The 56183-nt window shown below is 72.8% G+C and carries 54 protein-coding genes (1 of these 54 running past the window's edge); 28 read left to right on the top strand and 26 right to left on the bottom strand.

Annotated features, from left to right (window positions below; all coding sequences use genetic code 11):
* Nucleotides 1-39: the 5' end (the start) of an alpha/beta fold hydrolase gene (locus tag FXF60_RS11995; RefSeq protein ID WP_151526210.1), read on the bottom strand. Its footprint begins 1926 nt before the window's first position; only the first 39 of its 1965 coding nucleotides appear in the window; the start codon lies at nucleotides 37-39; its stop codon lies off the left edge, out of view.
* Nucleotides 40-137: 98 nt separating this feature from the next.
* Here FXF60_RS11995 and FXF60_RS11990 point away from each other — a divergent pair, with 98 nt between their 5' ends.
* From FXF60_RS11990 to FXF60_RS16575, 7 genes are all read left to right on the top strand, one after another.
* Nucleotides 138-995: an alpha/beta fold hydrolase gene (locus FXF60_RS11990; protein WP_192796720.1), complete on the top strand. Its 858-nt coding sequence runs from the start codon at nucleotides 138-140 to the stop codon at nucleotides 993-995.
* Nucleotides 992-1825 carry an alpha/beta fold hydrolase gene (locus FXF60_RS11985; protein WP_151526208.1) on the top strand — a complete coding sequence of 278 codons (834 nt, stop codon included), beginning with the start codon at nucleotides 992-994 and terminating at the stop codon, nucleotides 1823-1825. The genes FXF60_RS11990 and FXF60_RS11985 overlap by 4 nt, the downstream gene beginning before the upstream one ends.
* 35 nt (nucleotides 1826-1860) lie before the next feature.
* Complete coding sequence (locus FXF60_RS11980) at nucleotides 1861-2682, top strand: thymidylate synthase (protein ID WP_151526207.1); 822 nt, start codon at nucleotides 1861-1863, stop codon at nucleotides 2680-2682.
* Nucleotides 2679-3674, top strand: a complete 996-nt coding sequence (locus FXF60_RS11975) for a dihydrofolate reductase (RefSeq protein WP_151526206.1) — start codon at nucleotides 2679-2681, stop codon at nucleotides 3672-3674. The genes FXF60_RS11980 and FXF60_RS11975 overlap by 4 nt, the downstream gene beginning before the upstream one ends.
* Nucleotides 3675-3775: 101 nt before the next feature.
* Entirely contained in the window at nucleotides 3776-5695 is a 1920-nt protein-coding gene (locus tag FXF60_RS11970) for a S9 family peptidase (protein WP_151526205.1), read from the top strand.
* Nucleotides 5692-6249 carry a GNAT family N-acetyltransferase gene (locus tag FXF60_RS11965; protein ID WP_238335834.1) on the top strand — a complete coding sequence of 186 codons (558 nt, stop codon included), beginning with the start codon at nucleotides 5692-5694 and terminating at the stop codon, nucleotides 6247-6249. The genes FXF60_RS11970 and FXF60_RS11965 overlap by 4 nt, the downstream gene beginning before the upstream one ends.
* Before the next feature lie 68 nt (nucleotides 6250-6317).
* Nucleotides 6318-7676: a hypothetical protein gene (locus tag FXF60_RS16575; RefSeq protein WP_192796718.1), complete on the top strand. Its 1359-nt coding sequence runs from the start codon at nucleotides 6318-6320 to the stop codon at nucleotides 7674-7676.
* Nucleotides 7677-7689: 13 nt separating this feature from the next.
* On the opposite strand, the gene FXF60_RS11955 is transcribed toward FXF60_RS16575, so the two are convergent.
* From FXF60_RS11955 to FXF60_RS11925, 7 genes are all read right to left on the bottom strand, one after another.
* Complete coding sequence (locus FXF60_RS11955) at nucleotides 7690-9696, bottom strand: hypothetical protein (protein ID WP_151526204.1); 2007 nt, start codon at nucleotides 9694-9696, stop codon at nucleotides 7690-7692.
* A 4-nt stretch (nucleotides 9697-9700) separates the two neighbouring features.
* Complete coding sequence (locus FXF60_RS11950; protein WP_151526203.1) at nucleotides 9701-11170, bottom strand: lipase family alpha/beta hydrolase; 1470 nt, start codon at nucleotides 11168-11170, stop codon at nucleotides 9701-9703.
* A gap of 78 nt (nucleotides 11171-11248) precedes the next feature.
* Nucleotides 11249-12496 carry a non-homologous end-joining DNA ligase gene (gene ligD / locus FXF60_RS11945; protein ID WP_367889965.1) on the bottom strand — a complete coding sequence of 416 codons (1248 nt, stop codon included), beginning with the start codon at nucleotides 12494-12496 and terminating at the stop codon, nucleotides 11249-11251.
* Between the two features lie 36 nt (nucleotides 12497-12532).
* Nucleotides 12533-12970, bottom strand: a complete 438-nt coding sequence (locus FXF60_RS11940; protein WP_151526202.1) for an SRPBCC family protein — start codon at nucleotides 12968-12970, stop codon at nucleotides 12533-12535.
* On the bottom strand, nucleotides 12967-13308 hold the full coding sequence (locus FXF60_RS11935) for an ArsR/SmtB family transcription factor (RefSeq protein WP_151526201.1): 342 nt from the start codon (nucleotides 13306-13308) through the stop codon (nucleotides 12967-12969). The genes FXF60_RS11940 and FXF60_RS11935 overlap by 4 nt, the downstream gene beginning before the upstream one ends.
* 309 nt (nucleotides 13309-13617) lie before the next feature.
* The gene (locus FXF60_RS11930; RefSeq protein WP_238335833.1) at nucleotides 13618-15192 is read right to left on the bottom strand and encodes an acyl-CoA carboxylase subunit beta; all 1575 of its coding nucleotides are present in this window, start codon (nucleotides 15190-15192) and stop codon (nucleotides 13618-13620) included.
* A 23-nt stretch (nucleotides 15193-15215) separates the two neighbouring features.
* Nucleotides 15216-16400, bottom strand: a complete 1185-nt coding sequence (locus FXF60_RS11925) for an acyl-CoA dehydrogenase family protein (protein WP_151526199.1) — start codon at nucleotides 16398-16400, stop codon at nucleotides 15216-15218.
* 125 nt (nucleotides 16401-16525) lie between these two features.
* Here FXF60_RS11925 and FXF60_RS11920 point away from each other — a divergent pair, with 125 nt between their 5' ends.
* Together FXF60_RS11920 and FXF60_RS11915 are read left to right on the top strand one after the other, a co-directional pair.
* The gene (locus FXF60_RS11920) at nucleotides 16526-16912 is read left to right on the top strand and encodes a MerR family transcriptional regulator (RefSeq protein ID WP_151526198.1); all 387 of its coding nucleotides are present in this window, start codon (nucleotides 16526-16528) and stop codon (nucleotides 16910-16912) included.
* A 55-nt stretch (nucleotides 16913-16967) separates the two neighbouring features.
* The gene (locus FXF60_RS11915) at nucleotides 16968-18746 is read left to right on the top strand and encodes an acetyl/propionyl/methylcrotonyl-CoA carboxylase subunit alpha (RefSeq protein WP_151526197.1); all 1779 of its coding nucleotides are present in this window, start codon (nucleotides 16968-16970) and stop codon (nucleotides 18744-18746) included.
* Between the two features lie 314 nt (nucleotides 18747-19060).
* Here the strand turns inward: FXF60_RS11915 and FXF60_RS11910 are convergent, their stop codons facing one another.
* Nucleotides 19061-20527, bottom strand: coding sequence for an NAD(P)H-quinone dehydrogenase (locus FXF60_RS11910; RefSeq protein ID WP_151526196.1), 1467 nt, complete (start codon nucleotides 20525-20527; stop codon nucleotides 19061-19063).
* 31 nt (nucleotides 20528-20558) lie between these two features.
* On the opposite strand from FXF60_RS11910, the gene FXF60_RS11905 reads away from it, so the two are divergent.
* From FXF60_RS11905 to FXF60_RS11865, 9 genes are read left to right on the top strand one after another with little or no spacing between them, the layout of a single operon-like run.
* Nucleotides 20559-21392, top strand: a complete 834-nt coding sequence (locus FXF60_RS11905; RefSeq protein ID WP_151526195.1) for a purine-nucleoside phosphorylase — start codon at nucleotides 20559-20561, stop codon at nucleotides 21390-21392.
* Between the two features lie 35 nt (nucleotides 21393-21427).
* The gene (locus tag FXF60_RS11900) at nucleotides 21428-23116 is read left to right on the top strand and encodes a phospho-sugar mutase (protein ID WP_151526194.1); all 1689 of its coding nucleotides are present in this window, start codon (nucleotides 21428-21430) and stop codon (nucleotides 23114-23116) included.
* A gap of 52 nt (nucleotides 23117-23168) precedes the next feature.
* Nucleotides 23169-23786, top strand: a complete 618-nt coding sequence (locus FXF60_RS11895) for a hypothetical protein (protein WP_151526193.1) — start codon at nucleotides 23169-23171, stop codon at nucleotides 23784-23786.
* Between the two features lie 47 nt (nucleotides 23787-23833).
* On the top strand, nucleotides 23834-24490 hold the full coding sequence (locus tag FXF60_RS11890) for a uridine kinase family protein (RefSeq protein ID WP_151526192.1): 657 nt from the start codon (nucleotides 23834-23836) through the stop codon (nucleotides 24488-24490).
* A complete protein-coding gene (locus FXF60_RS11885; RefSeq protein WP_151526191.1) occupies nucleotides 24487-25602 on the top strand; it encodes a DUF7847 domain-containing protein in 1116 nt (371 codons plus the stop codon). The genes FXF60_RS11890 and FXF60_RS11885 overlap by 4 nt, the downstream gene beginning before the upstream one ends.
* A 23-nt stretch (nucleotides 25603-25625) precedes the next feature.
* On the top strand, nucleotides 25626-26306 hold the full coding sequence (locus tag FXF60_RS11880; RefSeq protein WP_151526190.1) for a DUF4129 domain-containing protein: 681 nt from the start codon (nucleotides 25626-25628) through the stop codon (nucleotides 26304-26306).
* On the top strand, nucleotides 26303-27574 hold the full coding sequence (locus FXF60_RS11875; RefSeq protein WP_151526189.1) for a DUF4350 domain-containing protein: 1272 nt from the start codon (nucleotides 26303-26305) through the stop codon (nucleotides 27572-27574). Before FXF60_RS11880 ends, FXF60_RS11875 begins: the two co-directional genes overlap by 4 nt.
* Nucleotides 27571-28596 carry an AAA family ATPase gene (locus tag FXF60_RS11870; RefSeq protein WP_151526188.1) on the top strand — a complete coding sequence of 342 codons (1026 nt, stop codon included), beginning with the start codon at nucleotides 27571-27573 and terminating at the stop codon, nucleotides 28594-28596. The genes FXF60_RS11875 and FXF60_RS11870 overlap by 4 nt, the downstream gene beginning before the upstream one ends.
* A gap of 13 nt (nucleotides 28597-28609) precedes the next feature.
* A complete protein-coding gene (locus FXF60_RS11865; protein ID WP_151526187.1) occupies nucleotides 28610-29920 on the top strand; it encodes a DUF58 domain-containing protein in 1311 nt (436 codons plus the stop codon).
* Nucleotides 29921-30016: 96 nt separating this feature from the next.
* Here the strand turns inward: FXF60_RS11865 and FXF60_RS11860 are convergent, their stop codons facing one another.
* Nucleotides 30017-30607, bottom strand: a complete 591-nt coding sequence (locus tag FXF60_RS11860; protein WP_151526186.1) for a TIGR03086 family metal-binding protein — start codon at nucleotides 30605-30607, stop codon at nucleotides 30017-30019.
* A gap of 71 nt (nucleotides 30608-30678) precedes the next feature.
* Nucleotides 30679-31674 (bottom strand): stage II sporulation protein M, encoded by a 996-nt coding sequence (locus tag FXF60_RS11855; protein ID WP_151526185.1) that lies wholly within the window; start codon nucleotides 31672-31674, stop codon nucleotides 30679-30681.
* A gap of 49 nt (nucleotides 31675-31723) precedes the next feature.
* Between FXF60_RS11855 and FXF60_RS11850 the strand changes: the two genes are divergently transcribed.
* The gene (locus FXF60_RS11850; RefSeq protein ID WP_151526184.1) at nucleotides 31724-32530 is read left to right on the top strand and encodes an RDD family protein; all 807 of its coding nucleotides are present in this window, start codon (nucleotides 31724-31726) and stop codon (nucleotides 32528-32530) included.
* Nucleotides 32531-32594: 64 nt separating this feature from the next.
* Here the strand turns inward: FXF60_RS11850 and FXF60_RS11845 are convergent, their stop codons facing one another.
* Nucleotides 32595-33740, bottom strand: a complete 1146-nt coding sequence (locus tag FXF60_RS11845) for an adenosine deaminase (RefSeq protein WP_151526183.1) — start codon at nucleotides 33738-33740, stop codon at nucleotides 32595-32597.
* Nucleotides 33733-34083, bottom strand: coding sequence for a cupin domain-containing protein (locus FXF60_RS11840; protein ID WP_151526182.1), 351 nt, complete (start codon nucleotides 34081-34083; stop codon nucleotides 33733-33735). The genes FXF60_RS11845 and FXF60_RS11840 overlap by 8 nt, the downstream gene beginning before the upstream one ends.
* Before the next feature lie 101 nt (nucleotides 34084-34184).
* Between FXF60_RS11840 and deoC the strand changes: the two genes are divergently transcribed.
* The 3 genes from deoC to FXF60_RS11825 are packed head-to-tail and all read left to right on the top strand — an operon-like array spanning nucleotide 34185 to nucleotide 37603.
* On the top strand, nucleotides 34185-35192 hold the full coding sequence (gene deoC, locus FXF60_RS11835) for a deoxyribose-phosphate aldolase (protein ID WP_151526181.1): 1008 nt from the start codon (nucleotides 34185-34187) through the stop codon (nucleotides 35190-35192).
* Between the two features lie 39 nt (nucleotides 35193-35231).
* Nucleotides 35232-36674, top strand: a complete 1443-nt coding sequence (locus tag FXF60_RS11830; protein ID WP_151526180.1) for an aldehyde dehydrogenase family protein — start codon at nucleotides 35232-35234, stop codon at nucleotides 36672-36674.
* Nucleotides 36674-37603, top strand: coding sequence for an aldehyde dehydrogenase family protein (locus tag FXF60_RS11825; protein ID WP_151526179.1), 930 nt, complete (start codon nucleotides 36674-36676; stop codon nucleotides 37601-37603). The genes FXF60_RS11830 and FXF60_RS11825 overlap by 1 nt, the downstream gene beginning before the upstream one ends.
* A gap of 178 nt (nucleotides 37604-37781) precedes the next feature.
* Here FXF60_RS11825 and FXF60_RS11820 read toward each other — a convergent pair whose 3' ends face one another.
* Nucleotides 37782-39071 (bottom strand): thymidine phosphorylase, encoded by a 1290-nt coding sequence (locus FXF60_RS11820; protein WP_151526178.1) that lies wholly within the window; start codon nucleotides 39069-39071, stop codon nucleotides 37782-37784.
* Between the two features lie 54 nt (nucleotides 39072-39125).
* A complete protein-coding gene (locus FXF60_RS16565) occupies nucleotides 39126-39833 on the bottom strand; it encodes a hypothetical protein (protein ID WP_192796716.1) in 708 nt (235 codons plus the stop codon).
* Nucleotides 39834-39902: 69 nt separating this feature from the next.
* Between FXF60_RS16565 and FXF60_RS11810 the strand changes: the two genes are divergently transcribed.
* A complete protein-coding gene (locus FXF60_RS11810; RefSeq protein ID WP_151526177.1) occupies nucleotides 39903-40565 on the top strand; it encodes a hypothetical protein in 663 nt (220 codons plus the stop codon).
* A 99-nt stretch (nucleotides 40566-40664) separates the two neighbouring features.
* Here FXF60_RS11810 and FXF60_RS11805 read toward each other — a convergent pair whose 3' ends face one another.
* The 7 genes from FXF60_RS11805 to FXF60_RS11775 all read right to left on the bottom strand — a co-directional run bounded on the left by FXF60_RS11805 (nucleotide 40665) and on the right by FXF60_RS11775 (nucleotide 49288).
* Nucleotides 40665-41057, bottom strand: a complete 393-nt coding sequence (locus FXF60_RS11805; RefSeq protein ID WP_151526176.1) for a cytidine deaminase — start codon at nucleotides 41055-41057, stop codon at nucleotides 40665-40667.
* Nucleotides 41058-41069: 12 nt separating this feature from the next.
* Nucleotides 41070-42374 (bottom strand): ABC transporter permease, encoded by a 1305-nt coding sequence (locus tag FXF60_RS11800; RefSeq protein ID WP_151526175.1) that lies wholly within the window; start codon nucleotides 42372-42374, stop codon nucleotides 41070-41072.
* A complete protein-coding gene (locus tag FXF60_RS11795) occupies nucleotides 42371-43684 on the bottom strand; it encodes an ABC transporter permease (protein ID WP_151526174.1) in 1314 nt (437 codons plus the stop codon). Before FXF60_RS11795 ends, FXF60_RS11800 begins: the two co-directional genes overlap by 4 nt.
* Nucleotides 43681-45354, bottom strand: a complete 1674-nt coding sequence (locus tag FXF60_RS11790) for an ABC transporter ATP-binding protein (protein ID WP_151526173.1) — start codon at nucleotides 45352-45354, stop codon at nucleotides 43681-43683. Before FXF60_RS11790 ends, FXF60_RS11795 begins: the two co-directional genes overlap by 4 nt.
* 168 nt (nucleotides 45355-45522) lie before the next feature.
* Entirely contained in the window at nucleotides 45523-46659 is a 1137-nt protein-coding gene (locus tag FXF60_RS11785) for a BMP family lipoprotein (RefSeq protein WP_151526172.1), read from the bottom strand.
* 144 nt (nucleotides 46660-46803) lie between these two features.
* Nucleotides 46804-48060: an amidohydrolase gene (locus tag FXF60_RS11780; protein WP_238335832.1), complete on the bottom strand. Its 1257-nt coding sequence runs from the start codon at nucleotides 48058-48060 to the stop codon at nucleotides 46804-46806.
* 127 nt (nucleotides 48061-48187) lie between these two features.
* A complete protein-coding gene (locus tag FXF60_RS11775) occupies nucleotides 48188-49288 on the bottom strand; it encodes a quinone-dependent dihydroorotate dehydrogenase (protein WP_151526170.1) in 1101 nt (366 codons plus the stop codon).
* Between the two features lie 23 nt (nucleotides 49289-49311).
* Here FXF60_RS11775 and FXF60_RS11770 point away from each other — a divergent pair, with 23 nt between their 5' ends.
* From FXF60_RS11770 to FXF60_RS11760, 3 genes are read left to right on the top strand one after another with little or no spacing between them, the layout of a single operon-like run.
* A complete protein-coding gene (locus FXF60_RS11770; RefSeq protein ID WP_151526169.1) occupies nucleotides 49312-50442 on the top strand; it encodes a mannose-1-phosphate guanylyltransferase in 1131 nt (376 codons plus the stop codon).
* A gap of 44 nt (nucleotides 50443-50486) precedes the next feature.
* Complete coding sequence (locus FXF60_RS11765; protein WP_151526168.1) at nucleotides 50487-51740, top strand: glycosyltransferase family 4 protein; 1254 nt, start codon at nucleotides 50487-50489, stop codon at nucleotides 51738-51740.
* A 39-nt stretch (nucleotides 51741-51779) separates the two neighbouring features.
* Nucleotides 51780-52328: a 2'-5' RNA ligase family protein gene (locus tag FXF60_RS11760; RefSeq protein WP_151526167.1), complete on the top strand. Its 549-nt coding sequence runs from the start codon at nucleotides 51780-51782 to the stop codon at nucleotides 52326-52328.
* 3 nt (nucleotides 52329-52331) lie between these two features.
* Here the strand turns inward: FXF60_RS11760 and FXF60_RS11755 are convergent, their stop codons facing one another.
* A complete protein-coding gene (locus FXF60_RS11755) occupies nucleotides 52332-52619 on the bottom strand; it encodes a LysM peptidoglycan-binding domain-containing protein (protein WP_151526166.1) in 288 nt (95 codons plus the stop codon).
* Nucleotides 52620-52796: 177 nt separating this feature from the next.
* On the opposite strand from FXF60_RS11755, the gene FXF60_RS11750 reads away from it, so the two are divergent.
* Nucleotides 52797-53783, top strand: coding sequence for a malate dehydrogenase (locus tag FXF60_RS11750; protein ID WP_151526165.1), 987 nt, complete (start codon nucleotides 52797-52799; stop codon nucleotides 53781-53783).
* Nucleotides 53784-53801: 18 nt separating this feature from the next.
* Here the strand turns inward: FXF60_RS11750 and FXF60_RS11745 are convergent, their stop codons facing one another.
* Entirely contained in the window at nucleotides 53802-54107 is a 306-nt protein-coding gene (locus FXF60_RS11745) for a DUF3017 domain-containing protein (RefSeq protein WP_151526164.1), read from the bottom strand.
* Nucleotides 54104-54958 carry a bifunctional methylenetetrahydrofolate dehydrogenase/methenyltetrahydrofolate cyclohydrolase gene (locus FXF60_RS11740; RefSeq protein WP_151526163.1) on the bottom strand — a complete coding sequence of 285 codons (855 nt, stop codon included), beginning with the start codon at nucleotides 54956-54958 and terminating at the stop codon, nucleotides 54104-54106. The genes FXF60_RS11745 and FXF60_RS11740 overlap by 4 nt, the downstream gene beginning before the upstream one ends.
* A gap of 80 nt (nucleotides 54959-55038) precedes the next feature.
* Between FXF60_RS11740 and FXF60_RS11735 the strand changes: the two genes are divergently transcribed.
* Nucleotides 55039-55569, top strand: coding sequence for a GNAT family N-acetyltransferase (locus FXF60_RS11735; RefSeq protein ID WP_151526162.1), 531 nt, complete (start codon nucleotides 55039-55041; stop codon nucleotides 55567-55569).
* Nucleotides 55570-55579: 10 nt separating this feature from the next.
* Here the strand turns inward: FXF60_RS11735 and FXF60_RS11730 are convergent, their stop codons facing one another.
* A complete protein-coding gene (locus tag FXF60_RS11730; protein WP_151526161.1) occupies nucleotides 55580-56110 on the bottom strand; it encodes a glycine cleavage system transcriptional repressor in 531 nt (176 codons plus the stop codon).
* Nucleotides 56111-56183 lie beyond the last annotated feature (73 nt).

Genomic DNA, 56183 nt, shown 5'->3' with positions numbered 1-56183 from the left:
CGTCTCCGGCGTGTCCATCACGACGTCTCCACCACTCATGGTGCCACGTGGCCGCTGTCGCGACGAGTCTCGTCGCGGTGCGACGCATGGGGTGGCGCCTTCATCCGTACGAGCACAGGAGTCACGAGGAGGAGACCATGCCCGCCACCCAGGCCCCGGCGATGGAGAAGGTCGCGATCGGTGACCACGAGCTGGCCTACCGGGAGGTCGGGGCTGGGCCACCCGTCGTCCTCGTCCACGGTGGTCTCAGCGCCGAGATGCTTGCTCCCGTCCAACACGCCGTCGCCCTCTCCGGTTGCCGTCGTGTGCTCTATCACCGGCAGGGACACGGCCAGAGCCCCCGTGCCCAACAGGTGCGACCCCTGACGCTGGACGATCAGGGCGCCGACCTCGTCGGTCTGCTCGATCACCTCGACATCGGGGCCGCACACCTGGTCGGCCACTCGCTCGGAGCGCTCGTCGCCCTGACGGCCGCCGCGTCCCACGCCGACCGAGTGGCCTCGCTCTGCCTCCTCGAACCCCCTGTCCCTTTGTCGCACCCGGCAGGTGTGCAGTGGTTGCGGTCGGTCCTTCCGGCGGCGGAGAAGTACGTCGCGGGCGATGTCGAGGGTGCCGTCTCCGGTTTCTACGACGCAACCCTCCAGCCCGGGTGGCGCGCACGCATGGACCGCGTTGCCCCGGACGCCTTCCGTGACTCGGTGGACGGCGCGGCCATGGCCTTCGGGTCGGACCTCCCCGGACTGACGTGGGACGACGGCCTCACCGCCGATCAGATGGCGGCTGTCCGCTGCCCGGTGCGCACAGTTGTCGGGACCGACACCCGCCCCGTGTTCCGTGCCGCCCCGGACGTTCTGCAGACGTGGTTCCCGTGGTGCGACAGCGTCGACGTTCCGGATGCCGACCACATGCTGGCCCTGCAGGCACCGGACCCGGTGGCGGCAGCCGTTGCCGACATCGTCCACGGCATCGAGACGAGCAGGTGCGAACGATCGTGACGCACAGCCGGACCCACGAGGTCACCACCGACGACGCGGTCACCATCCGCGCGACTGTGGAGGGCAGCGGGCCTTCTCTGGTCCTTCTTCAGGGCGTGATGGGCGACGGCGACCTCGACTGGCGGTCCCTGCTACCGCACCTCACGGACTGCTTCACCTGTCATCTGCCCAGCATGCGCGGTCGTGGTCGTAGCGACACCCATCCGAACCTGCGGATCGACCGGGTCGGCAGGGACTACGCCACCTACGTCGAGAGCCTGGGAGAGCCGACCCGGCTGGTCGGGTGGTCCGCCGGCGCTGGGCACGCGCTCTCGCTCTCGGCGCGGCTCGACGCAGTCGTGGCGACTGCCCTGTACGAGCCGCTCGTCAGCTCGTTGATGGACCAGGACGAGCGCCAGGACCTCATGCAGGCCCTGGCGCAAGGCCAAGCACTCGTCCAGGATGGTGATCTGGCGGGGGCGATGCGCGCCTTCGCCGCCCACCCCTTCACCCAGGCTGACCTGGCAGCTGCTGACGACGTGGGCTACTTCGAGGCTGCCGGTGCCTACTCACCCCATGTGTTGGAGGTCTTCCGCCAGGTGTCGACGTACGACGGCCCGAGGCCCGAGGACCCCGAGACACTCGGTGCCATCACCTCCCCGCTGCTGGTGCTGCATGGCGCCGAGACGGGGCCGTTCTTCACGCAGTGCGCTCGTCATGTCGTCGCGCACCTCGCCGTGGCGCGGATCCACGCTGTCCCTGGTGCCGGCCACGCCGGCCCGTTGACGCATCCCCGTGCAGTGGCCGAGGAGCTCCGCGGATTCTTCGATGCCGTTGACGCTCGTGGCTGAGACAGCCTGTCGGCGATCGCGCCTACAGTGGTCGCATGCAGGCATACCTCGACCTCCTGGAGCGGATCCGCAGCGAGGGGGTGCGCAAGGAGGATCGCACCGGCACGGGGACGTTGTCGGTCTTCGGCCACCAGATGCGCTTCGACCTGACCGAGGGGTTCCCGGCGCTGACGACCAAGAAGCTGCACCTGCGCTCCATCATCGGCGAGCTCATCTGGTTCCTCCGCGGCGACACCAACGTGCGCTGGCTGCAGGAGCGCAAGATCACCATCTGGGACGAGTGGGCCGACGAGCAGGGGGACCTCGGGCCCGTCTACGGCCACCAGTGGCGCTCCTGGCCGACCCCGGACGGCGGCACGATCGACCAGATCCAGCGGCTCGTCGCGGGGCTGCGGAGCGACCCCGACTCGCGGCGCCACATCGTCACCGCCTGGAACGTCGCCGACGTGGACTCGATGGCCCTGCCGCCGTGCCACACCCTCTTCCAGTTCTACGTCGCGCCCGCGGCCCCGGGCGACGAGGACCAGCGCGGCTGGCTGTCCTGCCAGCTCTACCAGCGCAGCGCCGACACCTTCCTCGGCGTCCCCTTCAACATCGCCTCCTACGCCCTGCTGACGCACATGGTGGCGCAGGTGACCGACCTGCGGGCCAAGGACTTCGTGCACACGCTGGGTGACGCGCACCTCTACACCAACCACCTCGACCAGGCCGCGGAGCAGCTGACCAGGACGCCGGGGCCGTTGCCGAGCCTCTGGCTGAACCCCGAGGTCACGATGATCGACGGCTTCGAGCTCGAGGACGTCGAGGTCCGGGACTACGTCGCCGCCCCGACGATCAAGGCCCCGATCGCGGTATGACCTCGCGCTCCCCGGAGGTCGCGCCCGGCGAGATCGCGCGTGACCGGGGTGGTCAGGGTGCTGCCGACGCCCGGCTCGTCCCCGCCACCTACGTCGTGCTGCAGCGAGACGGCGCGCACGGCACCGAGGTGCTGCTGCAGCTGCGGCGCGGGACCCCCTACATGGACGGCTGGTGGGCCTGCGGGGCCGCCGGGCACGTCGAGCCGGGCGAGAGCTTCTGGCAGGCCGGGATCCGCGAGGCCGCAGAGGAGATGGGAGTCGGGGTCACGGTGCAGGACCTGTCGCACCTCGCCACGCTGCACCGCACCTGCGCCCTCCCCGACCCCGTCGAGCAGCGTGTCGACGTCTTCGTCAGCGCACGCACGTGGGCCGGCGAGCCGCACGTGGCCGAGCCCGAGCGGGCGCAGGAGATGCGGTGGTGGCCCCTGGACGCGCTCCCGGAGCGGGTGGTCCCGCACGAGCGTCGGGCGCTGGACGCGCTGCGCGCGGGACGGGTCGGGTCCCTGCTGACCCACGGCTTCGACCAGACCCTGACGCTGATCGCCGCGGTAGGGCGGGGCGGCGTGATCGGCGACGGCGACTCGATGCCGTGGCACCTGCCCGCGGACCTCCGCTTCTTCAAGCAGACCACGATGGGCGGGGTGCTCGTCATGGGGCGAGGCACCTGGGACTCCATCGGGCGGGCGCTGCCCGGGCGGCGCACGATCGTCGTCACCCGGCAGCGTGACTGGACGGCGCCGGGGGCCGAGGTCGCCCACTCCCTCCCGGAGGCCCTCCTCATGGCGGGCGACCACGAGGTCTTCGTCGCCGGCGGCGGCCAGATCTACGCCCAGACCATCCAGCACGCCCACCGGCTGGTGCTGACCGAGGTCGACCTCGCGCCGGAGGGCAGCACCCGCTTCCCCGAGGTCGACCCGGCGGTGTGGCGTGAGTCCTCGCGGCTCCCGGGCGAGGGCGAGGTCGCCGCCTGGGTCACCTGGGAGCGGCGCTGAGACGCCGACCTCGCCGTCGGTCCCGTGAGAATCAGGGCAGGTGCCGACTCCCACGGGACCTTTCGACGAGAGGCTGACCATCCCGGCGTAGTCTCGCGCAGGTGAAGCCCAGCGACCTGACCAAGCTCCGCACGCTCTCCTCCCCCACGGTGCACCCGGACGGGCGGGACGCCGTCTTCGTCGTCAGCCGCCCCGACGTCGACGACAACCGCTACCGCGCCGACCTGTGGCGGCTGGACCTCACCGAGGACGACGCCGAGCCCCACCGGCTGACGCGGTCGACGCGCGACTCGGCACCGGCATACTCCCCCGACGGCAGCCGGCTCGCCTTCCTGCGTGCGGGTGAGGACGGTCCTCCGCAGCTGCACGTCATGGCCGCCGACGGCGGGGACGCCCGCACGCTCACCGACACAGCGCTGGGCGTGAGCTCCTTCGCCTGGTCGCCAGACGGCACCCAGATCGCGTATGCCGCCCGCGTCCCCGAGGAGGGCCGCTACGGCACCGACGACGACATCAAGCCGGACCAGGAGGCTCCTCGACTGATCGAGCACAGCACCTACCGGGCGGACGGTCTGGGCTACGTCCTGGACCGGCCGAGCTCGATCTTCCTCCTGGACCTCTCCGAGCTCGGCGACGCCGACGACGAGGTCCCGAGCAGCAACCGGCTCACGCCCGGCGCAGGTGACGACACCGCCCCGGTCTTCCTGCACGGCGGGTCCCGCGTCGCCTTCGTCGCCTCCCGCGACCGCCGCGGCGCCTGGACGCCGGACACCCTCGTGAGCGACGTGTGCTCGGTGGACCTGCGCGGCAGGACGTTCCGCCGGCACACCGACGGCACCAGCTCGGTAGGTGGAGTGCACGTGGGGCGGGACGGCACCGCCGTCTACGGCGCGGCCGACCTCGGTCCCTCCAAGCAGGACTTCGTCGCCCGCAACGCCGTCCTGCGTCGGGTGGACGGCCCGGGCGTGGCGCTCACCGACGCCGAGACCGACCACCTCGCCTGCCCCCCGGTGATCACGGCGGACGGCCGCGTCCTGGCGGCGCTCGAGCACCGTGGTGACACGCTCGTCCGCGACCTGTCCACCGACGAGGTGCTGCTGGACGGCAACGTGACGGTGACCGGTCTGGCCAGCGGTGCCGACGTCGTCGTCGCGGTCGCGGGCACGCGGGCGTCCTTCTCCGAGCTCTTCGTCGGCCGCCCGGGCGAGCAGCTCACCCAGCGCACCGACTTCGCCAGCCACCTCACCGGCACCGCCGCACCCCTGGAGCCGGAGGAGCTGAACGCCACCTCCGGCGACGGCTACCCGGTGCACGGCTGGCTCGTCCGCCCCGCGAAGAAGGCGCGTCGCAAGGCGGGTCACCCGGTCGTGCTGATGATCCACGGGGGGCCGTACACGCAGTACTCGGGCAACCTCTTCGACGAGGCCCAGGTGCTGGCCGGCGCGGGGTATGCCGTCGTCATGGCCAACCCGCGCGGCGGCTCCGGCTACGGCGCCGCCCACGGGCGGGCGGTCAAGGAGGCGATCGGCACGGTCGACGTCGCCGATCTCACCGCCCTGCTGGACCACGCGCTCACCCTGCCCGGGCTCGACAGCGGTCGGGTCGGGGTGCAGGGCGGGTCCTACGGCGGCCTCATGACCACCTGGCTGGTCGGGCACACCGACCGCTTCTCCGCCGCGATCAGCGAGCGGGCGGTCAACGCCTGGGACTCCTTCGCCGGCACCAGCGACATCGGCTGGTTCTTCGCGGACGAGTATGCCGGTGCCTACCAGCACGAGCAGTCGCCCCTGACGTGGGCGGACAAGATCACGACGCCCACGCTCATCATCCACTCCGAGCGGGACTTCCGCTGCCCCCTGGAGCAGGGACAGCGGCTGTTCGCGCGGCTGCGGCGCAACGGTGTCCCGACCAAGCTGCTCATCTTCCCCGGCGAGGGGCACGAGCTCACCCGGTCGGGCCAGCCTCGGCACCGGATGCAGCGGTTCGAGCACATCCTCGACTGGTGGGGCGAGCACCTGTGAGCGCTCGCGACCTGAGCGACCTTCCGTGGCCACGGCGGACGCAACGGTTGCTGCTCCGTCCGCCCCTCGCCGAGGACGCTGCGGCGGTCTTCGCCTACCGCAGCCTGCCCGAGACCGCCCAGTGGCTCTCCGGACGCCCGACGGATCAGGCCGCGCACGCCCGCGTCTTCGCGCAGCGGTCCGGCGGGACCCTGGTCGTCGAGGCTTTCGGCGAGATCGTCGGGGACCTCCTGCTGGCCGTCGAGGACGCGTGGTCGCAGGCGGAGGTGGAGGAGCAGGCGGCCCGGAGCCAGGCGATGCTGGGCTGGGTCTTCGCCCCGAAGCACCAGGGCAAGGGCTATGCGACCGAGGCGGTGCGTGAGCTCATCACCATTGCCTTCGAGCTCGGGGTGCGGCGGGTGTACGCCGACGCCTTTGCCGACAACCCGGCCTCCGCCCGTGTCATGACCAAGGTCGGCATGCGCCAGGAAGCGCGGCACGTCAAGGAGTCCCTGCACCGCGACGGCACCTGGCGCGACAGCGTCAGCTTCGCGCTGCTGGCCGAGGAGGCGTGATCCGCCGGTCAGCCGGGCTGCGTATCTGAGCGCGCCCCGAGTCCCTCCTCAGGGCGAGGAGGTGTGCTATGCGACGACACCTGGTCACGGCCACGCTGTTCCTGGCGCTCGCGGGCTGCGGGAGCACGGACGACACCGGCCCCACGAGCAGTGAGGGCTCCGGCCCCGAGGAGTCCTCGTCCGGGGGCGGGGACTCCGAGGAGCAGTCCTCGTCCGGAGGAGGAGGCTCCTCAGGCTCGTCCGGCGGCGGGGGCGACACCTCCGGTGGCGACGGTGGGTCGGCCGGTGGCGACGGTGGGTCGGCCGGTGGCGACGGCGGCTCGTCCGGGGACGGGGACGAGGAGACGGGAGAGACCCTCGCCGACGGCGCCGACGCGGTGCTCGACCTCGCCTTCGGCCGCCTGGACGCCGCGACCTACGACGGGCGGTCCCAGTGCCTGCTGGACACCGACGACGTGGAGGGCCAGGCCGGGCTGCGGCCCGCCAACAGAGCGCTCATGCTGGCGGACCGGCAGGACATCTGGACCGTCTGCCTCACCTCGGTCCAGGCACCGGACGGGGCGACCCTCACGGTGACCGACCCCGCCGGCACCACCTGGGGCTCCGGGACGCTGGTCCCGCTCGACGACGTCGAGCCCGAGCGCAACCTCGGCTACGGCCAGACCGGCACGCAGGCGCGCGGGCTCTCCGTCTCGGACGGGAGCACGCTGTGGCCGGTCGGCCACACCTACCGACGGACGGCACCCGACGGCACCACCCGCCACGTCTCCACGGCCTACCTGGCGCTCCCCGACCAGCGACCGGGCGGTGCGTGGACGATCGCCGTCACCGACGGCGCAGGCACCCACCAGCTGCCACTGGAGTCGCCCACGTGCGGCGCCTCCACCACAGCCACCCGCAGCCCGTGGCCGATCGAACCCGGGCTGCGGGTCGTCACCTTCACCGAGGAGCGCCAGTGGCACGAGGCCGACGACCAGGAGGCCCTGCTGGCCGGCTTCAGTGCCGTCGAGCACTGCCTCGCGGCGCCGCCGGTCCTCGGCCAGACCTGGGAGGAGGCCGGAGCGGTCCTGGCCGACGCAGGGCAGGCGGCCGGGCTGCCGGGGAGCGAGCTGACGACATCGGTGAGCTGCGGGACAGATCCCGAGCGGGTGACCCGTCAGTCGCCGGTGCCGAACGGCATCCTCGGCGGTCCGGTGAACCTCGAGGTCCGGCTCCCCTGCCCCCCGATGCCCGACCTGGTGGGGATGACCGTGGCCCAGTCCGAGCAGGCACTCGCCGGCATGGCCGACCCGCCCTACACGGTGACGGCGACGGTCTCGACCGGGTGCTCCGGCGCGGACGCCGTCGTCGCGCGGACCTACCCCGCGGCGGGTGACACGGCATACCGCAGCGGTGGCTCCGAGCTGGTCGTGGACCTGTCCTGCTGAGCCGGTTCGTCGCTCAGGACGGGCAGCGGGATGCCGCCAGCTGCTCGACCTGGTCCAGCTGGTCGCTCAGGGCCTCGCTGACCTGCGTGTCCAGGAAGGCACGGGTCTGCCCGGCGACGCGCACGATCTCCTCGGCGTCCCCCTCGGAGCACCGCGCCATCCGCGCCGTGGCGCCCTGCAGCCGGTAGTGGAACGACTGGACGCCCGCGGCCGAGGCAGCCGCCTGCTCGAACTCCTCCACCGCCGCCGTGTGCTCTCCGGCGGCGAGCCGGGCCAGCCCACGCACCTCGTGCAGCTCGGCGGCCTGACGTCGCCCCGCCGAGCCGGGCAGCTGGTCCGTGAGGGGAAGAACAGCGCCGGTGACCTCGAGGGCGGCATCGACCTGAGCCGGGTCGCCGTCGCGGCGGTAGGTGGCCAGGTGGAGCCGGGCGGCGGAGGAGCTCATCGCCACGACTGCGGCCGGCGAGGCGTCCCCGACCTCGGCGGCGCTCTGTCGCAGGGTGCTCAGGAGCGCGTCCACCTCGCGATCGTCGACGTCCTGGGCGAGGGTGCCGTCGTCCTCGATGAGATCCATCACCTCGACCGCCATCCCGTTGGCCCGCACCACCGCCCGATCCTCCGGGGCCTGCACCAACGTCCCGGCGGCGGCCAGCCGGTCCCGGGCCTGGTCCAGCAGTGCCGACTCGTCCGCCTGCTCCGCGGACGAGGCACGCAGGATGTAGCCGTTCGCGGCCAGCACGGCCAGGGATGCGCGGTATCGCTGCACCCGGGGCGTCGGGTCGTCCGCCAACCGGTCGTCGGCCAGCGCGAAGAGACACTCCGCTCCGGCCAGGTCCTGGTCGGTGCCGCCGTCGAGCTGGCGGACGCCCTGCAGCACGGCGGGCAGCACACGGAGCTCCGGATAGGCGAGCAGGGCGTCGCGCTCCAGGTCGACTGCGGCCGGGGAGGAACCCAGCGCGAGCAGGGCGGGATCTCCGGCAGCGGCGAGCCGGGTCGAGGTCGGGACGATCTCCAGCTCCATGAAGGTGGTCGACCCCTCCTCCGAGGTCGGCGCTGCCGAGCCGACGAGCAGCGCGTCGACGTTGGACGGGTTGCCCGGGTCCTCGAGGTCCAGCCGGCGCGCGACGTCAGGCCCCCCGACCTCGATCCGGCTGATCGTGCCGCACTCGGCCACGTCCACGAAGGTGGTCCCTCCCTGCGCCGCACGCCGCACGCCGTCGGCGACCCAGTCCGCCGCCCCCGGGACGTCGGGGACCTCGGGCACGACGACGGCCTCGACCCCACGGTCGAAGACCGGCTGCCGGTCCGGGACCCACCACCATGCTGCGAGCGCCGCCACGGCCACCACCCCGAGACCGCCCGCCGCCACCACCCACCTGCGGTCGCGCGGCTGGCATGAGGCGGGCTCCAGTCCCTGGTCCCGCTGCAGCCGATAGGGATCGAGGGCGAAGAGCATCCGCCGCTCCTGGATCACGGCACGACCTCGGTCGACCGCCTCGTCGAAGCTCAGCGGGAGGCCCACCCCGCGGGCGGCGCCGGTGCACTCCAGCGGCACCAGGTGACCCTGGTCGATCCAGCCGACCAGCGACTCCTGGGTCGTGGAGGCGTCGATCTCGAGGCTGAACTCGGTGTCCGTGAGGGCCATGAGGGCGTGTCCCTCGAGCACGATCAGGACCGGGCGCAGGGTGAGGTCGAGGGCCAGACCGCAGCACAGCAGCGCCAGGTCGAGGCAGGTGCCGCGTCTGCGGTCCCTCATCTCCGGAGGGCTGCGGACGACCTGGCTGTGCTGGCCGTCCGCCGTGTAGCTCTCGATGTCGTAGTCGATGCCGAGCTCGGCCACGGCGGCGTACAGGGCAGCCAGGACCTCGCGACGGTCACCGGCCGCGATCGTGTCGTGGACGCTCCGCTCCCCCGAGGGGCGGATCGTCGGCACCACCCCGGCGGCGCAGCCCGCGTTCACGAAGCGCGCGAGGGAGGCGCGCTCCGCCTTGCGCCAGACCCAGCGCGGGTATGCCGCCACCCGCCTATCCTTCCGGCTCGACGACGGCGTAGAAGCAGGTCGAGGTCAGTCGGGGGGACGCGCAGGAGACCTCGACGCGGTACTCCCCCGGTGCGGAGGGCAGATCCACGCGGCCACCGCCCTCGACCTCGACCGTCGTCGACGTCCCACCCACGAGCTCGTGCACCCGGGCCACCAGGCCACCTGCCTCCTCTCCCCCGGTGACCGACACGTCGACGTAGGGGGCCTCGCCCGCGAGGAAGGCGCTCGGACCGGCGAGGCCGAGCGCGGGCGCGGAGTCCGCCGCGGCGGCGCTCTCCCGGGCGTCAGAGGTGCCGCTCTGGCTCTGCCGCAGACGTTGCTGGATCTCCGACTCCAGGGTGCGGCGGTCCGCCTGGAGGCTGCCGTGCCGCTGGTTGGTGTAGCGCAACCGCGACCGCTCCTCGTCCAGCTCCAAGGGGATGGCCGACAGGAGCGGGACCGTCCCGTCGCCGCTGTCGTAGACCTGGTCGACGTAGTCCGGCGCGGAGCGCCGGACCTCCACCTCGTGCCCGGTGAGCACCACCGAGTTGTGGGTCGGGTGACCGAAGCCGATGTGCGGCGTCGTCAGCCGTCGACCTGCGCTCTCGGCCTGCTCCAACCCCTGGTCCATCACCCCGTGGAAGTCCTCGTAGGCGGAGCGGGCACGGGGGACGTCCAGCCCGGCATACCCTCCGAGCTCGTGCGGGTAGAGCCACCGGTCCTCGCCGGAGCGCTGGTCGTGGACCACCCGGTAGCGCGGGAGCAGCTGGTAGATCGACGGGAAGCTGCGGGCCGCGTCGGTCAGGTCGACGAAGAGCTTGCGGTAGCCGAAGAGCAGGTAGGACAACGCGTCGACCGAGCCCCGGTAGGGCGTCCCCAGGGTCAGCACCTCGCGCACGTTGCGCCACCCGGCGAGCGCCGTCCCGGTGCGCAGGTCGGTGCCGTAGAGGTAGTAGCGGGCGACGAGGCCACCCATGGAGTGCCCGACGAGGACCACCTTGGCCTGCGGGCTGCGCTGGGCCACGAGCGCGGGCAGGGCGACCTCGACGAGGTCGTGCAAACGGAGCGCGGCGGACCGGACGTCGCGACGCCAGTCGTAGGCGAACTGGTAGTAGTCGGGCACACCGGCCTGCTGCGGGTCACGCCCGTCCAGCCGCTGCCCGGGCCGGAGGGGATCGCCCTCGATGAGCTCCGGGAAGGCGCGGCGCACCGCGCCGTCCAGCTCGGTGTAGCCGTCCAGCTCGACCAGCCCGGGCACGATGGTGTGGGACCGGATCGGCGTGGTGGGCACCACCCCGTCCGGCGCGAGTGCCAGGGTCGGGTCGTCGTCCGGGTCCAGCGCGAGGCCGGCGACCCAACGACGATGGCGCAGCAGCTTGGTCACCAGGCCGGGGCCGGGGTCCCACAGCGACTCCGCATCACGGCGCAGGCAGCTGCCCATGATCCCGGGGAGCGTGATGACCAGGTCACGCATGATCCGCACCGCCTTGTCGGAGACTTCGCGATGGTGAGCCCGACCGACCCCGGCAGATACATCGCCGGCCCGGGCGTGCTACTCCGGCGGTGGTTCGGCGTCCTGCTCGAAGCGCTCGGCCCACTCCAGCAACGGCTCCAGGCCGAAGGCCTGCTCGTCGATGGCCTCGTGCGGGTCGCCGATCGTCGCGAACCGCTCGGGCACCGTCGCGAGGGTGAGGTCCTGCGGGTCGATGTCGTCCAGCTCGTCCCACGCGAAGGGGGTCGAGACCGTGCCCTGCGGCAGCCCCCGCAGCGAGTATGCCGCGGCGAGCGTGTGGTCGCGGGCGTTCTGGTTGAAGTCGACGAAGACGTGGCGTGGGTCGCGGTCCTTGCGCCACCACTCCACGGTCGCCCGCTGCGGGATCCGGGACACGACCTCGCTGGCGAACCCCCAGGCAGCCCGTCGGACGTCGGCGAACTCCCACTCCGGCCGGATCCGCACGTAGACGTGCAGCCCGGACCCGCCCGAGGTCTTGGGGTAGCCGGTGATCCCCAGCTCGTCGAGGACCTCGCGGCACACGCCGGCGACGGCGCGCACGTCCTCGAAGGTCGCCTCCGGCATCGGGTCCAGGTCGATCCTCCACTCGTCGGGTCGGTCGACGTCGGCGGCCCGCACGTTCCACGGGTGGAACTCCACGGTGGACATCTGCACGGCCCAGACCACGTCGGCGACGGTCGCGGGGGCGAGCTCGTCGGCATACTGGTCGAACCGCGGGAAGTGCAGCCGGATCGTCGGCACCCAGTCCGGCGCGCCCTTGGGCAGCCGCTTCTGGTAGACCTTCTCCCCCGCCAGCCCGTCCGGGAAGCGGTGCAGCATCGTCGGCCGGTCACGCAGCCCGCGGAGTATGCCGGGACCGACGGCCAGGTAGTAGCGCGCGACGTCGAGCTTGGTCCAGCCGCGCTCGGGGAAGTAGACGCGGTTCGGGCTCGAGACCCGCACGCTGCGCCCGTCGACGTCGAGGTGCACCGGCTGGCCGACGTCCTCCTTCTTCCGGTCCGACGAGGAGCGTCGGCCGGAGCCTCCCGACCACTTCGCGGAGCCCGGGCGACCCTGCTGCGAGCGCCAGTGCCGGAAGGCCTCCTCCGTCCCGGTCAGCGGCGTGCCTGCAGCCTCCAGGGCGTCCGCCAGCCGGGTGATCGTGGCCGGGCCGACGCCCTCGAGGTCGGCGATCTCGAGCATCGGTGCGCCTGCCAGGTCACCCAGCCCGGTGTAGCCCGCCGCCTCCAGCGACCGCCGCGCCCGGGCGGGTATGCCGTCCGGCCAGGGGTCCGTCGTGTCCGCCATGCACCCATCCTGCCCTGCCCGGCGGGCGCGACGGACTCAGCCGGACAGGTGTCCGGGCAGCCGGTCCAGCACGTCGTTCCACCCCTGCTCGGCGCCGCCGTCCTCCTCGTGCTCGGTCGAGGTGTGGCGCACGGTCACCTCGGTGCCGTCCGACCCCTCGTCGAAGACCACCTGCACGGTGTCCACCACCGGCGCGCCGTCGACCTCTGCCTCGGACCCGTCGCTGATCCAGATCCAGGTCATGGAGAACTTCCGCGGCCGGTCGTAGGTGGTGATGGTGCCGGTCACCCCCATCCCGACCGCGGCGCTGTAGATCCGCACCGCTCCGCCCTCGCGCGGGTCGATCTCGTAGGTCGTGTCCGGCCACTGCGGCCACCACCACTGCGCCAGCTCGTCGGGATCCATCCAGGCGTGGAAGGCTCGCTCTGCGTCGGCGGGCACGTGCCGGGAGATGGTGATGGTGGTAGCGCTCATGGGGTGTTCCCTTCGTCGCGGTGCGATGACTCGGCGCCGAGGTGAGCGGCATACCGATCCAGATGGTGTGACCAGAAGAGCCGGGTGCGCGCCGCCCACTCACCGAGCGGCTCCAGCGCACCCGGCACGAGGGTCACCGTGACCACGCGGCCGTGCTTGCTGCGCTGCACGACCCCGCCCTCCTCCAGCCGGTCGAGGTGCTTGAGGGTCGCCGGCAGGCTGACCTCGAGCAGCGTGGCGAGCTCGGACACGGTCGCCGGGCCGGTCACCAGCCGCTCGACCATGGTCCGCCGTGAGACGTGCGCGATCGCCGTCGCTGCGGCGTCGATGTCAGGCACGGGTGCAGCGTAGCAGACACTGAACTTATCGGTTAACTGTTTCTTCACCCCGTCCCCGCTGCAACCCGAAGCGGTATCCCACCGCGAGCGAGAGCAGGACAAGACCGAGAACTGCCAGGGCCACGCCGCTGGCGGACTGCGCCGTCACGCCATGAGGAAGGGGCTGCTCGAGCGGCAGCGGTTGATAGGCGAACCACCCGAACTCCTGGGGTGCTGTGAGCATCACCACGAGGCCAGTCACCACGATCACCGCTCCCAGCGCACCCAGGAGCAGGGGTCCCCTGCCCGCCCGCGCCCGTTCCCGCCTCATCAGACCGGCGGGATGCTCCGGCGTCGGGTGGAGAAGTGCCGGTCCCGGCGTGCGGCATACCGGAGCCGGTGCACGATCTCCGCGCGGAGGTCCTCCGGTTCGGTGATCGCGTCGATGACCAGGTCGGCGGCCAGCCGCTCGAGGTCGACGTCCTCGAGGTACTCCGCCCGCCGCGCGTCGATGAAGCGCTGCCGCTCGGCCTCGTCCTCGATCCCGGCGATCTTGTTGGCGTAGACCGCGTTCACGGCCGCCTCCGGGCCCATCACCGCGATCCGTGCGGTCGGGAGCGCGATCGTCGCGTCCGGTCCGAAACCGGGCCCGCCCATGGCATACAGCCCGGCGCCGTAGGCCTTCCGGAGCACGATGCACAGCTGCGGCACCGTCGCCTCGCTGACCGCCGAGACCATCTTCGCGCCGTGCCGGATGATGCCGCCGCGCTCGACCTCGGACCCGATCATGAAGCCGGGGACGTCCGCCAGATAGATGAGGGGTATGCCGTAGGCGTCGCACAGCCAGATGAAGCGCGCCGCCTTGTCGGCCGAGTCGGTGAAGAGCACCCCGCCCTTGACCGCCGAGTTGTTGGCGACGATCCCGACGGTCTGGCCGTCGACCCGCCCCAGACCCACGACCAGCTCTGCGGCGAAGAGCGGCTTGACCTCGAAGAAGCTGTCGTCGTCGACGATGCCGTCGATGACGTCGTGCACGTCGAAGGGCACCGACTCCGCCTCGGGGACGGTATGCCGCTCCAGCGGCGCCGCCGGCTCCTCCGCCTGGTAGGCGGGCACGGGGGCACGCCAGGACTCGGGCAGGTAGGAGAAGAAGTGGCGCGCCAGCTCGATCGCCTCGGTGTCGTCCGCGGCCAGCAGGTCACCCACGCCCGAGACGGTGCAGTGCATCCGCGCCCCGCCCATCTCCTCCAGGCTGACCTGCTCCCCCACGACCATCTCGGCCATCCGGGGGCTGCCGAGATACATCGACGCGTTGCCCTCCACCATGATGATGAGGTCGGTGAAGCTCGGGATGTAGGCGCCCCCGGCGGCGCTCGGCCCGAACAGGCAGCAGATCTGCGGCACCTTGCCGGACAGCGCCACCTGGTTGTGGAAGATCCGGCCGGCGCCGCGCCGCCCGGGGAAGAGGTCGACCTGGTCGGTGATCCGCGCACCCGCGGAGTCCACGAACCAGAAGATCGGCAGCTCCTCGCGCAGCGCCGCCTCAGTGGCCCGGATGATCTTCTCGACCGTCCGCGCCCCCCAGGACCCGGCCTTGACCGTCGGATCGTTCGCGACCACGATCGCCGCGCGCCCGTCCACCTCGCCCCGGCCGGTCACCACACCGTCGGCGGGCAGCCCCTCCGCGGTGGCGTTGGCATACCTCGCGTCCTCGACGAAGGTCCCCTCGTCGAAGAGCAGCGCGATCCGCTCACGGACGTAGAGCTTGTTCTGGTCGTCGAGCTTCTGGCGGGCGCGCTCGGTCGGCTCGGCCGACGCCTGGTATGCCGTCTCCAGCCGGCTGCGCAGCTCGGTCACCCGGGCGTCACCGCCGGTCGGCCCCGGTGCGCTGCCCGTGGTGTCCATGTCGACCATCGTGCCAGCCGGCCTCAGCGCGCGGGCAGACCGAGACCGCGCGCGATGACCATGCGCTGCACCTCGGACGTCCCCTCGCCGATCTCGAGGATCTTGGAGTCGCGGTAGAACCGGGCGACGGGGTACTCCTCCATGAAGCCGTTGCCCCCGAAGACCTGGGTGGCGATGCGGGTGGAGGTGACGGCGGCCTCGGTGGAGTAGAGCTTGGCGACGGCCGCGGCCTGCTTCACCTCGGCGACCGAGCGCCGACCGGCCTCCTGCTCGTCCTTGAGCCAGGCCGCCTTGTAGGTGAGCAGACGGGCCGCCTCGACCATGACCGCCAGGTCGGAGATCTGGAAGGACACGCCCTGGTTGACGGCGATCGGCCGGCCGAAGGCGGTGCGCTCCTGGCTGTAGGCCGTGCACTCCTCCAGCATCCGCTGGGCGCAGCCGACGGCGAGCGCCGAGATCGCGATCCGCCCGTCGTCCAGGGTCTTGAGGAACTGCTTGAAGCCCTCGCCCCGCTCGCCGAGCAGGTGGTCCTCGGGCACCCGGCAGTCGGCGAAGGTCAGCCCGTGGGTGTCGGAGATGTGCCAGCCCAGCTTGCGGTAGGCCGGCTCGACCTCGAAGCCGTCGGTGCCGGCGGGCACCATGATCGCGCTGATCTCCGGCTTGCCGTCAGCGGTCTGGCCGGTCCTGGCGGTGACGGTCACCACGGAGGTGATGTCGGTCCCGGAGTTGGTGATGAAGGCCTTGGACCCGTTGATGACCCAGTCGCCGTCGTCCAGGACCGCCTTCGTCTTGCTGGCGGCGGCGTCCGACCCGGCATCCGGCTCCGTCAGCCCGAAGCCGGCCAGCGCCTTGCCCGCGAGCAGGTCGGGCAGGTAGCGCTCCTTCTGCTCCTGGGTCCCGAAGGACAGGATCGGGTTGATGCCCAGGCCCACGCCCGCGGACAGGGTGATCCCGATCGACTGGTCGATCCGCCCCAGCTCCTCGATCGCCAGGCAGGTGTAGGTGAAGCCCCCGTGCTCGGTGCCCGCCCCGCCGAACTCCTCCGGTGCGTTGAGACCGAAGAGCCCGAGCTCACCCATCTTGGGCACCAGGTCGGTCGGGAAGTGGGCGTCGGCGTCCCACTTGTCGACGTGCGGTGCGATCTCCCCCGTCGCGAACTCGCGCACCAGCTGGCGGAACTCCTCGTGGTCCTGCGTCAGTTCGAACATCCTCGTCCGCCTCCTCGCTCAACTTCACCGGTGGTGGCGGGACCGCCAGCCGTCCTCCCATCCTGCTTGACGTTGACGCGAAGGTCAAGCAAGATGTCGGTAGGCACCTTGACGTAAGGACAACCATGACTGACGCCACAACGACGTGGACCATCGCGCAGATGGCCGACGACTACGACGTGACCCATCGGGCCCTGCGCCACTACGAGCACCTCGGGCTGCTCGCGCCGGACCGCGAGGGCCAGCGCCGCATCTACCACCGCCGGGAGCGCACCCGCCTCTCGCTCATCCTGCGCGGACGTCGGCTGGGCTTCTCGCTGGAGGAGATCGCCACCATCCTGGACATGTACGACGACCAGCCGGGAGAGGTCGGCCAGCTGCGCTACCTGCTGTCCCAGATCGGCGACCGCCGCGCCGACCTCGAGCGTCGCCGGCGGGACATCGAGGACAGCCTGCGCGAGCTGGACGAGCTGGAGCAGCGCTGCGCCGAGGACGTGGAGCGGCTGAGTTGAGCACCCCCGCACCTGTGGCGCGGGACGGCATACCTCTGGGTCTAGGGTGACCCCCATGCCGATCAGCAAGGTCCTCATAGCCAACCGCGGCGAGATCGCCGTGCGTATCGCCCGCGCCTGCCAGGACGCGGGCCTGGGCTCGGTCGCCGTCTACGCCGACCCCGACCGCGACGCGCTGCACGTCAAGGTGGCCGACGAGGCGTACGCCCTGGGCGGGGCCACCCCCGGTGAGTCCTACCTGGTCCAGCAGAAGCTGCTCGACGTCGCCCGTCAGGCCGGCGCGGACGCCGTGCACCCCGGCTACGGCTTCCTCGCCGAGAACGCCTCCTTCGCGGCGGCGGTGACCGAGGCAGGACTGACCTGGATCGGCCCCTCCCCCGAGGCGATCGACGCCCTCGGCGACAAGGTCAAGGCACGGCACATCGCGCTCGACGCCGAGGCGCCGCTGGTGCCAGGGACGACCGACCCGGTGGAGGGACCGGACGAGGTCGTCGCGTTCGCCGAGGAGCACGGGCTGCCGGTGGCGATCAAGGCGGCCTACGGCGGCGGCGGGCGTGGCCTCAAGGTGGCCCGCACGATGGAGGAGATCCCGGACCTGTACGACTCCGCGGTGCGCGAGGCGGTCACCGCCTTCGGTCGGGGCGAGTGCTTCGTGGAGCGGTTCCTGGACCGCCCCCGGCACGTGGAGACACAGTGCCTGGCCGACCAGCACGGCAACGTCGTCGTCGTGTCCACCCGGGACTGCTCGCTGCAGCGCCGCAACCAGAAGCTCGTCGAGGAGGCGCCCGCGCCCTTCCTGTCCGAGGAGCAGCACGCCGAGCTGGTGCGGGCGAGCAAGGCGATCCTGAGCAGGGCCGGCTATGTCGGTGCCGGCACCTGCGAGTTCCTCGTCGGCCCGGAGGGCGACATCTCCTTCCTGGAGGTCAACACCCGGCTGCAGGTGGAGCACCCCGTCACCGAGGAGGTGACCGGCGTCGACCTGGTGCGTGAGCAGTTCCGCATCGCCGACGGCGAGGAGCTGGGCTACGACGACCCGGTGCCGCACGCGCACTCCTTCGAGTTCCGCCTGAACGCCGAGGACGCGGGGCGCGACTTCATGCCCGCGCCGGGCACGGCCCTGGTCTTCCGCCCCCCGTCGGGTCCGGGCGTGCGCCTGGACTCCGGCGTGGTCGAGGGCGACACCGTGGCCGGGGCCTTCGACTCCATGCTGGCCAAGCTCGTCGTGACCGGCCGCACCCGCGCCGAGGCGCTGGCGCGCTCGCGGCGGGCGCTCGCGGAGTTCGAGCTGGAGGGTATGCCGACCGTGCTCCCCTTCCACCGGGCCGTGGTGTCGGACCCGGCGTTCGCCCCCGAGGACCCGGACGCAGCCTTCACCGTGCATACCCGGTGGATCGAGACGGACTTCGACAACCAGATCGAGCCCTACTCCGGACCGACGGCCGACGAGCCCGGCGAGCAGGGCGAGCGGCAGCAGGTCGTCGTCGAGGTCGGCGGTCAGCGGCTCGAGGTCTCGCTGCCCGCCGGTCTCGCCCTCGGGGCAGCCGGCGGCGGTGCCACGGGGGGACGGAAGAAGGCGCCCAAGCGCACCCGTGGTGGAGGTGGCGGGGCCGCGACCTCCGGCGACGCGGTGACGGCGCCGATGCAGGGCACCATCGTCAAGATCGCCGTCGAGGAGGGCCAGAGCGTGGCCCAGGGCGACGTGGTGGTCGTGCTGGAGGCGATGAAGATGGAGCAGCCGATCAAGGCGCACAAGTCCGGCACCGTGACCGGCCTGTCCGCCGCCGTCGGCGACACGGTGACCAACGGCGCCGCCATCTGCGAGCTCAAGGACTGACCGAGCGTCGTCAATGGTTGGCTGAACCCCCACCGAGCGTCGTCAATGGTTGGCTGAACCTCCACCGAGCGTCGTCAATGGTTGGCTGAACCCCCACCGAGCGTCGTCAATGGTTGGCTGAACCCCCACCGAGCGTCGTCAATGGTTGGCTGAGACCTCGCCCCGCAACCACACGCGACGCCCGGTCGGCCTGAGAGCAACCACACGCGACGCCCGGTCGACGCAAACCGTGCGCCCGGTCGACGCAGACCGTGCGGCCGGTCGACGCAGACCGTGCGGCCGGTCGACGCAGACCGTGCGGCCGGTCGGTGGGGTCAGTCGGCGATCTCGTGCAGCTGCCGGGCGGCCTCAGAGAGGGAGCCGCTCATCGACGGGTAGACCGTGAAGGTGGCGGAGAACTGGTCGACGTTGAGCCGGTTGGCGACGGCGAGCGCGATCGGGAAGATCAGCTCGCTGGCCCGGGGCGCCACCACCACTCCCCCGACGATGGTCGCGCTGCCGCTGCGGGCGAAGAGCTTGACGAAGCCGTCCTGCAGGTTCTGCATCTTGGCCCGCGGGTTCTTGGTGAGCGGCAGCATGACCGCCCGGGCATCCACCCGGCCCTCGTCCACGTCGGCCTGGCTCACGCCGACGGTGGCGATCTCGGGGTCGGTGAAGATGTTCGAGCTCACCTTGCCGAGGGACAGCGGGGCCACCGCGTCGCCCAGCGCGTGCGCCACCGCGATCCGGCCCTGCATCGCCGCGATCGACGCGAGCGGGAAGACACCCGTGCAGTCGCCGGCCGCATACACCCCCGGCGCGCTGGTCCGCGACACCCGGTCCACCTCGATGTGTCCGGAGCCGCTCAGCCGCACCCCGGCCCCCTCCAGCCCCATGTCCGAGGTGTTGGGGATCGAGCCCACCGCCAGCAGGGCGTGGCTGCCCGCCACCTCCCGGCCGTCCTCGAGGGTCACCACGACGCCGTCCCCCTCGCGGCGCACCGCCCCCGCGCGTGAGCGGTTCAGCACCGTCATCCCCCGGCGGCGGAAGACCTCCTCCACCACGTTGGCGGCGTCGGCGTCCTCGCCCGGCAGCACCCGGTCCCGGGAGGAGATCAGCGTCACCTGGCACCCCAGGCCGAGGTAGGCGTGGGCCAGCTCCGCGCCGGTCACGCCGGATCCGATGACCACGAGGTGCTCGGGCAGCTCGGTGAGGTCCCAGATCTGCTGCCAGGTGAGGATCCGCTCACCGTCCGGGCGGGCCGACTCCAGCACCCGGGGACGCGCCCCGGTCGAGACCAGCACCACGTCCGCGTCCAGCTCGCGCCGCTCCCGCGAGGAGTCGCAGTCCTCGTCGTGCGGCGCCGGCTCCTCCCCCGAGGCGACGTCCTCCACCCCTTCCAGGATCTGCACCCTGCCGCCCTCGAGCAGGGACCCGGCTCCCTGCACGACCTCGACGCCGGCCGACTCGAGCCGCTCGCCGATGTCGCGGCTCTGCGCCCGCGCGAGGTCCAGGATGCGCGTGTTGACGTCGGCGATGTGCGCGGTGACGCCCTGGTCGCCCGGCACCTGGGCACCGTCGAAGTGCACGCCGATCCGCTTGGCCGCGCTGAACCGGTCCATGAAGTCGGCGGTCGCGATGAGCGCCTTGCTCGGCACGCAGTCGGTCAGGACGGCGGCGCCACCGAGACCGGACCGCTCGACGACGGTCACCTCCGCGCCCAGCTGCGCGGCAGCCAGGGCGGCTTCGTAGCCACCCGGGCCACCACCGATCACGACGACGGACTTGTTGCCAGCACTCACGCTCCCATCCAACCATCGCTACCCTGACCCCGTGACTACTGGTGCAACCCCCGACCTCGCGGACCCGACGACCGACCCGGTGGAGGTGGCGCAGGCGGCGGCCGAGGTCATCGCGCAGCGCACCGGGGCCGACCGGCACGACATCGCGCTCGTGCTGGGCAGCGGCTGGAAGCCCGCCGCCGACGCGCTGGGGCAGCCGGACACCGAGATCGACCACGCCGACGTGCCCGGGTTCGCGGCGGCCGCCGTCGCCGGCCACTCGGGCACGATGCGCTCCATCCCCCTCCCGAACGGGCGACGGGTCCTCGTCTACGGCACCCGCACCCACTTCTACGAGGGCAAGGGCGTGCGCTCCGTCGTGCACGCGGTCCGCACCGCGGCAGCCGCGGGATGCTCGACGATCGTGCTCACCAACGGTTGCGGTGGGCTGCGGCCCGAGTGGGCACCGGGCACACCGGTGCTCATCAAGGACCACATCAACCTCACCGCGACCTCGCCCGTCGAGGGCGCCACCTTCGTCGACCTCACCGACCTCTACTCGCCCCGGCTGCGAGAGCTCGCCCGCGAGGTCGACGCCGGCCTGGACGAGGGCGTCTACGTGCAGTTCCCCGGGCCGCACTACGAGACCCCGGCCGAGGTCCAGATGGCCAAGGTGCTCGGTGGCGACCTGGTGGGTATGTCGACCGCCCTGGAGGCGATCGCGGCCCGGCAGGCGGGGCTCGAGCTGCTGGGGGTCTCGCTGGTCACCAACCCGGCGGCCGGCATCAGCGAGACGCCGCTGGACCACCAGGAGGTCATCGACGCCGGCGCCGCTGCGGCGGAGCGCTGCGGCGAGCTGCTGGCCCGCATCGTCGAGCGCATCTGAGCCGACCGCCGCACCGGACCGAGGACAGGAGCACCGTGACCGACCGCACCGACCTGCTGAGCACCGCCCGCACCTGGCTGGCCGACGACCCCGACCCCGCGACCCGCGCCGAGCTGGAGCGGGTCCTCACCGCTGCCGAGGCCGGGGACCAGGGTGCCCTCGACGACCTGCAGGACCGGTTCAGCGCCTTCCTCGAGTTCGGCACCGCCGGCCTGCGTGGCCGGCTCGGCGCCGGACCGAACCGGATGAACCGGTCCGTCGTCATCCGCACCGCGGCCGGGCTGACGGCATACCTCGAGGCGCGGCTGGAGACGGCGGGGGACGCGACGCCCGGACCGGCCGTGGTCATCGGCTTCGACGCCCGCCACAACTCCGACGTCTTCGCCCGCGACACCGCCGCCGTCGTCACCGCGGCCGGCGGCCGCGCGATGGTGCTGCCCTCCCCGCTCCCGACACCGGTCCTCGCCTTCGCGATCGGCCACCTCGGCGCCGACGCCGGGGTGATGGTGACGGCGAGCCACAACCCCCCGGAGGACAACGGCTACAAGGTCTACCTCGGCGACGGCTCCCAGATCGTGCCTCCGGCCGACCGGGACATCGCCGCGCAGATCGCCGCGGTGACGTCGACCTCGCAGGTGCCGCTCGCCGAGGAGGGCTGGCAGACGCTGGGCGAGGAGCTGCTGGAGGCCTACCTCGACGCCGCCGTCGGCGTGCTCGACCCCAGCAGCCCCCGTGACCTGTCGGTGGTGCACACGGCGCTGCACGGCGTCGGGTCGGAGGTGGTGCGGCTGGCGTTCGAGCGGGCCGGCTTCCCCGCACCCGCGCCGGTCGCCGCGCAGGAGCAGCCGGACCCGGACTTCCCCACCGTCTCCTTCCCGAACCCCGAGGAGACCGGGGCGATCGACGCCGCCCTGGAGCTGGCGGAGCGGGTGGGGCCGGACCTGGTCATCGCCAACGACCCCGATGCCGACCGGTGCGCCCTGGCGGTGCGCGACGGCGACCGCTGGCGGATGCTGCGCGGCGACGAGGTGGGGGCGCTGCTCGGCCAGCACGTCATCGACCGGGGCCGGGCGACGCCGGCCCGGTCCGTGCTCGCCCGGTCGATCGTCTCGTCCCGGTTGCTGGGGGCGATGGCGGACTCGGCCGGGCTGCCCGGCGAGGAGACGCTCACCGGGTTCAAGTGGATCGGCCGGGTGGCCGGGCTGGCCTACGGCTACGAGGAGGCGCTCGGCTACTGCGTCGACCCCGCGACGGTCCCGGACAAGGACGGCGTGACTGCGGCGCTCATGGCCGCCGAGCTGGCCGCCACCCTCAAGGGGCAGGGTCGCCGGCTGACCGACGTCCTGGACGACCTCGCCGTGCGGCACGGGGTGCACCAGACCGACGCCTTCTCGGTGCGGGTGAGCGACCTGGCCCAGATCCCCCCGGTCATGCAGCGACTGCGCGACGACACCCCCGACGAGCTCGGCGGGGTGCGGCTGCGGCAGAGCGAGGACCTGGCCGAGGGGGCGGGCGGCCTGCCGCCCACCGACGGCGTGCGCTTCCTGCTCGAGGACGACACCCGGGTCATCGTCCGGCCCAGCGGGACCGAGCCGAAGCTCAAGGTCTACCTCGAGGCGATCGTCCCGGTCGAGGACCGGGAGGGTCTCCCGGGCGCTCGCGAGGAGGCGGCGCGACGGCTGGCGCAGGTCCGCACGAGCATGGAGCAGCTCACCGCCCTGTGAGGGCCGCGTCGGCCCGCACGAGCGCCGGTCGGCCGGCGCTAGGATCACCGGCATGGCAGGGACGGCGGACGGGCTGAGCGGCGAGGTCATCGCGGTCTACCGCACCCTGCCGGCGCGCATCCTCGGCTGGCTCATGGTCGCCGGTGCCGGGGTCCTCGCCGCGCTGACCGTCTGGGACGTCGGCTCGGGGCAGCGGGAGGGGATCCTGGGCGCGGTCGCGCTGGTGCTAGGTCTCGCCGCGGTGGCCTGGGCGCTCTTCCTCCGGCCGCACGTCGTGCTGCGGGAGGACGGTGTGCTGCTGGCCAACATCGTCGCCGACACGGTGGTCCCCTTCGCCGCCGTCGACGAGATCACCCATCAGTGGGCACTGGAGCTGCACGACACGGACGGCCAACGGCACAGCGCCTGGGCGGTCCCGGCGAAGCGGGAGCGGACACCGCATCGGAGCGTCGACGACTTCGCCGAGACCACGACCCGCCGCGGGGACGGCGGCCACACCGCCCAGTCGGTGGCCGACCAGGCTCAGCGCGCGCTGCAGCGCTGGCGGCTCGACGGAGGTCAGCTCGCGGCCGACGGCCGCGGGGCCGCCGTCCGGACCGACCTCGCCTGGCCCGCGATCGCGGTGCTCGCCCTCGCGGTCGCGGTGGCCGTGCTCGCCATCCTCCTCTGACGCCCCCGGATCCGCCGCCGGCGGCGCCGGACCTAGACTCGTCCGCCATGGACCCGGCCCCCCGAACCGCTCGTGTGCTCGTGCTGGCCGGGCCGAGCGGGGCGGGCAAGTCGCGCCTGGCCGCGCGGCTGCACACCGACCACGGGTGGCCGGTCGTGCAGCTGGACGACTTCTACCGCGAGGGCGACGACCCGGACCTGCCGATGAGCCCGCTCGGCCTCCCGGACTGGGACCACGTCGACTCCTGGGACGGCGCCGCCGCGATCGACGCGCTGGAACGCCTCTGCCGCGACGGTGCGGCGCAGATGCCCGTCTACGACATCAGCCGCTCCGCGATCCGCGGCAGCCACGAGGTACGGCTCGAGGGGCATACCGTCGTCGTCGCCGAGGGGATCTTCGCCGCGCACGTCGTCGACGGCCTGCGGCGCCGAGGACTGCTCGCCGGGGCGTGGTGCATCCGGCACCACCCGTGGCTGACCTTCACCCGACGCCTGGCCCGGGACCTGGCCGAACGGCGCAAGCCCCCCATGACCCTGTGGCGCCGCGGCCACGTCCTGCGCCGGGCCGAGCCGGGTATCGTGTCCGCACAGCGGTCGCTCGGCGCCGAGCCGATGACCGCCCGTGAGGCAGAGACGCGCGCCAGGGGACTGCCGCAGGACCCGTCGCCGCGGCCACGACAGACCGATCGAGGAGCAGGGGGATGACCCAGCCACCCTTGGGGCCACCACCCGGAGACCCGGGACGTCCCGACCGGCCACCGCTGCCGCCGCCCGTCCCGCCCGGTCCCGCCGACGGGGGCGCCCCGTCGCAGCCCCCCGGCTGGAGCCAGCCGTCGTGGCAGCAGCAGCCGACGCCGCACCAGCCCCAGTGGCACCAGCTCCCCCCGGAGCAGCTGGCCCGCATGCACCAGCCCGGCGTGGTGCCGCTGCGTCCGCTGACCCTGGGCGACATCTTCGGCGGGGCCCTCCAGACCATGCGGCGCAACCCCGAGGCCACGATCGGCATGGGCTTCATCGTGCTCGCCGTGCTCCTCGCGCCCTCGCTGCTGCTCTCCCTGCTGATGTCCAACGCCCTCACCTCGCTCAGCGACGTCGACCTGCAGGCCGTGAACCTGCTGCTCTCCACGATCTTCTCCTCGTTGGCCTCCATCGCCCTGACCGGGATGATCGTGCACGTCGTGGGCGAGGCGGTCCTGGGCGACCGGGCCGGCCTCGGTGACACCTGGCGGGCCGTCCGGGGCCGTCTGCTCGCGCTCGTCGGCACCGTGCTGCTCATGGGGGTGCTCGCCGTCATCGCGATCATCGCCCTGGTCGTGGTGATCGCCGGGCTGGTGGCCGTGGGCGACGGCGCCCTGGTCATCCTGCTCGTGGTCCTGCTCAGCATCGCTGCCGTCGTCGGGTTCGTCTGGGCCGCCTGCCGGCTGAGCCTCGCACCGGCCCCGGTGGTCCTCGAGCGGATCGGTCCCTGGAAGGGCATCGCGCGCGCCTGGAGCCTGTCCCGCGGCGGCCAGGGGTGGCGGATCGTGGGCATCACCATCCTCGCCGGGATCGTCACGAGCGTCCTGGCCGCGGTCGTGCAGCTGCCCGTGGCGGCGGCCGTCATGGCCGCGCTGGGGCCCACCGGGATGATGGACCCGATGAGCCCGACCCTGCTCGTCACCGACCACGCGCTGCAGCTGGTGGTCGGGGCGCTGACCATCCCCTTCACCGCCGGCGTCACCGCCCTGCTCTACCTCGACCAGCGGATCCGCCGGGAGGGGCTGGACGTCTCGCTCGTGCGGGCGGCCCAGGAGCGCGCCGCGAGCCGGTCTCGCTGAGCACCGCCCCGGAAGCAGCTGGTATGCCCACACGCCCCCCGCCCGCCGGTCGGGACCAGGTGCTCGGTGCCCTGGACCCGGACCGCGACGAGGCACGCCGGTGGCTCGACGACGAGCTCGGGTCCGGCGGCTACCAGCTCCAGGAGCCGTGGCTCACCCGGCTGTGGAGGTGGATCACCGACCGCCTGCCTGACCCACCGGACCTGGGCTCCCTGCCGCCGTGGTCCACCTGGCTGGTGCTGGGTCTGGTGCTCGCGGCGGTGGCCGCGGTGCTGCTCTTCGCCAGCCGGGACCGGTGGCGTGCCGCCCGGCTGCTGCCGCCACGGCCCGACGGCGCGGTGCTCGGCGGTGCCCGCCGCTCGGCGCAGGAGTACCGCGACAGCGCCCGGTCGGCGCTGGAGGCCGGTCGCCTCGACGAGGCGGTGCTGGAGGGGTACCGCGCGATCGCCGCCGATGCGCTCGAGCGGACGGTGCTCGACGAACGGCCGGGGCGAACCGCGCACGAGGTGGCCGGCGAGCTGGCACCCGTCTTCCCCCGGCACGGTGCGGAGCTGCGCCTCGCGGGCGACACCTTCGACGCCGTGCGCTACGGCGACCACCCGGCCAGCACCGCCCAGGCCGAGGCCGTGCTCGAGCTCGGCGACCGGCTGCGGCAGTCCCGACCCGAGCTCGCCACTGCCCCCCAGTCCTGGGTGCCGTCGTGACCGCGCTGCGCCGGTTCGCCCCGTGGGTGGCCCTCGCCGTCGTCGCGGTGGTCGCGGCGGCCCTGCTGAGCACGCCGCGCTCCGGTGAGCGGCTGAGCCCGGTGAACCCGGGACCGCAGGGGGCACAGGCGCTGCACGAGGTGCTCCGGTCGCAGGGGGTCGACGTGCAGGTCGTGCCCGGCACCAGCCGGCTGGACCCGGCCGACGTCGGCCCGGGGACGTCCCTCCTGCTGCCGCACACCGCCTACCTCGAGCCGGAGAGCGGTCCACAGCTGCTCGCCGACCTGGCCGACGCGGGACTCGACCGACTCGTCGTGCTGACCGACGACCCGCGGCAGGACGTCGGCCCGGTGCTGGGCCTGGACCTCGACTCCAGCGGCGGCTCCGGCATCCCGGTCGTCGCCGACTGCGCCCACCCGCTCGCGCGCGAGGGCGACCGCCTGGCCGGGTGGGACGTCCTGCTCTCCGTGGGCGGCGACGACCGCGCCGACGCGACCGCGTGCTTCCCGCCCGGGGCGGGTCACAACGCCGGCGGTGCACGCGAGGGCGCCCTGGTGGTCCTCACGGCGCAGGAGGACCGGCCGGAGACCGTCGTCGCCGGGATCGGGTCGACCTGGACGAACGCTCGGATCACCGAGGAGGCCAACGCGGCGCTGGCGCTGCGCGCTCTCGGCGGCAGCGACCAGCTCCTGTGGGTGCTGCCGCAGCCGGGCGACGCGGGGCTGGACGCCGCGGCGTCGCTGTGGGACGTGCTCCCACGCAACCTCACCGCGGCGGTCGCGGTCATGGCCGGCGCGGTCCTCGCGACGGCGCTCTGGCGTGGCCGCCGGCTGGGCGCCGTCGTCGCCGAGCCCCTCCCCGCGGTCGTCCGGGCCACCGAGACGACGCTGAGCCGCGGCCGGCTTTACCACCAGGCCCACGACCGCGCCCACGCCGCCCGCGCCGTCCAGGCCGGAGCGCGACGGCGCCTCGCCCCGCTGCTCGGACTGCCCGTCGGTGCCGAGCCCGACCAGCTGGTGCGTGCGGTCAGCGGCGCGACCGGCCAGGACGCCGGGCATACCCGGCGGCTGCTGGTGGACGCCGGTCAGCTCGGGGACGACGACGCCCTCGTGCGCCTGGTCCGCGACGTCCACGACCTCGAGGCGCGCGTGCGCCGGCCCGCCGGCGACCGCGGCGGCGCCCCGAGCCCCGCCTATCCTGACGGCCGGGGTGCGGCCGGCCCCGCGCACGAGCCCACCCGCACCCACCCCACCGAGAGGACACCATGACGGACCAGCCCGACCCGAGCACCCCGCCATCGCAGCCCGGGCGACCCGGAGCGACCGTCCCCGCCGAGCGCGCCGAGGCTGCCCGGGTGGCGCTGCACGCCGTCCGGGAGGAGGTCGGGAAGGCCGTGGTCGGCCAGGACCAGGCGGTCTCCGGCCTCATCGTCGCGCTGCTGGCGCGGGGGCACATCCTGCTCGAAGGCGTGCCCGGAGTGGCCAAGACGCTGCTCGTGCGTGCGTTGGCCGCGGCCCTGTCGATCGAGACCAAGCGGGTGCAGTTCACCCCCGACCTGATGCCGGGCGACGTCACCGGGTCGATGGTCTACGACAGCGGACGCGGCGAGTTCGAGTTCCGCCCCGGCCCGGTCTTCACCAACCTGCTGCTCGCGGACGAGATCAACCGCACCCCGCCCAAGACCCAGTCCGCCCTGCTCGAGGCGATGGAGGAGCGGCAGGTCACGGTCGACGGTGTCTCCCGCCCGCTGCCGGGCCCGTTCCTCGTCGCGGCGACGCAGAACCCGGTCGAGTACGAAGGCACTTACCCGTTGCCGGAGGCGCAGCTGGACCGCTTCCTCATGAAGGTGACCCTGCCGCTGCCGCCACGGGACGACGAGCTGCAGGTGCTGGAGCGGCACGCGACCGGCTTCGACCCGCGGGACCTGGCGGCGGCGGGGGTGCGGGCGGCCGCCACCCCGGAGGACCTCGCGGCCGCCACCGCGGCGGTGCGCGAGGTGCAGATCTCCCCCGAGGTGATCGGGTATGTCGTCGACCTCGCCCGGGCGACCCGGGAGGCGCCCTCGCTGCAGCTCGGCGTGAGCCCGCGCGGGGCGACCGCGCTGATGGGGACGTCCCGCGCCTGGGCCTGGCTCTCGGGCCGCGACTTCGTCACCCCGGACGACGTCAAGGCCCTGGCCCGCGCGACGCTGACCCACCGGGTGTCGCTCCGCCCCGAGGCCGAGCTGGAGGGCGTGACCAGCGACTCGGTCCTGGAGTCGGTGCTCGCCAGCGTCCCGGTCCCCCGCTGAGAGGGCCGGATCCATGGTCGTCCGCGGTCCCGTCGTGGCGCTGGCCCTCCTCGGGCTGGTGCCGGTCGTCCTGTGGCCCGGCTCGGCCGGACCGGTCGCGGCCGCCTGGCTGGTCGCGGTCGCCCTGCTGGTGCTCGCCGACGCGGCGCTGGCGCCGGCGCCCCGCTCGCTGCGCCTGGAGCGCTCACCCGTCCCCCAGGTGCGGCTGCTGGAGGAGACGAGCACGACCCTGTCGGTGACCAACCCGGGCACCCGTCGGGTCCGCGGTCTGATCCGCGACGCGTGGGTGCCGTCGGCGGGCGTCCAGGAGCCCACCCGGCACCCCCTGGACCTCCCCGCGGGAGAGCGGCGGGCCGTGCATACCGGCCTGCGCCCCACCCGTCGGGGCGATCGACCAGCCGTGGGGGTGACGGTGCGCACGCACGGCCCGCTCGGGCTCGGAGGCCGGCAACGGACGGTCCGCGTGCCGGGTGCGGTGCGCTCGCTGCCCCCCTTCCGCTCGCGACGCCACCTGCCGGCCAAGCTGGCGCAGCTGCGGCAGCTGGACGGCCGGTCGGCGGTGCGCACACGCGGGCAGGGCACCGAGTTCGACTCGCTGCGCGACTACGTCGAGGGCGACGACGTGCGCTCGATCGACTGGCGCGCCACGGCGCGGCGCCAGCACGTCGTGGTCCGCACCTGGCAGCCGGAGCGCGACCGGCGGGTGATCCTGGTGCTGGACACCGCCCGCACCAGCGCCGCCCGGGTCGGCGACGAGCCACGGCTGGACGCCGCCATGGACGCCGCCCTGCTGCTGGCTGCGCTCGCCTCGCGGGCGGGAGACCGGGTGGACCTGCTCGCCGGTGACCGCAGCGTGCGGGCACGCGTGGGCTCCGGCACCACGGCGGGCCGCTCCGGCCTGCTGCACCAGCTCGTCACGGCGATGGCCCCGCTGGAGCCGGTGCTGCTGGAGGCCGACTGGTCCATGCTCGCCGGCGCCGTCACCACCCTCACCCGGCGTCGAGCCCTCGTGGTGCTGCTCACCCCGTTGGAGCCGGCCGCCCTGGAGGAGGGTCTGCTGCCGGTGCTGCCCAGCCTGACGGCGCACCACCGGGTCGTCGTGGCCTCCGTGGCCGACCCGGCGCTGGAGGCGATCCGCACCCGCACCGACCAGGTGGAGCAGGCCTACGCCTCAGCCGCCGCGGAGCGGACCGGGTCGCTGCGCCACCGCACCGCCGTGGCGCTGAACCAGCTCGGCGTCACCGTGCTCGACGAGCCACCCGAGGAGCTGCCGGTCGCGCTGGCGGACCACTACCTCGCCCTCAAGGCGCAGGGCCTCCTCTGAGGGCCCCCTCCCCCGACCGGCCGCACGATATGCGTCGACCGACCGCACGATATGCGTCGACCGGCCGCACGGTTTGCGTCGACCGGCCGCACGACGTCACTGCCGGTGCGCCCAACGTGGATCGCGGCCGGACAGCCCCAGCACCCGGTCGAACGTCGACGCGTCGTCGGGCACCTCGACCGGCGGCCCGAACATCCCGTCGCGGGCCTCGGCGTCCGTCTCCGCGTCACCGCTCGGGGTGACGATGGGCAGCACCGCCTCGGCCTCGTCGTCAGGGACCTCGTAGTCCTGCCCCGTCGCGACGGCCAGGTCCCACCCGTGCAGCAGCACCTCGTCCAGGGCGACCAGTCCGCAGGCCTCGGCGGGGAAGGTCACCCCGCCGGCCGTGGTCATCCCCTCCCAGGCCGACTCCTCGGACCAGGCCTGGGCGAGCGCCGTCAGCCGGTCGCGCAGCTGCTCGCGCCAGGCGTCGGGGAGCGGCTCGTCGCTCACCTCCGGGGGCGTCTGGGTGGTCGGCCCCTCGATCTTCGCCGCCGCGTCGCGGAACGCGACGGTGAGGCCGAGCACATGGTGCAGCAGCGCGGTCACCGTCATGTCCTGGTTCGGCGTGGGCGCCCCGAGCTGTGCGTCGTCGACGCCGTCGAGCAGGCCCGCGACACGGGTCGTGGCCGGGGTGAGGTCGATCATGGTTGTCCCTTCGTCGGTCCCGTGCCCGGTCAGACCTGCCGCACATCACGAACTCATCGGTGGCCCAGTGCCTATCCGGCCGTGGGCGCGGACGCCGCCTGCAGGTCCTCGCCCACGTCCCCGCTGACGCCCCGTCGCGCCGCCCGCCGCCCGAGGGTGAAGACATACACGAAGAAGAGGGCCAGGGCCAGCACCCCGATCCCCACACGGGCCCACGTGGGCAGCGGCGAGGGGGTGACGAACCCCTCGATCACGCCGGACACGAGCAGCACGAAGACCAGCCCGACGGCCACACCGGCGGCCGTGCGACCCTCCGCGGCCAGGCTGCTCAGCCGGGTCCGTGCGCCGGGCGCCACCCAGGACCAGAACAGCCGGAGCCCGACGCCCGCCGCCACGAAGATCGCCATCAGCTCCAGCAGCCCGTGCGGCGTGATGAGCCCCCAGAAGACGTCCGCCCGACCGTGCCGGTGCATGAGCGAGCCGATCACCGCGACGTTGGCGATGTTCTGCCACAGCAACCAGATGACCGGCACCCCGAGGATCCCCATGCCCAGGCAACGCGCCGCCACCCAGGCGTTGTTGACCCACACCAGCGTGGAGAAGCTGCTCGCGGCGTGCTCGGAGTAGTAGGACTCGAAGCTGACGTTGACCAGCTCGGTCACCTGCTCGGTGCTCAGCAGGGACTGCTCGACCACCGGGTTCTGCACCAGCCACCACCCCAGGATGAGGCCGACCACGACGTTGGCCGCCGCCGTGATCCCCCACCACCACCGCAGGCGGTAGAGCGCGGCCGGGAAGTCCTCGGCGAAGAACCGACCGATGCCGGACCAGCTGACCGTCCGCACCCGCGCCGCGCGCGCCCGCGCCCTTGCCACCAGGGTGGACAGGTGGCTGACCACCGTGGCGTCCGGAGCGCTGGAGCGGACCAGGGACAGGTCGGTCGCGGCGCGCTGGTAGCCGTCCAGGAGCTCGTCGGCCTGCTCGCCGTCCAAGCTGCGCTGCCGGGAGAGCCGGTCCAACCGCTCCCACGAGGCGCGCCGACGCCCCACCAGCGCATCAAGGTCCACGGCACCACCGTAGGCCATCGACCGCGCCGCGACGGTTAGAGTTCCGGTCATGGCGACCCGGGGGATCTTCGACCCGCACCGCTTCGTCACCAGCGAGGCGGTCGAGGTCGAGCTGCCCGCCGCGCAGGTCCCCACCCGGATGGTGTCCGGCCTGATCGACCTGCTCGTGATCGCGGCCGGCGTCGTCCTTCTGGTGCTGCTCCTGCCCGGGGACATCTTCTCCGCCGACGCCGCCCTGGGCCAGGCCTTCCTCATCGTCGTCATGGCACTCGTCATGGCGGGCATACCGATCACGCTGGAGACGCTCACCCACGGTCGCACCCTGGGCAAGCTGGTCATGGGCCTGCGCACCGTCCGCGACGACACCGGTCCGATCGGGCTGCGGCACGCCACCATCCGCGCTCTCGCCGGCACCTTCGAGCTGTGGATGACGCTCGGCAGCGTCGCGCTCATCACCGCCATGACCAACGAGAAGGCCAAGCGGCTGGGCGACCTCCTCGCGGGGACCTATGTGGTGCACGACCGGGTCCGGCTGAGGATGCTGCCACCACCGCAGTCCTCGCCCGAGCTCGCGGACTGGGTCGCCGGGGCCGACATCGGCGTCATCCCGGACGGTCTGGTGGTCGCCACCCGTCAGTTCCTCGCCCGGGCGCAGACCCTCACCCCCGAGGCACGTGCACAGACCGGGAGCGAGCTGTATGCCGCCGTGCTGCACCATGTCGCTCCCGCGCCCCCGGCCGGGGCGCACCCGGAGCAGGTGATGGCCACCGTGCTGGCCCGGCGGCGCAGTCGCGACGAGGAGCGGCTGGAGCGGGCCGACGCCCTCCGCGCCCGGGTGCTCCCCGAGCCCCACTGACCCTCCGTTCTGGACATCGACACGTGGGCGACGGGCACCAGAAAGCGATGTCCAGAAGTGCAGGTCACCCGTCGTAGGCCGGCTTCAGCACCGTCTCGATGAGGTCCAACCGCTCGTCGAAGGGGAGGAAGGCGGACTTCATCGCGTTGACGCCCACGCGCCGCAGCTCGGTCATCCCCCACCCCGCCCGGTCCACGAGCAGCTGCGCCTCACGCGTCATCGAGGTCGCGCTCATCAGCCGGTTGTCGGTGTTCAGCGTCACCCGGAAGCGCAGGGCGTCCAGCAGCCGGATCGCGTGCTCCTCGATCGACGGGGCCGCACCGGTCTGCACGTTGCTGCTCGGGCACATCTCCAACGGGATCCGTCGGTCCCGCACGTATGCCGCCAGCTCGCCGAGCGCGAAGGCGCGCGGCTCCTGCTGCGCCCGCCGGATCGCCCCGGCCAGGTCGTCGGTCACGGGTCGACCGTCGAGGCTGATGTCGTCGACGATCCGGATGCCGTGCCCGAGGCGCTCGGCGCCGCACCACTGGATCGCCTCCCAGATGCTGGCTAGCCCGAAGGCCTCACCCGCGTGGATGGTGAAGTGGGCGTTGGCCTGCCGCAGGAACTCGAACGCTCCGAGGTGCCGCGTGGGCGGGAAGCCGTCCTCTGCCCCCGCGATGTCGAAGCCGCAGACGGACCGGCCGCGGTGGCGCACCGCCAGCTCGGCGATCTCCCGGCTGCGCGCCGCGTGCCGCATCGCGGTGAGCATCGCGCGCACCCGGACCGGTCCGGCCGGCGCCTCGCCCGCGCCGTCGGCGACCGCCTGCTCACCCTCCCGGAAGCCCGCGTCGACCGCCTCCACGACCTCGTCGAGACTCAGGCCCGCCTCCAGGTGCTGCTCCGGGGCATACCGCACCTCGGCGTAGACGACCCCGTCCGCAGCGAGGTCGAGGACGCACTCGCGCGCGGCGCGGCGCAGCGCGTCCTCGGTCTGGAGCACGCCCACAGTGTGCGCGAAGGTCTCCAGGTAGCGCTCGAGCGACCCGCTGTCGGCGGACTCCGCGAACCACGCCGACAGCGACGCCACATCGTCGGCGGGCAGGTCGGCATACCCCTGCTGCCGCGCCAGGTCGAGCACCGTCGCCGGTCGCACCCCGCCGTCCAGGTGGTCGTGCAGCAGCACCTTGGGCAGCGCGCGGATCCGCTCCTCGGTCAGCGGCTCACTCATCGCGGTGCGCCCGCTCGAGGGTGAAGGCCGGCGCGCACACGGCGAAGTACTCGGCCCCACCCGGGCCGACGGAGTAGCGGACCCACTCCCCGGCGCGGGTCAGCACGCACTCCCCCGCGCCGACGTCGACCCGTCCGCCCTCGTGCTCCACCACCAGGTGGCCGGCCAGCACATACGTCACCTCGTCGAACTCCGGGCGCTGGCCCGGCTCGTCCCACCCCGCCGGGACGGTCATCCGGGCGACCGAGACACCGTCGTGCCCCGTGCTCGCGGAACCGGCCAGCTCCTGGATCAGCTTCTCCCCGGTCCCGGGCACCCGGACCGGCCGCAACATCGTCGGCATGCCGGTGATCCTATGCGGGTGGGGTGAGAGCTCCGCGACGGTCCCCGCTCCGCCCGTCTCGGGGCACACGCGTGCTAGGCCCGGTGGCTTAGACTTCCTCGGTGAGCACCTCCACGGACACCGCTGTCGTCACCGCCGCCGAGCAGACCTCCCGCGCACGCGAGATCCTCGGCGTCTCACGGCTCACCAACCAGGCGCTGACCCGCTGGTTGCACGGCCTGCCGGGGGTCGACCAGGTCGGGTGCGAGGCGCGCGCCGCCGGGCTGGGCACCCGCTCGATCAAGACCACCGCCAAGGCCTGGGCGATCGACACCGCGATCTCGATGATCGACCTGACCACGCTGGAGGGCGCGGACACCGACGGCAAGGTCCGCGGCCTGGTCACCAAGGCCCTCTCACCGGACCCCTCCGACCCCTCCACCCCGCACCCCGCGGCCGTCTGCGTCTACGGCGACAAGGTCGCCGTCGCCAAGCAGGCCCTGGGCACGAGCGAGGTCAAGGTGGCGGCCGTCGCGACCGCCTTCCCCAGCGGACGAGCCAGTATGCCGGTGAAGCTCGCCGACACCCAGGACGCGGTGAGCGCCGGGGCGGACGAGATCGACATGGTCATCGACCGGGGCGCCTTCCTCTCCGGTGACTACCTCACCGTCTTCGACCAGATCGCCGCGGTCAAGGAGGTGTGCGGCCCGGCCCGGCTCAAGGTCATCATGGAGACCGGCGAGCTGGTCACCTACGACAACGTCCGCCGCGCGAGCTGGCTGTCGATGCTCGCCGGGGGCGACTTCATCAAGACCAGCACCGGCAAGGTGTCGCCGGCGGCGACCCTGCCGGTGACCCTCATCATGCTGGAGGCGGTGCGCGACTGGCTGGAGCTCACCGGGGAGCAGATCGGAGTCAAGCCCGCCGGCGGCATCCGGACCAGCAAGGACGCCATCACCTTCCTCGTCGCCGTCAACGAGGTCGCCGGGGAGCAGTGGCTCACCAACACCTACTTCCGCTTCGGCGCGTCCAGCCTGCTCAACGACCTGCTGCTGCAGCGTCAGCGGATGGCCACGGGTGCCTACTCCGGCGCCGACTACATCGCCGACGACTCGCCCAGCCTCTACTGAGCCCTGCCCCTGCTGCCTTCCCCGAGGAGACGCCCACCGATGCCCACCTTCGACTACGCCCCCGCGCCGGAGTCCCGCGCGATCCTCGACATCAAGCCCTCCTACGGCCTGTTCATCAACGGTGAGTTCGTCGACGGGCACGGCGCCAGCTTCAAGACGGTCAGCCCGTCCACCGAGGAGGTGCTGGCCGAGGTCTCCGAGGCGGACGAGCAGGACGTGGACGCGGCGGTCGCGGCCGCCCGGACCGCCTACGGCAGGGTGTGGTCCCGGATGAGCGGCGCCGACCGGGGGAAGTACCTGTTCCGCATCGCGCGGATCCTGCAGGAGCGGTCCCGCGAGTTCGCGGTCCTCGAGAGCCTGGACAACGGCAAGCCGATCAAGGAGTCGCGCGACATCGACGTCCCGCTCGCGGCGGCGCACTTCTTCTACCACGCGGGCTGGGCGGACAAGCTGGACCACGCCTCGCTCGGCGACGACCCCCGCCCCTACGGCGTGGTGGGCCAGGTCATCCCGTGGAACTTCCCGCTGCTCATGATGGCGTGGAAGATCGCCCCGGCGCTGGCCACCGGCAACACGGTGGTGCTCAAGCCGGCCGAGACGACGCCGCTGACCGCGCTGCTCTTCGCCGAGGTCTGCCAGCAGGCCGAGCTGCCCCCCGGGGTGGTGAACATCATCACCGGGGCGGGCAGCACCGGCCAGACCCTGGTCGAGCACGAGGGCGTCGACAAGGTCGCCTTCACCGGCTCCACCGGGGTGGGCAAGGCGATCGCCCGCGCCATCGCCGGCACCCGCAAGAAGGCCACGCTGGAGCTGGGTGGCAAGGCCGCGAACATCGTCTTCGACGACGCACCGATCGACCAGGCGGTCGAGGGCATCGTCAACGGCATCTTCTTCAACCAGGGCCACGTCTGCTGCGCCGGCTCCCGGCTGCTGGTCCAGGAGTCGGTCGCGGACGAGGTCGAGGAGAAGCTCAAGCGGCGCCTGGGCCACCTGCGGGTCGGTGACCCGCTGGACAAGAACACCGACATCGGTGCCATCAACTCCGCCGAGCAGCTGGCCAGGATCACCGAGATGACCGAGATCGGCGAGGCCGAGGGGGCCCAGCGCTGGTCCCCGGCGTGCGAGCTGCCGAGCACCGGCTACTGGTTCGCACCGACCGTGTTCACCGGCGTCAGCCAGACCCACCGGATCGCCCAGGAGGAGATCTTCGGGCCGGTCCTGTCGGTGCTGACCTTCCGCACCCCCGGCGAGGCGGTGGCCAAGGCCAACAACACCCCCTACGGGTTGTCCGCCGGGATCTGGACCGAGAAGGGGTCGCGGATCCTGTGGATGGCCGACCAGCTCAAGGCCGGGGTGGTCTGGGCCAACACCTTCAACAAGCTCGACCCGACCAGCCCGTTCGGCGGGTTCAAGGAGTCGGGCTACGGCCGTGAGGGCGGGCGACACGGCCTGGAGGCCTACGTGAAGACGGGAGCGAACTGATGAGCACAGATACCCGGGTAGCGGTCAACAAGACCTACAAGCTGTTCATCGGGGGGAAGTTCCCCCGCAGCGAGTCGGGCCGGTCCTACGAGGTGTATGCCGCACCGCGCGGCGCGAAGACCTCGCGGACGTTCACCGACCCGGCCTTCCTCGCCAACGTGGCCAAGGGCTCCCGCAAGGACGCCCGCAACGCGGTGCAGGCGGCCCGCAAGGCGCAGTCCGGCTGGGCCGGTGCCACGGCATACAACCGTGGCCAGGTGCTCTACCGGGTGGCCGAGGTGATGGAGGGCCGCCGCAGCCAGTTCGCCGCCGAGGTGGCGCAGGCGGAGGGTCTGAGCAGCGCCCGGGCGGACGCGGTCGTCACCGCGGCCATCGACCGGTGGGTCTGGTATGCCGGGTGGTCCGACAAGTTCGCCCAGGTCCTGGGCGGGCTGAACCCGGTGGCCGGCCCCTTCTTCAACATCTCCGCCCCCGAGCCCACGGGCGTCGTGGCGGTCCTCGCACCGCAGTCGTCCTCGCTGCTGGGGCTCGTCTCGGTCGTGGCGCCGGTCATCGTGTCCGGCAACACCGCGGTGGTGCTGACCTCCCAGGACCGGCCGATCCCGGCGATCACCCTGTCCGAGGCGCTGGCGACGTCTGACGTGCCGGGCGGCGTGGTCAACCTCATCACGGCCGACACCGCAGAGGTGGCGCCCTGGCTGGCCTCGCACCGCGACGTGAACGGCCTGGACCTCACCGGCGCTGCCGGCGTGAGCGGGTTGGACTGGGGTGACCTGGAGGCCGGCGCCGCCGACAACCTCAAGCGGGTCCTGCGCCCCGGCGGCAGCGGCGTCACCGCGGTCGAGCCGGACTTCACCGCCACCCCTGCCTTGAGCCGGATGACGACGTTCCTGGAGACCAAGACGGTCTGGCACCCCAAGGGGACCTGACCCGCCGATCCCGCTCGCCGGACCGACCGACCGCACACTTTGCGCTGACCGACCGCGCACTTTGCGCTGACCGACCGCACACTTTGCGCTGACCGACCGCGCACTTTGCACGCAAACCGTGCGGCCGGTCGAGACAAACCGTGCGGCCGGTCGAGACACACCGTGCGGCCGGTCCCGGTCAGTCGACGCGGTCGATGACGATGCTGTCGGCCGTCTCCACCTCGTCGGCGGTGCCGATGGTCCAGGACCCCTCCAGCGCCTCGGTCGCACGGCCCAAGCGCTGCTCCTCGTCGGTGTGCAGCGTCATGAGCGGCTGACCCTTCGTGACCTCGTCGCCGGGCTTGGCGTGCATCACCACGCCGGCGGCGGCCTGCACCGGGTCCTCCTTGCGGGCCCGTCCCGCCCCCAGCCGCCACGCCGCCACACCCACGGCGAGCGCGTCCAGCCGGGTGAGCACGCCGTCGGCGTCGGCGACGACCTGCTGACTCTCCTTCGACTCCGGCATCGGGGCGTCCGGGTCGCCGCCCTGCGCCTCGATCATCCGACGCCACACGTCCATCGCCCGCCCGTCGGCGAGCGCCTCGGCCGGATCCACCTCGGTGACGCCTGCGCCCTCGAGCATCTCCCGCGCGAGCGCCACGGTGAGGTCGACGACGTCCTGCGGGCCTCCCCCGGCCAGCACCTCCACCGACTCGGCGACCTCCAGCCCGTTGCCCGCCGTGAGCCCCAGCGGGGTGGACATGTCGGTCAGCAGCGCGACGGTGTGCACGCCGGCGTCCTGACCGAGCGCCACCATCGTCTCGGCGAGCTCGCGCGCGTCGTCCTCGGTCTTCATGAACGCTCCGGACCCGACCTTGACGTCCAGCACCAGGGTCCCCGTGCCCTCGGCGATCTTCTTGCTCATGATCGAGGACGCGATGAGCGGGATCGCCTCGACCGTCCCGGTGACGTCGCGCAGGGCATACAGCCGCTTGTCCGCCGGGGCCAGCCCGGAGCCGGCGGCGCAGATCACCGCGCCCACGTCCTCGAGCTGGTCCAGCATCTCTTCGTTGGACAGGTCGGCCCGCCAGCCGGGGATGGCCTCCAGCTTGTCCAGCGTCCCTCCGGTGTGGCCGAGCCCGCGGCCGGACAGCTGCGGCACCGCCACGCCGCACGCCGCGACCAGCGGGGCCAGCGGCAGGGTGATCTTGTCACCCACCCCGCCCGTCGAGTGCTTGTCCGCCGTGGGCCGGGACAGCGAGGAGAAGTCCATCCGCTCGCCGGAGGCGATCATCGCCGCGGTCCAGTCGCTGATCTCCCGCCGGTTCATGCCGTTGAGCAGGATGGACATGGCGAGCGCCGACATCTGCTCGTCGGCGACGACCTCGCGGGTGTAGGCGTCGATGACCCAGGCGATCTGCTCGGGGCTCAGCTCACCCTTGTCGCGCTTGGTGCGGATGATGTCGACGGCGTCGTAGGACTCACTCATGGCGCCCAGTGTGGCGCATCGGGTGCGGCGCGTGCAGGCGACCTGACCACCGACCTAGGCGTACCTGCCGGTCTGGCCGAGGGAGGTGCACGTGCGCACCACCCGGTCCACGCGCGAGCCGGCCGGCTGCTCACCCCGCGCGGCCCGCACCTCACGCTCCAGCCGACGCAGCCCCGACTCGAACTCCCTGCGACCGCTGCCGGGCATCCCCGTCGCCCCGTCGAGCATCATGAGCGACCGCTGGGTCATGTCGTCGATCTCACCCAGCAGCCGGTCGACGTCCGCGCTCGCGCCGGTCCCTGCCGCCGCGCTCAGCTCGCGCGCGAGCCGCCCGAGGTGCAGCTGACCCAGGGACACGACCGGGTCGGTCGACGTGCTGCTGGGGTATGCCGCGGCTCCCCCTGCTGACGCGGGCTCCGGCCTCGGGGCGGGCTCGGGTTCCAACCGGTGCGGCTCGGCCGCGGGCTGGGTGCCCTGCGTCGGCAGCGGCGGGGGCGGCGCGTCGCCGGGGAACTGCGGCACGTCGATGCGCGGCAGCCCCTGCTCGGTGTCCCCGGCCGGCGGGTCCGGCGCGGCTGGCGTCTGCCGGCCCTGTGCCGTGGACCCTCCCACGGACCGGGCGCGACGTGAGCCGGTGACCATGCTGAAGACGACGGCGGCGACGATGATCGGCACGACCGGCAGGTCGATGCTGGTGAAGACGTTGAGCAGGATGACCGCCACGATGATCCCGAACCACGGCACCTGCTTGCCACGCTGCATACCTGACATCATGCCTTCCTCGTCCTCCGGTGCCGCAGCGACCCGACCCGGTGTGACATCCTCGGTCGCGTGCTCGTCGCTGACATCATGGCCCTCGTCGCTCCCTCGGTGACCGATCTGCTGCGTCGATCCCGTGGTGGGACGTCCGCCGGCGGGTCGATGTTCCCCACCATCGTCGCGCTGCGCAACGAGCGGCTGGTCGCGACCGCCTCCACGCCGCGGATCGAGGCGACCATGTCGTGCGCGACCGCCCTGGCGGTGGGCCTCGACCCCCAGGCGCTGGTCGTGGCCGCCGAGGCCCTGCTGGACGGGGAGCAGCCGGCGCTGACCTATGCCGTGATGACGCGTGACCGGCAGGCCCGGTGGGTGCTGCAGGAGGTGACCGAGACGGCCGACGAGGTGCGCTTCTCGGTCCCGGTGGACGGCGGTGAGCCGACCGGGCAGGGGGCCGGCACGCTGCGGCTGCTGGCCGAGGCGATGGGCCAACGGCCGATGGACCCGACGCAGGTCGCCCGCACCGACCGGTCCGGGACCTTCGGCGAGGAGCCGTTCATGCCGCCGGAGCAGGGCCGCGTGGTCCTCGACGCCGGCACCATCAGCACGCTCCAGGAGCGGATCGCCCAGATCGGGGGCCAGGCGCTGTATCTGGCGCGCAGCCCGGAGGCCGGGAAGCTGGCGCTGAGCGCCGGGCTCCCCCGGGCCTGCCTGCTCGGCGGCGAGCCCCCCGCCTAGGCCGGAGTGCGGTCGGGATAGCACAACCTTCATCGGCGAACTTCCCGATGAAGGTTGGGCTATCCCGACGTTGGTCCCGAGCCGGGCGGGGGGCGGCGGTCAGCGGGCGAGGTCCTCGGCCCCGAAGGCCTGGGGCAGCACCTGGTCCATCCGCAGCACACCCTCGGGCGTCTGCAGCAGGCAGTCGGCTCCCCCGTGCTCCCACACCAGCTGGCGGCACCGGCCGCACGGCATGAGGGTCTCGCCCCGGCCGTCGACGCACCACACCGCGACCAGCCGGCCGCCACCACCGGCGACGAGGTCGGAGACCATGCCGCACTCGGCGCACAGGGTCACGCCGTAGCCGGCGTTCTCCACGTTGCACCCGGCCACGACCCGGCCGTCGTCCACCAGCCCGGCGACCCCGACGGGATAGCCCGAGTAGGGGGCATACGCCCGCGAGGTCATCTCGACCGCGGCGTCGTGCAGCGGTTGCCAGTCGATCTCGGGCACGGTATGCCTCCCTCAGCTCTTGGTGTAGGGCACGCCCTCGGCGGCGGGTGGGCGGACCCGCCCGACGAAGCCGGCGACGGCCAGGATGGTGATGACGTAGGGCAGCATGAGCAGCAGCTCAGAGGGCACCCCGCTGCCGATGGTGGACAGCACGTTGCCGAGGTTCTTGGAGAAGCCGAAGAGCAGCGCAGCCATGACGGCGCCCCAGGGGTTCCACTTGCCCAGGATCATCGCGGCGAGGGCGATGTAGCCCTGACCGGCGGACATCTCGCGGCCGAAGGCCAGACCGGACCCGACGGTGAAGAACGCCCCGCCCAGCCCGGCGATCGCGCCACCGAGGATGGTGTTCCACACCCGGCGCACGTTGACCTTGATGCCCACCGTGTCGGCGGCCTTCGGGTGCTCCCCGACGGCGCGCGTCCGCAGGCCCCAGCGGCTCCGGAAGAGCATGATCTGCAGCCCGATGACGAGGGCGTACATGAGGTAGACCAGGATCGTCTGGTTGAACAGCACCGGCCCGATGACCGGGATGTCCGCGAGCAGCGGGATCCGGATGCGGGGCAGCGGCATGCGGGTGTTCCACAGCGCCTTGTTGTCCGACAGCACGGTGGAGAACAGGAAGCCGGTGAGGCCGATGATGAGGGTGTTGAGCACCACGCCGACGATGATCTGGTTGACCCGGAAGGTCACGGCGAACCACGCGAGCCCGGCGCCCACGAGGCCGCCCGCGATCGGCGCGGCGATCAGCCCCACGTAGCCCGACCCGGCTGCCGAGGCGGCCACCGCACCGGCGAAGGCGCCGAACAGCAGCTGACCCTCGATGGCGATGTTGATGATGCCCGAGCGCTCGCAGATCACGCCGGACATGGCGCCGAAGACGAGGGGCACCGACAGCGCCAGCGCACCCGCCAGCAGCGACACCATGGGGATGACGGTGCTCCGGCCCGCCCCGACGAAGGTCAGGAAGGCCAGCACGAAGGAGGCGCCGACGACGACGTGGACCCACGCCGGCAGGGGTCGCCGCTCGCGGTAGCGCCAGAACGAGAAGGCCGTGGCCGCGAGCATCACCACGAGCAGCACGACCAGGAAGCCCAGGGCGGGCACCGGGACGTTCGGGATGCGGAAGAGGTCCCCGCTGCTGCCGAACTGGAAGGTCGTCCTCGCGTCGGCGGGCGTGTCCAGCACCCAGGCGAGCAGGGTGACCAGCGCCGCCAGGGCATACACGATCGTGGACTTCAGGCTGACCTTCGGCCGCGTCCGCTGGACGCTCGTCTCGTCCGAGGGGGTGGCCTGGTGCGGCTGGGTCGCGGTGCTCATGCCGTGGCCTCCTGGGTCGTCGAGGCGGTGCGCCTGGGTCTGCGGCGGCGGTCCGGGTCCGGGAGCCGGAAGACGGTGCGGACCAGCGGTGGTGCCGCGATGAACAGCACGATGAGGGACTGCACGACCAGCACGATGTCGATCGGGGTCGCCGTGAGCGACTGCATGAGGAAGCCGCCGGCCTTGAGCGCCCCGAAGAGCAGCCCGGCGAAGAAGGTGCCCCACGGGCGCGATCGACCGAGCAGGGCGACCGTGATCGCGTCGAACCCGAAGGACGCCGCGACGCCCGCCGTGAGCGAGCGCTCGGTGCCCAGGACCTGGCCGGTGGCCGCCAGCCCCGCGAGGGCACCGGCGACGACCATCGTGATGACGGTGATCCGTCCGACCGACATCCCCGCGGTGCGCGCCGCGGCCGGGTTCGCCCCGACGGCGCGGATCTGGAAGCCGACGGTGGAGCGCTCCATCAGCCACCACACGAAGACCGTGGCCAGGATCGCGACCACGAAGCCCCAGTGCAGGCGGAAGCCGTTGTCCGGCCAGAGCCACTGCGGCACGAGCAGCGGGTAGGTCGCGTCCGGGCTCACGGCCGGGCTGCGCTGACCGGTGCGGCCGGGGTTGAAGCTCGGCAGCTTGAGCATGTAGCTGATGAGGTAGACCGCGATGTAGTTGAGCATGATCGTGACGATCACCTCGTTGGCGCCGAAGCGGGCCTTGAGCACACCTGGTATGCCGCCCCACACCGCTCCACCGATGAGGCCGCCGAGGATGGCGACGAGCAGGTGGATGACCACGGGCAGGTCGAAGGCGAAGCCCAGCCAGGCGGCGACGATGGCGCCGACGATGATCTGCCCCTGCGCACCGATGTTGAACAGCCCCGCCCGGAAGCCGACCGCGATGCCCAGGCCGGCCAGGATCAGCGGCACCGCGAAGACCATCGACTCGGTCAGCGGCTTGACCATCCCGGCGAAGCTGCCGGCCTGCCAGTCGAAGACCGACCCGCGGAACATCGCGACGTAGGCGTCGGTCATCGCCGTCCAGCCGGCCGCCAGGGTGTCGAGGGGCCGGGCGAAGAAGTAGGTGGACGCCTCGCGGGTGTCCTCGTTGGCGAAGGCGATCAGCAGCCCGCCGATGAGCAGGGCCAGCACGACCGCGAGCACCGACATCAGGGCGCTGCCGGACATGATCTGGTAGAGCACCGAGGGTCGCTCCTGCTCGCGCAGGGTGGGGCCCTGCCCCTCCCCGGTCTCCCCCGGCGGGGTCGCGGCGACGGACTGCTCCTCGCCCGCGTCGGGGCGCTTCTCCTCGGTCACGGGTGCTCCTCGGTGGTCGCAGGGGCGGAGGTATGCCGGTGCTCGCCCGTGGGCTCGCCGGCGGGACGCTGCAGGTGGTCCGGCACGCCGTCGCCGTCCAGGTCGGCCGCGCCGAGGACCGAGTGGTGCTCGGCGGCCTGCTGCTGGGCGTCCTCCAGCGGCACGCCGGCCATCATCAGGCCGAGCACGTCGCGGTTGACCCGGGTGCCGTGCTCGTCGACGGCGTCGACGATGCCGACGATGCGGCCGCGGTACATCACCGCGATCCGGTCGGCGAGGCCGAGCACCTCGTCCAGCTCGGTCGACACGATGATCACCGGGGTGCCGCGGTCGCGCTCCTCGACCACGCGCTTGTGCACGAACTCGATGGAGCCGACGTCCAGGCCACGCGTCGGCTGCGAGGCCACGAGCAGGCGCAGCGGTCGCGACATCTCCCGGGCCAGGACGACCTTCTGCGCGTTGCCGCCGGAGAGCGTGGAGATCGGGTCGTGCACGGAGGTGTAGCGCACGTCGAACTCCTCGGTGCGCTGCTCGGCGTTGGCCGCCACCGTGGCGGGGCTCATCGAGACACCGCGGGCGAAGGGGGCGGTGTCGTAGAGGTCGAGGACGAGGTTCTCCGCGATCGAGAAGGAGGACACGACGCCGTCGGTGGACCGGTCCTCGGGGACGAAGCCGATGCCGGAGCGGAGCCGCTCCTTGACGCCCTTGCCCAGGATCGGCTCGCCGCCCAGCCGGATCGAGCCGGCGTCCGCCTCCTCGATGCCGAGGATCACCTCGGCCAGCTCGGTCTGCCCGTTGCCCTGCACACCGGCGACGCAGAGGATCTCGCCGGCCCGGACGTCGAAGGAGATGTCGTCCACGAGCACGGTGCCGTTGGCGGCGATGACGGACAGCCCGTCCACCTCGAAGCTGGCCTCGCCCGGCTGGGCCGGGGTCTTGTCCACGGTGAGGCTGACCGAGCGTCCGACCATGAGCGAGGCGAGCTCGGTCTCGGTGGAGCTGGGACTGGCCTCGCCGACGACCTTGCCGCGTCGGATGACGGTGATCCGGTCGGCGATCGCCCGGACCTCGCGCAGCTTGTGCGTGATGAAGACGATGGAGGTGCCGGCCTCCTTGAGCTCGCGCATGATCCCGATCAGCTCGTCGGTCTCCTGCGGGGTCAGGACCGCGGTCGGCTCGTCCAGGATGAGCACCTTCGCGTCCCGCGACAGCGCCTTGATGATCTCCACCCGCTGCTGCACGCCGACGGGCAGGTCCTCGATCCTGGCGTCCGGGTCGACGTGGAAGCCGAAGCGGTCGGAGATCTCGGTGACCCGCCGCCGGGCCTCGTCCAGCTTGAGGACACCCGCGGCGCCGGTCGGCTCGTAGCCGAGGGCGACCGACTCGGCCACGGTGAAGACGGGCACCAGCATGAAGTGCTGGTGCACCATGCCGATGCCGGCCGCGACCGCGTCCCCCGGGCCCTTGAAGGTCGCGGGTGCGCCGTCGAGCAGGATCTGACCGTCGTCCGGGTCGTAGAGCCCGTAGAGGACGTTCATCAGGGTGGACTTGCCGGCGCCGTTCTCGCCCAGGAGGGCGTGGATCTCGCCGGGCTCGACCACCAGGTCGATGTGGTCGTTGGCGACCAAGGACCCGAAGACCTTGGTGATGCCCTGCAGTTCGAGCTTCATCGCGGTTCCTGCTTCATGCATACCTCACGGGAGGGTGGCGAGGGCGGCGGTGGTAGGCCTGCACCTCGGGGGTGTGGCGGGGACAGCGTAGCGGCCCGACCCGAGATGGGCCGGGCCGCTACCGCCGGGCTCAGCCGGTCGACGCCGTCGACCGGTGCCCGGCCGACGTCACTGCTGCGGGCTGTTCGGCGACTCGATGACCAGGTCGCCGGAGATGATCTGGTCGCGGTACTCGTCGATCTGCGTGGTGAGCTCCTCGGGGACCTCGCCCTCGAAGTCGTGGTACGGCGCCAGACCGACGCCCTCGTTCTCCAGGGTGCCGACGTAGGGCTCGTTGCTGAAGCCGCCCTCGACCGTCTCGGTGACGGTCTGCTCGACCGCGGGGCCGATCTGCTTCATGACCGAGGTCAGCATCAGGTCGGAGTACTCGGACGCGGTGAGGTAGCCGTCGGAGTCGACCCAGATGATGTGGACGCCGTCGGACTCCGACGCCGCCGCGGCGGCACCGAGCCCGACCGGGCCGGCGACCGGCATGACGATGTCCGCGCCCTGGGAGATGAACTGCTCGGTCAGGGTCTGGCCCTGGCTCTGGTTCTCGAAGTCACCGGAGAAGGCGCCCTCCTGGGCCTCCTTGTCCCAGCCGAGGAGCTGCACGTCGGCGTCGGCGTTGTCCTCGTTGTACTTCGCGATGCCGTCGGCGAAGCCGTCCATGAAGACCGCCACCGAGGGGATCTGCAGACCACCGAAGGTCGCGACCGTGCCGGACTCGGTCATGCCGGCCGCGAGGTAGCCGGCGAGGAAGCTGGCCTCGGCGGTGTTGAAGAGGATCGGCTTGGCGTTGTCCAGCTCGACCGGCGCGAAGTCGGCGTCGCTGAAGGCGGAGTCGATGAGCGCGAAGTTGGTGTCCGGGTTCTCCTCCGCCGCGGACTGGATCGCGTCCTCGAGCAGGAAGCCGACGCCGATGGTGATGGAGCAGCCCTGGGAGACCAGGTTGGAGACGTTGGTGGCGTAGTCGGTGTCCGCCTGGGACTCGACCTCGACCCCCTCGATGCCGAGGGCCTCGACGGAGGAGTCCAGGCCCTCCTTGCCCGACTGGTTGAACGACTGGTCGTCGAACCCGCCGGAGTCGGAGACCATGCAGGCCTTGAAGTCGCCGGCCTCCTCGCCGCCGCCCGCAGCCTCGCTGCTCTCGGCGTTCTCGCCGCCGGCGGCGTTCGTGTCTTCTTCGGTGGGAGCCTCGCCGCACGCGGCAAGGACGAGGGTGGCCGCCGCACCGGCGGTGGCAAGCTTCAGGACCCGACGCACGGGAAACTCCTTTGTCCTGTGGGTATGACGCGAAGATGGTAACCCTGGTGACCCGCCGGTAGGGCCTCCATGACGCGCACGTCAGCCAAGACGTGATCAGGTCGTGACCTGCGCCGTCACATCCGTCCCAGGAGTGTCAGGACGTCACGTGCGTGACTCGCTCAAGGCGGTGAACACCGACCCGGCGAGCAGCTTCGCGGCGATGAGGACGGAGCGTTCGTCCACGACGAGGTCGCCCTGGTGCAGCTCGTAGGTCGGGCCACCCGGCGTGCGGGTCCCCAGCCGGGCCATCGCGCCCGGGACCTGCTGGAGGTACCACCCCAGGTCCTCCCCGCCCATCGACTGCTTGGTCGGCTGCACCGCCCCCGCACCGAGGAGCATCATCGCCGCCTTGGACAGCGCGACGACCGAGCTGTTCTCGTTGTCGACCGGCGGCACGCCCTTGGTGTAGTGGACCGTGGCCTTGACCCCGTAGGGCGCCACCACCGCCTGCACGGTCTCGGTGAAGATCGGCTCGACCACCTCCCAGAGCTCGGCGTCCAGCATGCGCAGCGTGCCCAGGGCCTCCCCCTGGGCCGGGATGACGTTGGCCGCCGCGCCGGCGCGGACCACCCCCCAGACGAGCACCGCCGCCGCCCGGGGATCCAGCCGGCGGGTGAGCGCGGCCGGGACCTCGGTGACCACCTTGGCCAGGGCATAGGTGATGTCCTGGGTCAGGTGCGGGCGGGAGGTATGCCCGCCGCGACCGGTGATGACCACGTGCACCTGGTCGGAGGCCGCGGTGATCGGCCCCACCCGGAGCCCCACGCTGCCGACGTCGACCGAGGGGTCGCAGTGCACCGCGAGCATCCGGTCGACGCCGTCGAGCACGCCCTGCTCCATGACCTTCAGGGCGCCGCCCGGGTGGGTCTCCTCGGCGGGCTGGAAGACGAGGCGGACCCCGAGCTCGCGCGCGTGCAGCTCGTCACCGAGGGCGTGCAGCGCCAGGCCGGCGCCGAGCAGACCGACGGTGTGCACGTCGTGGCCGCAGGCGTGGCAGGCGCCCGGCACCCGCGAGGCGTAGGGCAGGCCGGTGATCTCCTCGATGGGGAGGGCGTCCAGGTCGGCGCGCAGCGCGATCCGCGTCCGTGGCTCCGGGTGACCCAGGTCGACGACCGCTCCGGTGCCGGGCAGCGTGCGCACGCGCGCACCGGCCTGGGACAGCACGCCGGCGACCAGCTCGGTGGTCCGGTGCTCGGTCCAGCACACCTCGGGGTGCTGGTGCACATCCCGCCGCCAGGTGAGCAGCTCGTCCGCGTGGGCGTCGACCTCCTCCTCGACCCGCCGCAGCACCTGCGCCAGCGAGCTGGGCTCGGGCGGGGTGGTGGTCTGGCTCAGGGGACGGGTCACGTCGGTGGTCAACGGCACTCTCCGGACGGGGCAGGGTCACCGGCCAGGATACGCGGGCACCCACGCCCGCTCCCCTCACCCCCACCGGGCGTCGCTCGTGGTCATCCTCACCCCCACCGGGCGTCGCTCGTGGTCATCCTCACCCCGACCGGGCGTCGCCCGTGGTGGCTCCGACCGCGTCCGCCACCAGGGCCGGCCCGGCATACACGAGCCCGGTGTAGAGCTGGACCAGATCGGCACCGGCCGCGACGAGCGCCGCGGCGTCGGCCCCGGTCATGACGCCCCCGACGCCGATCACCGGCCGGTCGGTCAGCGAGCGCACCCTGGCCACGACCTCCCGGGCCCGCACCGTCAGCGGCGCGCCCGACAGCCCACCCTTTTCGGCACGCGCCCGCGCGGCCTCACGAGGCACCACGCCGTCCCTCGCCAGCGTGGTGTTGGTCGCGACGAAGCCGGCCACCCCGGCGTCCAGGGCCACGGCCACGGCCTCCTCCAGCGCCTGGTCGGTGAGGTCCGGCGCCAGCTTGACCAGCACCGGCACACCGGCCGCTGCCTCCACGACGGCGGTGAGCAGGTGCCGCAGCGGGCCGGCGTCCTGCAGCGAGCGCAGCCCCGGGGTGTTGGGGCTGGAGACGTTGACCGCCAGGTAGTCCGCCAGGCCCTCCAGGGCGGCCACCGACGTCAGGTAGTCCGGCACCGCCTCGGCCACCCGCGTGACCTTGGACTTGCCGATGCTCACCCCGACCGGGATCCGCACCAGCCCGGCAGCGCGCGCCTCGCGCAGCCGCTGGGCCAGGGCCTGGACCCCGAGGTTGTTGAAGCCCATCCGGTTGATCACGGCCGTGCTCCCCGGCAGCCGGACCATGCGCGGTCGCGGGTTGCCGGGCTGCGGGAGCGCCGTGACGGTGCCCAGCTCGACGTGCCCGAACCCCAGCGCACCCCAGGCCGGGACGGCCCGCCCGTCCTTGTCCATGCCGGCCGCCAGGCCGACGCGGTTCGGGAAGCGCAGACCCAGCAGGTCGACCGGCGCGGCGGGCGGCACGGCGGATCCCGCGGCGGCGAGCAGCGCCCGGGTGGGCCAGGTGCGGCCCAGCCGGTCCGCGGCGAGCACGGTGCCGTGGTGCGCTCGCTCGGCGTCCATCCGCCACAGCACCGGACGCCCCAGGTGCCGGTATGCACGTCGTCCGGCCGTGCCGGCCAGCCGCCGTGGGAGCGTCAGAGGGATCGGGGGCACCGACATGCAGGCAACCCTAGACTGGCGCGGTGAGCACCCCGACCCGCGCCGCGCACCCGGTGGAGCGCGGCGACGGCATCGACGACCTGACCGCAGTCATCCCCGCAGGTGGCTCGGGGACCCGGCTGTGGCCGCTCTCCCGACGCCAGTCCCCGAAGTTCCTGCACGACCTGACCGGCACGGGTCGCTCGCTGCTGCAGGCCACGCAGGACCGGGTCCGTCCCCTCGCCGGGGACCGGGTGATGGTGGTCACCGGCCGTCGCCACGCCGACGCCGTCCGCAGCCAGCTGCCCGACCTGGCGCCGGAGAACCTGCTGCTCGAGCCCTCCCCCCGCAGCTCGATGCCGGCGATCGGCTGGGCCGCTGCGGTGCTCGAGCGACGTGACCCGGAGGCGGTCCTGGGGTCCTTCGCCGCGGACCACGTCATCGACGACGAGGAGGCCTTCGCGGAGTGCGTGCGGCAGGCCGTGGTGGCCGCCCGCAGCGGCGCGCTGGCCACCCTCGGCATCACCCCGCGCTACGCCTCCACCGCCTTCGGCTACATCGAGGTCGGGGACGCCCGGTCGCTGGACGGTGCCGACGGCGTCCGGCAGGTGGTCTCGTTCGTGGAGAAGCCGGACCGTGCGGTGGCCCAGGCCTACCTGGAGGGCGGCCGGCACCTGTGGAACGCGGGCATCTTCGTGGTCCGCGCCAGCACCCTGCTCGACCTGCTCGCGCGCACCGACCCCGAGATGGTGCGGCTGCTGCGGCTGCTGGCCGCCGACCCCGGTCAGGGTGATCAGGTCTGGGGCTCGCTGGAGGCCGTCGCGATCGACCGGGCGGTGGCCGAGCCCGCCGCGAGAGCCGGACGGGTCGTGGTCGTGCCCGCCGACATCGGCTGGGACGACGTGGGCGACTTCGCCTCGCTCGCCACCCTGCTCGACGACCGTCCCGAGCACGGGGGGCTGCGGGTGCTCGGCCGGTCGAGCGAGGTCGTCGCCCAGGACTCGACCGGTGTGGTCGCGGCGCACGGTAACCGCGCCGTCGTCGTGCTGGGCCTGGAGGAGGTCGTGGTCGTGGACACGCCGGACGCGCTGCTGGTGACGACCCGCGAGCGCTGCCAGGACGTGGGCGCCATGGTCGCCACCCTGCAGCGCCTCGGCCGGGAGGACCTGACCTGACGATGTCCACCGCGCCGCGTCACCCCGAGGCCCCACGACGTCCGATGAGGGACGGCGTGGGGCACCCCCTGGTCACCCGGCGGCCACCGGACACACCCGCGGAGTCCACCGCCGGCATACCTGGTGGCCCCAGGCTGGACCACGTGCGCGTCGCCATCGTCACCGAGTCCTTCCTCCCCGCGCTCAACGGCGTCACCACCAGCGTCCTCAAGGTGCTCGAGTGCCTGCGCGACCAGGGCCACGACGCCCTGGTGATCGCGCCCGGGACCAGCCCCTGGAGCCCGGTGATGACGCCCGAGCACTATGCCGGCTTCCCTGTGCACACCGTGACCAGCGTCCCGGTCCGCAAGTTCCGCGTGGGGCTGCCGTCCTACGAGATCGAGACGGTGCTGCACCGGTTCCGGCCGGACGTCATGCACGTGGCCTCACCGTTCGTCCTGGGGGTGCGCGGTCTCGTCGCCGCCCGCGCGCTCGGGATCCCGTCGGTCGCGATCTACCAGACCGACATGCCGTCCTACATCCGTCAGCACGCGGGGCCGGCCGGCGACCTGACGGCCCGGGCGGCGTGGCGCTGGATCCGGCGGATCCACGAGCAGGCCGACCTCACCCTGGCCCCGTCCACCTCGGCCCTGTCGGACCTCGCCGAGCACGAGGTGCCGCGGATCGCCCTGTGGGGCCGCGGCGTGGACGCCGACCTCTTCCACCCGGACCGTCGCGCCGACCCCGCAGCCCTCGCGCTGCGGGATCGGCTGGCGCCCCGGGGAGAGACGATCCTGGGGTATGTCGGTCGGCTCGCCCCGGAGAAGGAGCTGCACCGGCTCACCGAGCTCGCCTCGCTGCCCGGGACCCGGCTGGTGCTCGTCGGTGAGGGCCCGAGCCGGGAGATCCTCCAGGCCCAGCTCCCCGAGGCGGTCTTCCTGGGACGCCGCGAGGGAGCCGAGCTGGCCCAGGCCTATGCCGCCTTCGACGTCTTCGTCCACACCGGGACCCGGGAGACCTTCGGTCAGACGCTGCAGGAGGCCTCGGCCGCCGGCCTCCCGGTGGTGGCCCCGGCGCGGGGCGGGCCGGTGGACCTCATCGAGCCAGGACGCACCGGGGAGCTCTTCGACCCGGACGAGCACGGAGCCCTGCGTGCCGCCGTGATGCCGCTGGTCGGGTCCGGCGCGGCCGCCCTGCGGGAGCGGCTCGGGGCCGCCGGCCGGCAGCGGGTGCACGAGCGCTCCTGGCCCGCACTCGTGGATCAGCTCGTGGACCACTACTCCGCCGTCGTGCACGCCGGCCGGCGATCCGTCGCGTGACCTGCAGGGCCGCGGCAGCACCCGAGTAGGGTGACGGGGATGAGTCGACGCGACGACCCCGCCCCGTCACCGGCTTCCCCCGTCGTCGGCGTGGCGCTGCCGGTGCCGGAGCCGTGGGGCACCCATCTGCAGCGGCTGCGCATCGGCTACGGCGAGGAGCGGGCCGCCCACATCCCGACCCACATCACCCTGCTCCCCCCCACGCCGGTGTCCGGCACCGAGCTGGACGCGCTGGAGGAGCACCTGCAGCGGGTGGCGGCCCTGCACGGGGCGTTCGAGGTGATGCTGCGCGGGACCGGCACCTTCCGGCCGGTGTCCGACGTGGTCTTCGTCCAGGTGGCCAAGGGGGTGGCCGACTGCGAGCGGCTCGAGCGGGCCGTCCGGGACGGTCCGGTGCGTCGACCGCTGGACTTCCCCTACCACCCCCACGTGACGCTCGCGCACGACCTGCCGCTCCCGGCGCTGGACCGCGCCTTCCGGGACCTGGGTGCCTTCAGCTGCTCCTACCCTGCCGCCGCGTTCCGGCTCTACATGCACGACGGCGACGGCGTCTGGCGCACCCGCGCCGACTATCCGCTCGCCGGGTGAGGATCAGGCCGGCGGCAGCTTGAAGACCTGACCCGGAAAGACCAGGTCCGGCGCCTCGATGCCGTTGAGCCGCACCATCTCCTGCAGGTCGACGCCGCGCTCCTCGGCGATGCCGGCCAGCGTCTGCCCCGGCTGGACCGTGACTGTCGCATACCTCGTCACCTGGTCCGGAGTGTGCGGTGACGACGACGGCGCCGGCTCCGCCTCAGGGGTCCGGTGTCGCGTGCGGGTGCCGGGCCGCGCCCCCCGGACGTCGTCGAGCACGCCCTTGATCCGGTCGAACAGTCCCATCGCTCGCTCCTCTCGTGCGGGCCGGAACGGTCCGGGTGCCCGCGGTCGTGACGACGGCTCGCTGGCACGCTAGCCCAGGCGTCGGAGGTCGGGCCACTCGGCCGCCTCCCGCCACGGACCGGGTGCTAGCGTCGAGCGCGTCAGCCGCCCCAGTCCTCCCCCAGGAAGGTCCTTCTCGTGAAGACTCCCGTCAAGGTCGCCGTCACCGGCGCGGCCGGTCAGATCGGCTACAGCCTGCTCTTCCGCCTCGCCTCCGGCGAGCTGCTCGGCAAGGACACCCCGATCGAGCTGCGCCTGCTCGAGATCACGCCCGCCCTCGGTGCGCTGGAGGGTGTCGTCATGGAGCTCGACGACTGCGCCTTCGACACCCTGGCCGGCGTCGAGATCGGCGACGACCCCAACCAGGTCTTCGACGGCGTCAACGTCGCCCTGCTGGTCGGAGCCCGGCCGCGGAGCAAGGGGATGGAGCGCGGAGACCTGCTCGAGGCGAACGGCGCCATCTTCACCGCCCAGGGCAAGGCCCTCAACGCGCACGCCGCCGACGACGTGCGGATCACGGTGACCGGCAACCCGGCCAACACCAACGCCCTGATCGCCATGAGCAACGCCCCGGACATCCCGACCGAGCGCTTCTCGGCGCTGACCCGGCTGGACCACAACCGGGCGATCGCCCAGCTCGCCGCCAAGGTCGGCGCGCCGGTCGGCGAGGTGTCGCACATGACCATCTGGGGCAACCACAGCGCCACCCAGTACCCCGACCTGTTCCACGCCGAGGTCGGCGGCCGCAACGCGGCCGAGGCGGTGGGTGACCAGCAGTGGATCGAGGACACCTTCATCCCGACCGTCGCCAAGCGCGGCGCGGCCATCATCGAGGCCCGCGGGTCCTCCTCCGCGGCGTCCGCCGCGTCGGCCACCATCGACCACGCCCGCGACTGGCTGGGAGCCTCCCCCGAGGGCGACTGGGTCTCGATGGCCGTCCGTTCCGACGGCTCCTACGGCGTCGAGGAGGGGCTGATCAGCTCCTTCCCCGTCACCACCCGTGACGGTTCCTACGAGATCGTGCAGGGTCTGGAGATCGACGACTTCTCCCGGGGCCGGATCGACGCGTCGGTCGCAGAGCTGGCCGAGGAGCGCGCCACCGTCACCGAGCTCGGCCTGGTCTGAGCAGCGCGGCCGGGCGGGTCACACCAGGCGCAGGGTCGAGGCCAGCACGGCCACCGCGACCCCCAGCACCAGCAGGGTGAGGACGTCGATCCAGCGCCCACGGACCACCAGTCCGCCCGCCCGGCCCGCCGGGAGCACCGCCCGCAGCACGGCGAGCAGCCCCAAGGTGCCGCCGAGCGCATACCCGTAGGCCCGCAGGTTCGACGACATGAGCAGCATCCCGGCGGCCACCAGCCCCAGCACGGCGAGCCACCACGGCCCCAGTGGACGGGTGCCCGTGCTGACCAGGGGCTGGCTCTCGTCGGCGTCCCCCGTGGGGCTCATCCGACCCGCTTGGCGGCCCGCTCCGCCGCCTCGACGACGTTGCTCAGCAGCATCGCCCGCGTCATCGGGCCCACCCCGCCGGGGTTCGGGGTCAGCCACCCCGCCACCTGCGCGACGTCCGGGTGGACGTCTCCGGCGATCTTCCCGTCCCGCCGCGCGACGCCGACGTCGAGGACGGCCGCCCCGGGACGGACCATGTCGGGGGTGATCATGTCGGGCACCCCCGCCGCCGAGACGATGATGTCGGCGCGGCGCGTGTGCTCGGCCAGGTCCCGCGTCCCCGTGTGGCACAGGGTCACGGTGGCGTTCTCGCTGCGTCGGGTGAGGATCAGCCCGAGCGGCCTCCCCACGGTGAGACCGCGCCCCACGACGACGACCTCCGCGCCCGCGACCGGCACGTCGTAGCGGCGCAGCAGCTCGACGCACCCCACCGGGGTGCAGGGCAGCGGCGCGGGCTCGTTCATGACGAGCGCACCCAGGTTGGTCGGGTGCAGCCCGTCCACGTCCTTGGCCGGGTCCACCCGGGACAGGATCGCGAACTCGTCCAGACCGGTCGGCTGCTGCACCAGGAAGGCCGTGACCGCCGGGTCGGCGTTCAGCTCGTCGACGACGCCGAGCACGTCCGCCTGGCTGGAACCCGCGGGCAGGTCCCGCCGGACCGAGGTGATTCCGACCTGCGCGCAGTCCTTGTGCTTGGCGCCGACGTACCACGTGCTGGCGGGGTCGTCGCCGACCAGGACGGTGGCCAGGCCGGGCACGACGCCCCGCGCCGCCAGCGCCTCCACCCGGGTGCGCAGCTCGTCCTGGATGGTCGCGTGCACGGCCTTGCCGTCGAGGATGGTGGCGGTCATGCCAGGCAGTCTAGGACTGCCGACGGGGCGACCGGGCGCGCGGGCCGCGGCACGTCGCCACGGGTTGCTACCGTCCCCTCGTGCCTCTCCCCGACGCGCGTCCCGAGCCAGCCGTGCTGCTGCGTCCGCTGCGGCCGGACGACCTCGCCGCCCATGCCTCGGGCTGCGACGACCTCGTCGACCGCTGGGTGAACGGCGGCCGCGCCAGCACGACCGAGGAGCACCTGGCCTGGCTCGAGCGGATGGCGCACGCATGGCGCGCGGGGGCGGACGTGGTGGACCTGGCCGTCGAGGACGCCACGACGGGAGAGCACGTCGGGGTCGTGGGGATCCAGCGAGGCCTGTCCTACCTCCGGCCCGGCGAGGTCAACCTGACCTACACGATGTATGCCGGTCGCCGGGGGCGTGGCTATGCCACCGCCGCCACGCGCGCGGCGATGCAGCTGGCGGCCGACCAGGCACCGGTCACGCGGTTCCTCATCCGGTGCGACCCGGCCAACCACGCCTCGGCCGCCGTCGCGCGTCGCCTGGGGTTCCGCCACGTCGGGATCGTGGCCGAGCCCGACGGATGGAGCGGCGACCGGTACGTCCACGAGTGCGGGAGCGGCTGACCCCGGTCGGTCACTCCCAGTCGATGCTGTCGTCGGAGTCGACGTTGAGGTCGACGAGCAGCTCTGTGGCGAGCTGCTCCAGCGCCGCCCGCAGGGCGGGGAGGTCAGCAGCCTCGGGCACGCGGAGCCGGGCCCGTGCGGCGAAGAGGTCTCCCCCGGCCTGGGGCGTCGGGACGACCTTGGTCTGCAGGTCCTCGACCGAGACCTGCTGCGCGGCCAGGGCGCCGGTGATCTCCTTGATGATCCCCGGACGGTCGTTGCCCACGAGGTCGAGGTGCAGCAGCTCGCCCTCGGGCGCGGCCGCCGACGCCGCCGTGTGCACGGTCGTCTCCAGCACGCCGGTCCAGGACGCGATGGCCTCGACCAGCTCCTGGGCACGCGCGTCCGGGACGTCGACCGTGACGATCCCGGCGAACTTGCCCGCCAGCTCGGCCAGCTGGCTGCGCTCCCAGCTCCCGGCGTGCTCGGCGATGACGTCGGCCAGCGCGCTGACCAGCCCTGGGCGGTCGTCTCCGACGACCGTGATCACGAGTGTCGCCATGCGTTTCTCCTATGTCAAGCCGCGGCTGGTTGGCGCATCGGCTGGACGGTGTTGTGGTGATGGGCGTCGGTGG

Origin of the sequence: Serinicoccus kebangsaanensis (assembly GCF_008919445.1) — a bacterium.
Lineage (GTDB): Bacteria > Actinomycetota > Actinomycetes > Actinomycetales > Dermatophilaceae > Ornithinicoccus > Ornithinicoccus kebangsaanensis.
Note: the sequence above shows the minus strand (reverse complement) of the source record. Positions and strands in the feature narration are given on the sequence as shown.

What these genes read in the sequence shown, in the direction of transcription:
- FXF60_RS11990 (WP_192796720.1), top strand. Translation starts at nt 138, where the DNA reads ATGCCCGCCACCCAGGCCCCGGCGATGGAGAAGGTCGCGATCGGTGAC.
- FXF60_RS11980 (WP_151526207.1), top strand. Translation starts at nt 1,861, where the DNA reads ATGCAGGCATACCTCGACCTCCTGGAGCGGATCCGCAGCGAGGGGGTG.
- FXF60_RS11975 (WP_151526206.1), top strand. Translation starts at nt 2,679, where the DNA reads ATGACCTCGCGCTCCCCGGAGGTCGCGCCCGGCGAGATCGCGCGTGAC.
- FXF60_RS16575 (WP_192796718.1), top strand. Translation starts at nt 6,318, where the DNA reads ATGCGACGACACCTGGTCACGGCCACGCTGTTCCTGGCGCTCGCGGGC.
- FXF60_RS11950 (WP_151526203.1), bottom strand. Translation starts at nt 11,170, where the DNA reads ATGCGTGACCTGGTCATCACGCTCCCCGGGATCATGGGCAGCTGCCTG.
- ligD (WP_367889965.1), bottom strand. Translation starts at nt 12,496, where the DNA reads ATGGCGGACACGACGGACCCCTGGCCGGACGGCATACCCGCCCGGGCG.
- FXF60_RS11940 (WP_151526202.1), bottom strand. Translation starts at nt 12,970, where the DNA reads ATGAGCGCTACCACCATCACCATCTCCCGGCACGTGCCCGCCGACGCA.
- FXF60_RS11930 (WP_238335833.1), bottom strand. Translation starts at nt 15,192, where the DNA reads ATGGACACCACGGGCAGCGCACCGGGGCCGACCGGCGGTGACGCCCGG.
- FXF60_RS11925 (WP_151526199.1), bottom strand. Translation starts at nt 16,400, where the DNA reads ATGTTCGAACTGACGCAGGACCACGAGGAGTTCCGCCAGCTGGTGCGC.
- FXF60_RS11920 (WP_151526198.1), top strand. Translation starts at nt 16,526, where the DNA reads ATGACTGACGCCACAACGACGTGGACCATCGCGCAGATGGCCGACGAC.
- FXF60_RS11915 (WP_151526197.1), top strand. Translation starts at nt 16,968, where the DNA reads ATGCCGATCAGCAAGGTCCTCATAGCCAACCGCGGCGAGATCGCCGTG.
- FXF60_RS11895 (WP_151526193.1), top strand. Translation starts at nt 23,169, where the DNA reads ATGGCAGGGACGGCGGACGGGCTGAGCGGCGAGGTCATCGCGGTCTAC.
- FXF60_RS11890 (WP_151526192.1), top strand. Translation starts at nt 23,834, where the DNA reads ATGGACCCGGCCCCCCGAACCGCTCGTGTGCTCGTGCTGGCCGGGCCG.
- FXF60_RS11885 (WP_151526191.1), top strand. Translation starts at nt 24,487, where the DNA reads ATGACCCAGCCACCCTTGGGGCCACCACCCGGAGACCCGGGACGTCCC.
- FXF60_RS11880 (WP_151526190.1), top strand. Translation starts at nt 25,626, where the DNA reads ATGCCCACACGCCCCCCGCCCGCCGGTCGGGACCAGGTGCTCGGTGCC.
- FXF60_RS11870 (WP_151526188.1), top strand. Translation starts at nt 27,571, where the DNA reads ATGACGGACCAGCCCGACCCGAGCACCCCGCCATCGCAGCCCGGGCGA.
- FXF60_RS11865 (WP_151526187.1), top strand. Translation starts at nt 28,610, where the DNA reads ATGGTCGTCCGCGGTCCCGTCGTGGCGCTGGCCCTCCTCGGGCTGGTG.
- FXF60_RS11860 (WP_151526186.1), bottom strand. Translation starts at nt 30,607, where the DNA reads ATGATCGACCTCACCCCGGCCACGACCCGTGTCGCGGGCCTGCTCGAC.
- FXF60_RS11850 (WP_151526184.1), top strand. Translation starts at nt 31,724, where the DNA reads ATGGCGACCCGGGGGATCTTCGACCCGCACCGCTTCGTCACCAGCGAG.
- FXF60_RS11845 (WP_151526183.1), bottom strand. Translation starts at nt 33,740, where the DNA reads ATGAGTGAGCCGCTGACCGAGGAGCGGATCCGCGCGCTGCCCAAGGTG.
- FXF60_RS11840 (WP_151526182.1), bottom strand. Translation starts at nt 34,083, where the DNA reads ATGCCGACGATGTTGCGGCCGGTCCGGGTGCCCGGGACCGGGGAGAAG.
- FXF60_RS11830 (WP_151526180.1), top strand. Translation starts at nt 35,232, where the DNA reads ATGCCCACCTTCGACTACGCCCCCGCGCCGGAGTCCCGCGCGATCCTC.
- FXF60_RS11825 (WP_151526179.1), top strand. Translation starts at nt 36,674, where the DNA reads ATGAGCACAGATACCCGGGTAGCGGTCAACAAGACCTACAAGCTGTTC.
- FXF60_RS11820 (WP_151526178.1), bottom strand. Translation starts at nt 39,071, where the DNA reads ATGAGTGAGTCCTACGACGCCGTCGACATCATCCGCACCAAGCGCGAC.
- FXF60_RS16565 (WP_192796716.1), bottom strand. Translation starts at nt 39,833, where the DNA reads ATGCAGCGTGGCAAGCAGGTGCCGTGGTTCGGGATCATCGTGGCGGTC.
- FXF60_RS11800 (WP_151526175.1), bottom strand. Translation starts at nt 42,374, where the DNA reads ATGAGCACCGCGACCCAGCCGCACCAGGCCACCCCCTCGGACGAGACG.
- FXF60_RS11790 (WP_151526173.1), bottom strand. Translation starts at nt 45,354, where the DNA reads ATGAAGCTCGAACTGCAGGGCATCACCAAGGTCTTCGGGTCCTTGGTC.
- FXF60_RS11775 (WP_151526170.1), bottom strand. Translation starts at nt 49,288, where the DNA reads ATGTCGGTGCCCCCGATCCCTCTGACGCTCCCACGGCGGCTGGCCGGC.
- FXF60_RS11765 (WP_151526168.1), top strand. Translation starts at nt 50,487, where the DNA reads ATGAGGGACGGCGTGGGGCACCCCCTGGTCACCCGGCGGCCACCGGAC.
- FXF60_RS11760 (WP_151526167.1), top strand. Translation starts at nt 51,780, where the DNA reads ATGAGTCGACGCGACGACCCCGCCCCGTCACCGGCTTCCCCCGTCGTC.
- FXF60_RS11755 (WP_151526166.1), bottom strand. Translation starts at nt 52,619, where the DNA reads ATGGGACTGTTCGACCGGATCAAGGGCGTGCTCGACGACGTCCGGGGG.
- FXF60_RS11745 (WP_151526164.1), bottom strand. Translation starts at nt 54,107, where the DNA reads ATGAGCCCCACGGGGGACGCCGACGAGAGCCAGCCCCTGGTCAGCACG.
- FXF60_RS11740 (WP_151526163.1), bottom strand. Translation starts at nt 54,958, where the DNA reads ATGACCGCCACCATCCTCGACGGCAAGGCCGTGCACGCGACCATCCAG.
- FXF60_RS11730 (WP_151526161.1), bottom strand. Translation starts at nt 56,110, where the DNA reads ATGGCGACACTCGTGATCACGGTCGTCGGAGACGACCGCCCAGGGCTG.